Genomic DNA, 56,812 nt, shown 5'->3' on the forward strand with positions numbered 1-56,812 from the left:
GATCGGATCGATGCCGGCGGCAAGCGCATGACCCCAGCCGACGTCGCCGATAGGCGAGGGAACGACGAGCGCGATGCCGAGCGGTTCGTCGGCGGCAAGCGCAGAGCGGCCGGCAAAGGCCGTCGCGAGACCGGCAGCCGCCGCGCTCTTCATCAGTTTTCTGCGGGTGAATTCGTTGGTCATGTCAGTTCCCTCTTTTGGTTTTAGAATTCGACTGTCTCGAGCGCCGCTTCCGCGGCGGCGAAAAGCTGAGCTTCGTCGAGGCCGGTAAATTCGCCGGCCTGCCAGACGATGCGCCCGTTGATCATGGTCAAATCGGTCGGCATGCCGATCCCCACCTTGGCAATCAGGCTCAACGGGTCGTGGCGGGTTCCGACATAATCCATGCGCCTGGTATCGATGGCGAAGAGGTCGGCGGCCATGCCGGGAGCAAGGCGGCCGATATCGCTGCGGCCAAGTAGGCTTGCGCCACCCGTGGTCGCGTAGCTCAGGAAATCGACGGGCGCTGGAACCGGATGGGCGCGCGTCGAGGCCGTCAGGCATTGCAGCATATAGGCAGAGTGGATGCAGTGCATAAGGTTGGAATTGTCGTTCGAGGCCGCGCCATCGCAACCGAGGCCAATACGCAGGCCGAAAGCGGCCATAGCGGGAATGTCCGTCACTTCGGCGCCGACCAGATAGACCGGTTCGGGGCAATGGGAGACACCCGTGCCGCTTGCCGACATCTTGCGCAGTTCCTCGTGTGTCAGCTCCCAGCAGTGGGCATAAAAGCTGTCAGGCCCGGCAAAGCCGAGTTCGGCGCAGTAGTCGACCGTCCGCATTCCATGCCGCGCCTGGATGACCGGGCTTTCGCCTTCACCGACATGCGTGTGCAGTCGGACGCCGCGATCTCGGGCGAGCGCGACCGACTCGACGAAGGTTTCGCGGTGGCAATTGACGGGCTGACAGGGAGCGACGACCACCTGCCGCATGCTGAAGGCGCCGGCATCGTGGTAGCTGTCGATCAGCCGGGCGCAATCGGCGATGAACTCGTCCGTCGTTTCCAGCATGGCGTCCGGGATCGTCGAGCCCTCGGACTTCGGCAGCGTGTTGCCGCCGCGTCCCGCGTGGAAACGCATGCCGAGAAGATCGGCCGCCTCGAACTGACGATCGATCAGGCGTTTGCCTGCGTGCCGGGGGAAGCAATATTGATGGTCGAAGGCCGTGGTGCAGCCGTGCTTGATCATCTCGGCCATGGCCGTGACCGACGAATGATAGAAGCAATCCTCGTTCAGTCGCGAGAAGATCGGATAAATCCGGTCGAGCCATTCGATAACCGAAAGCTTCGTCCAGTCGAGATCGGCCCGATTGCGCACGAAGCATTGGAAGAAGTGGTGATGGGTGTTGACGAGACCCGGATAGACAAACCAGCCTGATGCATCCTGAATGACCGTGTCCGCAGGCAAGGGCTCTTGCGACAGGTTCGTCCCGATCGCCTGGATCGCCGGACCATTGGTCAGCAGATCGACGTTCCGGCGCACGGCCGGCCCGTTGCCTTCGTCGACGATAATCGCTGCGCAGTTCTTCAGCAGGTAGCCCGCCATCTCACGTCTCCTCGTTGACGGGATGAGGGTCGGGTTTCAACTCGTGCAGCCGGTGGATGCCGGGCATTTCGATAAAACCTTCAAGGCTGCGGATGGCGCGCAGCCAAAGCCTAATGTTCGGATAGGGATCGAGCGAGATTCCGCCGTCGGGCGCCAGTGCCACATAAGGGAAACAGGCGATGTCGGCGATCGTCGCACGGTCGCAAGCCAGGAACCGCATGTCGCGGAGCCGCTGCTCAAAGAGGCCGGCTTCGAGCTCGCGCAGCGCCGCGACTCCTTGTGCCTGCAGGACTTCGATATTGCCGGGACGCAGAAGCATCTGATGCAGCCGTGCGCCGCCGAGATTTGTCGTCAGCCGATGCGAAAACGAGAGCCATTGGTGCACCCGCGCGGTCTCCTCAGGCGCGCTCATACCCAGCCAGTCAGGCCCGCTCCGGGCGGCGAGATAGGCGAGCATGGCCGAAGATTCTGTCAGCACCAGATCGCCATCCACGAGGATCGGGATTGAGCCTGCCGGATTGAGGGCCAGAAGCTCAGGACCACGATGTTCCTTGCCGGGATGGAAATCGACCGGCCGGATATCCAGCTCGACGCAGAGGATGGCAGCCATCAGGCGGATCTTGTAACAGCTCGGCGATAGGATGTAGTCGTAGAGCTTCATTGTGCGACCAACTGCGCGCCATAGAGATAATTGTGGCGCTTCAGCCAGCGCCGGTAAGCGATAGAGGTCAGGTCGGCCCTGGTCGGGATTTCCATGCCCGGATCGAGCGGCAGAAGCGCCGGGATCTGGTTTTCGAGGATCGATCGATCCTGCAGGAAAATCATTTGCTGAAAATGGATGAGGTCCGTCATTGGCGTCACGTCGTCGAAGAGGGCCATCCACGGCCATACGTCACAGAGATCTTCGGCAAGCGGCTGGACGAATAGGGTAATGACGTCCCATTCCTCCGGGCGAGGAGGGCAGGTCTTGTAAAGCACCGAGCAGGTCGGGGCAGGCACGCGGTACATATACTCGGTGGTTATTCCGCCGGTCGCCGACTTTGCAGCCTGCGGCTGGTAGAATTTCACCTGCGTCGCCCAGACTTCATCCTCCTTCTCGCGGATCTCGACTTTATAATTTTCGACCTCCGTATGCGGCTCGGCGCCGAGTATATCGGTGTGGACGAAGGGAAAATGCGCAATATCGAGGAAGTTCTCGACTGCTCTCAAGGGGGAACAGCGTACCCGCACGACACCGACATCGACGAAGCGGCGGCCGGGCTGATCCGCTTCGGGAATGGCGAAGAGCTCCTTGGCGGGGGTGCCAAGAGAAGACCAGACATGACCATAACGGACGCGGACGGGCAGGGCACGCCCATCGCCCGATGTGACCCGCGCCGCGCCATCAGCCGTGCGCATCACCTCTATGGGCTCGCCCATCAGAGCAGTCCTGCTTCCTGCACCGGTGAGCTGGCTGAAGAGGCCAACCGGGTACCATTCGTCGATCATCGCACCGGCCCCTTTCATGCGACATCCTTCTGGCGTGTTTCCGCGCGGCGGCGCAGGGCTTCGGCGATGCGGGACGCCGCAATCCGATCTGCGACAGTGCGCTCCCGTTCGACCAGGACATGTATCAGAGTGCATCCGATCTGCGCCGCGGGCAACAGCCGAACCCATGGATGGTCCGTGACTGGGATCAACCCGCTCGCGGCCTTGCCGCCGGCTGCTGCTTCGATTGCCACGATGTCGGCAACAAGCGTCAGCGAGCGTATTGGCGCCAAACCATCCAGGCTTGGCGGCGGCATTGCCGGCTCGCCGACTGCGACCCAGACGATTCCATCTGATTCCTCGACCCGCTGAACTGCCACGCGGATCGTTTCCGGCGGCACAAGGTCTGGATGAGCCGGGATGCGAATGCATCCTCCCGCCGGAGAATAGCTCCAGCCATGATAGATACAGGAGAGCGCCTCGCCCCGCACGAAGCCGTGCGACAGTCGCATCCCGCGATGCGGACAGCGATCCGAAGAAGCTGATGCGCGCCCGGACCGGCTGCGCCAGAGAGCGATCGATCCTGCCGGCGTCCAGGCCGGAATGACGCTTGCCGGAGGCAGATCGGCAGAAAGGGCGACAGGCGTCCAGGAGCCGGTCGTATCGGAAGGCATGACGGTCAATTCCTCAATCTTACCAGTGGGCTGGCGCCTGCGAGCTTGGTGTCGGTGCAACCCCGGTTTCTGACGCTTGCATAAAAAATTCGCATTGGCAACAATGATCAAATTAAGGGCATCAAGTCGGATGGCGTTCCGACTTCGGTGTAGAGATGGGATCTACAATCCTGCGCTGAATCTCGTCGACCCAGACATCGATTGGCCCCAACGAACACGCCATTTCCAGCATGTCGATCAGCTCGACAGGCCCTGCGACCTCGAGTTCGATCCGCTCGGCGCCGGCCTGCAAAAAATCTTGGGAAAGGCCGAGCTTGTCGGCATGGCGGCGTATCCACGGGACGAATGAGGCGGAACTGACGTCGCCAAGGATCGCGATCCGTTCGCGTAGCTCGTTCTGCCGTGATCGTATCATGGAATTCTCTCGTTCGACCTGCGATAAATAGCATAGCGCTTCGCCGTCTTTGCGAAAGGGGCATAAGGGGCGTTCCTGGATCGTTCGAGCGATCACGGCTGAGGGTGCGTGCAATCTCTGCCTGCCAGATCTTCTTGGCATGCATCTGCGCTATCACTCGGCGTTCGTCCGAACTCAACTGCACGAAAGAGCAGACCATTCCGGGATCGCCCGTGGCGCGATCCGTCTCCCATTGCAGCCGGCGTCGATTATGTTGAGGTAATCGCCGGACTTTCTTGCAGACTTATAGAGGTTGCGCCGCTCGCTGCCGATAGCTTCCAACGGGATCCGCCGGCATCGAATGCTAGTCTAGCGACTGGGTGATCAGCACGAAGAAGGGCGACCTGATACATCCGGCATAATGGGTCTCGTTTAGGAAATCGGGCGAAAGGGCTAAACAAATATACTTCGGCATAATAGCGGGGGCGCTCCAGGCAGAGTTAATGTTGCAACGGCCCTAAAGCAAAACGCCCTCCCATCACGGGCCGACTTGCCGCGCCGGCGTTTTGCTTGACCGCAAGACCTTCACCCCTGCCGGCGCGGCGCCTCTTATAGCATGAAACCGCATTGCCGCAGCTTTGCTCTTCGCGGACCTGCCTTAACAACATGCACTGGAACCTGAGTCGGGAAGATCAGCAGAGATGCGCCCCCCTCAATAATCCGAAGCATAGGCTCGTTGACATGAGAGGAAAGTCGGTGAAGCTTGATTGGGTCTCCGATGCCTGCACCTCAGATCGTATGCGGGCAGCATCGAAGCGAGCGGTGTGCAATGGACGACACGGTCAAAGATGCGCAGAAGACCAGGAAAAACATGTTCGGACGGAAGCGCGCTCTCGCTTCCGTCGGCCAGCAGACTTCGACTGACCTTCGGCACTACGAGCCACAATCATCCTGGAGTGACGGCGATCGCATCTTTACACGAGAGCTGATCCGGAGCGGCAACGGCGCATCAAAAGCCGTTCTGAGGGTGCAGCTTGCAGCCGAACATCCCAGCCGAACCAGCCTCGACAGACTGGCCCACGAATATCGCCTGAAAGACGAACTCGACCGGGAGTGGGCAGCCAAACCGCTGGATTTCACAACGGAAAACGGTCGTGTCGTGCTCGTCCTCGAAGATTGCGGCGGCGTGCCCCTCCCGCAGTTGATGGGACGGCACAGCCATGGCATGGCCGCCGAACTCACCGTCTTTTTGCGTCTTGCCAAGGGCATTGCGGCGGCAGTCGGCAAGGCTCACGGATGCGGCCTCATTCACAGGGACATCAAGCCGGCGAATATATTGGCGGACGAGACGGAAGGGCGGGTCCGTCTCACGGGCTTCGGAGTGGCGTCGCATCTTTCTCGTGAGCGCCAGGCCGCCGAGCCCCCTGAGGTCATTGCTGGCAGCCTCGCATACATGGCGCCCGAACAGACCGGGCGCATGAACCGGTCGGTGGACTCGCGTAGTGACCTCTACGCCGTCGGCATCACGCTCTACGAAATGATCACCGGCCAGTTGCCGTTCACCGCTTCGGAGCCGATGGAATGGGTGCACTGCCATGTTGCCAAGCGACCGGTGCCGCCGTCCGAGCGTGTCAGAGAGCTACCAGGCGTTATCTCGGCAATCGTGATGAAGCTGCTCGCCAAGAACGCAGAGGAACGCTACCAGACGGCCGCAGGGCTAGAGGCGGATCTGCGACGTGCCCTCGTCCAGAGCGAGAAGCATGGGCGGATTGCAGAATTTCCGCTCGGGACACGCGATGTGCCGGACAGACTGGTGATTCCCGAGCGGCCCTACGGTCGCGAACGCGAAATCGCCGCCCTAACCTCCGCATTCGACCGGGTCGTCGCAGGCGCCGGGCCGACGCTGGTGCTGGTTTCGGGTCATGCCGGCGTGGGCAAATCCATGGTCGTGAATGAGCTCCACCGCGCGCTCGTGCCGCTGCGTGGGCTGTTTGCCTCCGGCAAATTCGACCAGAACCAGCGCCACATTCCTTATGCGAGCGTAGCGCAGGCCCTGCAAGGCCTCGTCCGAGTGCTGCTGGGCAAGAGTGAAGCGGAACTCGCGCCCTGGCGCGCTGCTTTAACCAAAGTACTGGGCGCGAGCGGTCGGCTGCTGGCACCGCTTATTCCGGAACTTGAATCTCTCATCGGCCGGCTTCCGGCGGTTGCGGATCTGCCGCCTCAGGACGCCAAACGCCGCTTCCAATTGAACATTAGGCGCCTACTGCGCGTGTTTGCCACAGCAGAACATCCGCTCACGCTGTTTTTAGACGATCTCCAATGGTTGGACGCAGCAACGCTCGATCTGCTTGAAGATTTGTGCACCCAGCAGGACATGCGTCACCTGCTGCTCATCGGCGCCTATCGCGACAACGAAGTATCGTCCACCCATCCACTGATCCGCCGGCTGGCAGCGATCCGGGAGGCCGGTGCCCAGGTGCATGAAATCGTGCTGACACCCCTTAGGCTGGAAGATCTGACCCGGATGCTGGCCGACGCTCTTCATTGCGGAAGCAGCCGTGTCCAGCCGCTTGCTCGACTAGTGCACAAGAAGAGCGGAGGCAATCCCTTCTTCGCGCTCCAGTTCCTGAGCACCCTGCCGGACGAAGGCCTGCTGGAATTCAATCGCGAACAGACGCACTGGGATTGGGATCTCGATCGCATAAGAGCCAAAGGCTATACCGATAACGTCGCGGATCTGATGCTAAGCAAGCTGCGGCGCCTGCCCGATATCACGCAGGCTGCCCTGAACATGCTGGCGTGTCTCGGCAATCACGCGGCGGTTGATACCCTGGCTTTGATCAGGAGCGAAAATCACGACGCGGTTCATGCAGCCTTTTGGGCCGCGGCGCGGGCCGGACTCGTGCTGCTTGAAGAGGGGTCATCATACCGCTTCCTGCACGATCGTGTGCAGGAGGCCGCCTATGGGCTGATCCCTGAAGACGAGCGGGCGGCAGCGCATCTTTCCATTGGCCGCCTCCTGCTGATGCATACGCCGCCGCAGGCACTCGAGGAGAATATTTTCGAGATTGTCGGCCAACTCAACTGCGGCGGCGCGCTCATCGCGCCCGGCGAAGAGCGCGAGCGTCTCGCGGACCTGAACCTGCTTGCCACTCGCCGCGCCAAGGCGTCGGCTGCATACGAATCGGCGCTGGCCTATGCCGGGACGGGTGCGGCTTACCTGCCGGACGATGCCTGGGAGCGCCGATACGAACTCGCTTTCGCCCTCGAACTCCACAGGGCCGAATGCGAATTCTTGACTGGGGCACCGGCGGAGGCGCAGGCCCGCCTTGCAGAATTAGCAAGCCGAGCCGCCAGCCTCGCCGATCTGGCCCGCGTCACGCGCCTGCGCGTCGACCTTTTCATGAGCCTGGGTCGGAGCGATCAGGCCATCATATTCGGCCTCGACTACCTGCACCGGGTCGGCATTTCGTGGTCGTCCCACCCGACCAGGAGCCAGGTGCGCCAGGAATACGCGCGGCTTTGGCGACAACTGGGGGGCCGCCCTATCGAAGCGCTGCTTAACTCGCCCCCAATGGCGGACCCTGTCGCGCTCGCGACCATGGACGTTCTGACTTCACTTGTTACTCCGGCCCTGTTTACCAACGAGAATCTGCGCTGCCTCATTATCGGGCGAATGGGCAACCTCAGCCTCAAGCACGGCAACAGCGACACATCGCCTTATGCCTTCACTGCCGTGGGCACGGTGCTCGGGCCGTATTTTGGCAATTATGAAGCCGGTTTTCGGTTCGGCCTGCTGGGACTGGACCTGACGGAACAGCCTGGAATGGAACGCCTGAAGGCACGGGTCTACCTCGCCTTCGGCAACCTTGCGAAATCGTCATCGCGTCATGTCCGCACCGGCCGTGCGCTTGCGCAGCGCGTATTAGAAACGGCACAGCAGGTCGGCGATCTCACCTATGCCGTCTTAAGCCGAAATAATCTTGTGACTTATCTTCTGGCCGCCGGCGAGCCCCTCTCGCAGGTTCAGCGCGATGCGGAAGCCGGCCTGGACTTCGCGCGTCAGGCCGGCTTTGGAGTCGCCGTCGGTTTCATCAGCGGGCAGCTGCAACTCATCCGAACGCTTCGCGGGCTGACGCCAATCTTCGGATGCTTCAACGATGAAGGGTTCGACGAGCAGCAATTCGAACTTAAGACCGACGGCAAGCCGGGCAGTTGCTTGTACTGGATCCGCAAGCTGCAGGCTTGTGTATTTGCCGGGGATACCCTCACAGCACTTTCGGCAGCGGCGAAAGCAGAAAGCCTCCTCTGGATGACTCCTGCTATTTTCGAGCGGGCGGAATATCACTTCTACACAGGCCTTTCATTGGCCTCTGCTTTGCAAGGATCGACGACTGAAACAGCTCATTATCGCAAGGCCATGCGCGCTCACCGCCGCCAGCTCGACACTTGGGCCGCGCACTGCCCGGAGAATTTCGCAAGCCGCGCAAAATTGCTTGGCGCAGAGATCGCCCGCCTGGGAGGCCGCGAGTTGCATGCCGAGCGCCTCTATGAACAGGCGATCCAGTTGGCGCATGCGCACGCGCTCCCACACGATGAAGCGATTGCGTATGAGCGCGCTTCCGCCTTTTACCGGGCGCGCGGCTTCGATCAGATTGCTCGCCTCTATCTTCAAAACGCCCGTCGCTGTTATCTCAGTTGGGGAGCCGACGGCAAGGTGCGGCAGCTCGAAGAAGCCTATCCCCAGCTGCGGGATGGACAATCGGCACCGGCTGCAACAAGCACGATCGAAGCGCCGATCGAGCATCTCGACCTCGCCACCGTCATCAAGGTGTCGCAAGCCGTCTCCAGCGAAATCGTCGTCGAGAAGCTGATCGATACGGTCCTGCGAATGGCCGTCGAGCAGGCCGGAGCCGAACGTGGCCTTCTGATCCTGTCGCGTGGCGGCGAACCGCGGATTGCCGCTGAGGCGACGATCCGCGGCGAAGCGGTCCTCATAGAGTTGCGTAATGAGGCCATCGCCGGCGTGATGCCGGAGTCAGTTCTCAATTACGTCCTGCGTATGCGGGAAATCGTCAGCCTCGACGATGCCTCGGCTGAAAAGGCCTTTGCGGGCGATCCCTATATTCGCTATCGCGCGGCCAGATCCATTCTCTGTTTGCCGCTGATCAATCACGCCAAGCTGATCGGTGCGCTTTATCTGGAAAACACTCTGGCGGGCCGTGTCTTCGCGCCAGGGCGCATTCCGGTGTTGAAGCTGATCGCCTCGCAAGCCGCCAGCACGCTCGAAATAACCGGACTTTACCGAGACCTGGCAGAACGTGAAGCGCGAATAGGCCGGCTTGTCGAAGCGAACATCATCGGAATTTTTATCCGGGATATCGAAGGTCGGATTATCGAGGCCAACGAGGCGTTCCTGCAAATGGTGGGCTACAGCCGTGACGAACTCTTGGCCGGTCAGATCATCGATAAAGAGCTGACGCCGCCGGAATGGCGCGAGCGTGACGCCGAAGCCGAGGCCGAGCTGAGAGTGACCGGCAGCGCCCGCCCCTTTGAAAAGGAGTATCAGCGAAAGGATGGCGGTCACGTACCCGTGATGATCGGTGAGGCAAGTTTCGAGGGGGCCGGGAGCCAGGCCGTGGCCTTCGTGCTCGACCTGTCCGAGAGCAAGCGAGCAGAGGAGAGGCTTCGAGCAAGCGAAACTCGTTTTCGGACCTTCGTCGACCATGCCACCGATGCCTTTTTCCTCCATACGGATGATCTGATCGTCATAGACGTCAACCGCCAAGCCTGTGAAAGCCTCGGTTACACCCGGGAGGAATTGATTGGCATGCACCCGCGCGACTTTGACGGAGCTATCGACGAAAAGGCTCTTGCGACATTGGTGGATCGCGTCGACGCAGGACAGCCAATGACTTTCGAAACGCTCCACCGGCGCAAGAACGGAACAACGTTTCCGGTCGAGGTTCGCGTCGGCAAATTCCGACAGGAAGAGCAATGGTTTCGTCTTTCGCTGGCGCGTGACATCACCGACCGCAGGCAAGCCGAGGATGCTATTCAGCTTGCGCGAGCAGAACTTGCCCATGTAAGCAGGCTCACCACCATGGGAGAACTTGTAGCCTCCATCGCCCACGAGGTCAGACAGCCGCTCACCGGGCTGGTCAGCAGCGGCAATGCCTGCCTTCGCTATCTCGACGCTGATCCTCGTGACATCGTCTCCGCCCGTCGCGCCATCGAGCGCATGATCAGCGACGCTTTTCGCGCATCCGAGGTCATCGACCGGATTCGGGCAATGGCGAAGAAATCACCCGAACGCCGGGACCGGCTGAACATCAACGATATCGTGTCCGAGACGATTGCGCTGGTGTCCACGGACCTTGAACGCAGTGCGGTGTCGCTTCGTACAAACCTTACCGACGGCTTGCCCCCGATCGTAGGGGACCAAGTGCAGATCCAGCAGGTGATCCTGAACCTTATCATGAACGCCAGCGACGCGATGGCGGCGATGCCAAAAGGAGCGCGCGAACTCATCGTAAGCACTGAAAAGGCAGCACCCAAAACCGTTTTAGTGGCAGTCCGCGATAGCGGCCCTATCCTCGACCTGGCGAAGATCGGCGATATATTCGAGGCGTTCTTTAGTACCAAACCCAAGGGTATGGGCATGGGCCTGACGATCAGTCGTTCGATCATAGAGGCTCACAAAGGCCAACTCTGGGCCACGCCAAACGCGCCCCACGGTGCCATTTTTCAGTTTACATTACCAACCGAGGAGAAATAATGATCCATGTCCGGGGCGGCGCCTGACCGGCGCGAAACTTGGGGACATGGATGAAGGAGATTGTCTACATCATTGATGATGACGCATCTGTCCGCGAAGGCCTCGGCGATCTCCTGCGCTCGGTTGGACTTGAGGTACTGACATTCGCTTCCAGCCAGGAGTTTTTGGACAGCAAGCGCCCTGACGTTCCGGGCTGTATCATTCTCGATGTAAGGCTGCCGGGGCGGAGCGGCCTGGAATTTCAGAGCATGCTCACTTCCCTTGGAATTGAGCTTCCGGTCATTTTTATCAGTGCCCACAGCGACATTCCGATCTCTGTGCGGGCGATGAAAGCCGGCGCTATCGAATTCCTGACGAAGCCGCTGCGCGAGCAGGAATTGCTCGATGCCGCCTATGCCGGGATCGAGCGCGACTGCGCTCGGAGGCAGGAAGTCGCGCTCATTGCCGAGCTGCGGTCCCGCTATGATTCCTTGACGCCGCGCGAGCGCGAGATCATGAACCTGGTGGTCGCGGGCAGCGTCAACAAGCAAATCGCTGCTCAAGTGGGCTTGAGCGAGGTAACCGTCAAGGTTCATCGCGGCCACGTCATGCAGAAGATGCAGGCGAGATCTCTCGTTGACCTGGTCCGGATGGCGGACAGCCTCGGATTGACGACGAAGCCGGCGTGGGTCCGGTAGGCTCACATATCTAGACCAAAGTATCGGGCGCCTGCCACGGGTGGATAGTCGGGGCTTCATTTCGGCTGGTCGCTTATCTCATTCGGCAATACGTTCCGAAGGCCGTCGGCTCTATGTTCTTACCAGCTGAAAAAACATGCAGAGACAAGACGGACGTTATCACGTCTCGGTGCAAGAATCTGCGTCGGGTCGGCGCATCCCTACCATTGGACGGACGCTCATCGATGTTGACGCAACGCGAGTAACCGAAAGATCGTGGAAAGGTATGATCCATGCAAAACCAGAGATACGCCCTGCAGAAGAACCTGAACATCTACTGGACGGTAATCGATACGGTTTCAGACCGGAAAGCTCTCGTCGATGGCTTCGTTATGGACATGCTTACCGCCGATGAGGGCGAAGAATTGGTCAACATGCTGAACCGTGCAGAATCTCATGCTATCCTTGCGCCTGCCGAGATGGAGCACCGCGATCGAAGACGACAGTAACTGTTCGATCGCCATCGTATGGCGAACCGGCCGTCATCGTCGGTCGCTCGAGCGTGCAGTCCCGGCGAAAGGCGCTCCAAGAGCACGAACCGCAACACTGCATCAACTTGCCTGTCGCATCATCGACAAACACCAACAGCGAGCACGGATCTCGACGATCTGAAACCAGCGGTGCTCGGCCCCGTCGATCTGCACCGGCTCGCCACAGGCTTCGCGCCGTAATCGTGGCTGATGAAACGTCCGCCGTGGCTTGCGCGACAGCCATAATCTCCGACATCCAGCCGCGCAACGTCTCGCGCGACACACGCAATCTATCGCGCTCGGCAAGCTTCTCGGCCGCCAGCGTCGGGCCGAAGCCCGCATGACGTTCACGAACCAGCGTCAGCGCATAGTCTCAAAGCTAAAGCCGATGGTGCCACGAACCCGTCCCGATCTGATCTTGCAACCCGGACCAGCGCTCAGATCGGGGCTGGTCGGCGCAATCACCGCAGGATCATTCATGAAATCCGTCCTCCGCCCCGGCTTGCCGTCATTTGTTCACTTCACGCCTGAACACTTCAGCTGGGGTGCGGAACCCAAGGCATTTTCTCGGCGTACTGTTCAACCGATCGATCAGTGATCGTATCGATTCATCAGGAACGGACAGGACAGCAGTATCCCTCGGCAGGTAACGCCGAATCCGCCGATTCATGTTCTCAACGGAGCCTTTTTGCCAGGGCGCAGACGGATCGCAGAACCATGCATCGGTTCCCATTCCTTGCTTCAGTCGCCGCCAGGAGACGAATTCAAATCCGCGATCAAACGTCAAACTTTGCCGGGCATGCCTGGGCAGGGGGCTGAGCACGTTGATGAGCCGCTCCATGATCGGCTTGGACTGCCGGTCGTTGTTCTTGAACAGCATGGTGAACCGGCTCATCCGCTCGACAACCGTTGCCACATTGGCATTGCCCTGAACCCTTTCGAAGATCATCAGATCGGCTTCCCAGTGACCGAATTCCTTGCGATCGTTGATGGCTTCCGGCCGATGTTTGATCGAACGCTCATCTGGAAAGACCGGGTTCTGCGGTTTGCGAGCATATCTCGGCCGGCGCTTTCTCCGCCGTTCCGGAAGAAGCCGCGCCAGTTGCTGCCGTTGTCCTTCCGGTGAATAGACATATCGGTAGATCGTCTCGTGACAGACGCTTGCCTTGGCCGCTGGTTCGATCTTCAGTCGTCCAGCAATCTGTTCCGGCGACCAGCCGGATTCCAACTTTCCGATCACTTCGTTCCGCAGATCCTCGCGACGAAAGAGCTTGCCGATCCGCCGGCGCCTGTCGCGCGCCATGTCGTTGGCGGTCATCGCCCAGTAGCCCTCGGCATCGGGGAATTCCTGATCGTGCCAGTAGTTGCGTTTGATCTCCCGGGAGATGGTCGCGCGGTCCCGGCCGAGGCGTCTGGCGATCTCAGACTGGCTAAACTTCTGATCCAACATCCTGGAAATCGATCGGCGTTCGTCAAAACTCAAATGCGAAAAGGTACGGATCAAACCATGGCTCCCGAAAAGCAGGCAGCTTAGCGCCTTTGTTGCAGTTCGAGATAGAATGTGCCCCGCTACAGGCGATTTCTGGCGTAATCGACATTATGGAACAACGGCCTTTGCCAGCCGCACCAAGGGCTTGCGCAGGCAGTCGCTCCGCCGCGCGCAGCGCAACAGCGCGGGTTTCATCCGCCAAGGGCGCTGAACGTCAGCACGGCGGAGAATGCGACGAGGGTTGCGGATCCGCACCGCCGGGCAAATGGCGGTATCCGTTTTTCACGTCCGAGGATGAGCCTGCCGATCGACAGCCAGATCGAGGAGACTGCCAGGACCACCGATGCGAGAATGGCGATGGATCCTGTCAAAGGCACCTCCTGCGCGGGAGGCACCATCGTCAATCCGATGATCAGCGCTTTGGGATTTAACAGCGTCGTCACGGCCAGCTGCCGCACGCGCACAGCCTCGACAGGGCTCGATCCGATGCCCCAGAGCCGCAGCGCCAGGTACAAAACCCAGGTCGCCGAGACAAGTTTGACGCCTTGCGAAACCAGAGGGTGGTCGCGGAGAAAAGAACCGGCCAGACCGGCCGCCGGAAGGACGATCGCAAGATATGCGGACATGACGGTGGCGAGCAGGGCGATCGCGCGTCCGAAGGTCAGCCCCTGAGATGCCATCGCCAAAATGGCGTTGGTCGGTCCGGGCAGGATGAGAAGCGTGAAAACGCCCGCTGCGAAAGGCAGAAGATGCACTGTTACGGTCTCCGGGTTTCTTCCGCATCTTGCACGGCCGCGCCTGCCGGTCGTTGACAGAGATCATTTGCGGGACGGAACATTCCGGGCACCCCCGACGTTTATTGCGGTTATGTCAGAGGTGGGCGCCATGCCCGGCATGATCAGGTTCATACTCACTCGATTGGCCACGGGCTTTGCAATCGGAAGCGCCGTGGGGTTCTTCGTCTGGCAGAACGGTTTTGCCGCGGCAGGCGGACCGCAAAATTATCTCGCTCAGGGCCTGTTCATCTACCTCTTTGCGAGCACAATCGGCATGGGTTATCTCGCGACGGCTCTCCTCCTGGAAGAATAGCGCCGGAAGATCAAAGTCCCGTTGCGCGGACGCCGGATGATGTCATCACGCTGCGTGCTGTTCCGGTTCAAGACCGGCCGGAATCTTGAACTGCAGCTCCGCCAGGCGCGTATAAAGGCCGCCTTGGCGCATGAGCGAGGCGTGAGTCCCCTCTTCTACGATCTTGCCCTTGTCCATCACCAGAATCCTGTCCGCCTTGAGCACGGTGGCGAGCCTGTGCGCGATCACGATGGTGGTCCGTGCCTCCATCAATTCCTCCAGGCCGCGCTGCACGAGCGCCTCGTTTTCCGCGTCCAGCGATGCGGTTGCCTCGTCCAGGAGCAGGATCGGAGCGTTCCTGAGCATGGCCCGTGCGATGGCCAGTCTCTGCCTCTGTCCGCCCGACAGCGTCAGCCCACGCTCGCCGAGAACCGAACCGTAGCCGTTCGGCAGCTTCGTGACGAAACCATGCGCCTGCGCCTTGATCGACGCGGCGATCACATCTTCGCGCAGCGCGTCCGGCCTTCCGAACGCAATGTTGTCGTAAACGGAGGCGGCAAACATCGTCACCTCCTGCGGGACAATGGCGATTTCCTTGCGCAGGGTCTGCGGGGAGATCAGGGCAAGCTCCCTGCCGTCGATGGAAATGCTGCCCGCCTGGTTTTCGTAGAAGCCGAGGAGCAGGGAGAAAACGGTGCTCTTTCCGGATCCGGAAGGGCCGACCAGGGCGACGGTTTCGCCTGGCGAAACGCGGAAGGAAAGTCCGCTCAGAACCTCCTTTTCCGGTGCGCCCGGATAGGAAAAGCGCACGTCATGCAGTTCCATGCCCCCCTGGGTGGGGGTCCGGAGCGACGTGCAGGTGTGCGGTTCGCGCTCGTCAGTCTGTTCGTTCAGCAGTTCGAACAGCCGTCCGGCGGCGCCGGCTGCCTGCGAAAGTTCTCCCCAGACCTCCGACAGTGAGCCGAGAGAACCGGCTGCGATCACCGCGTAGATGAGAAATTGGCTCAGGCTGCCAGGCGAGAGCGTTCCCGCCAGCACCTTATGAGCCCCCAGCCACAGCACGCCGACGACGCTGACGAAGACCAGCGTGATGGCAATGGCGGTCAGCAAGGCTCTTGCCCGGGAGGCCGCAACCACCCGGTCGAAGGACAGGTCGACATCGCGCCCATATCTCTGCCCCGCAGCATGTTCGCCGTTGAATGCCTGCACGGTGCGGCTTGCCGCAATGATCTCGCTTGCATAGGCCGAAGCCTCGGCAAGCGCATCCTGTGCGACACGGGATTTCTTCCGCACCGAGCGACCGAACAGGACGAGAGGAGCCACCACCAGGGGAATGGCCCCGAGAGCGATGGCCGACAGGCCGGGACTGGTCACGAACATCATGGCAAGGGCGCCGAGGCAGAGGATTGAATTTCTCAAAGCCACCGATGCCGTGAGACTGACGGCGGATTTGATCTGGGTCGCATCTGCCACGAGGCGCGAGGCAATTTCGCCTGAGCGGTTTCGATCGAAGAATGCCGCAGGAAGCCGGATGATATGGTGGAAGACCTCGAGGCGAAGGTCGGTGACCAGCCGCTCTCCCAATGTGGTGACGAAGTAGTAGCGCGCCGCACTTGCGATTGCCAGCGCGACGGCGAGCGCGATCAGCATGAGAAAATAGCGATTGATGAAGGCTCCGTCCGCCTGGTTGAAGCCGTGATCGACCATGCGCCGCACAGCCATCGGCAGGGCGAGCGAGATGAGAGCTGCGGATGTGAGCGCCAGAAGTGCGCAAACCGAGAGCGACCTATGTGGGCGAAGACGCGGAAGCAGGCTGAAGAGCGGAGTGAATGTCCGATTCCGCGAAGGGGGTTCTTTCCCGCCGTCCTTGCCGATGGCGGAGGCTATTTCTGGTGAAATGGCGGCTTGCCAGTCATGCGGGGCTATCATCAACGCCGTTGTCTCCTCGGTGCTTGCTTCACTTTTTGTCCCGCGAGCGGCGACTTATCTCTTTGATCGCGGCCAATCTCGTGCATCTTTCCCCTGTGCTCAGGCTACCATCCGCGCCAGCGCGCAGCGCGACCAAAGCGAATGCAGGGCGTCGACCAGATGGGCGATATCGGCGTCGGAATGCAGCGGTGTCGGCGTGATGCGCAGCCGCTCGGTCTTCTTCGGCACGGTGGGATAGTTGATCGGCTGGACATAGACGCCGCAATTGTCGAGCAGCAGGTCGGAGATCCACTTGCACTTGGCGGCATCGCCGACCATCACCGGCACGATATGGCTGGGATTGTGCATATGCGGAATGCCGCGCTGGTCGAGCAGCGCGCGCAGCTTGCGCACCCGGTCCTGATGGCGTGCGCGCTCGAACTGGCTGACCTTCAGGTGCTGGATCGAGGCGACCGCACCGGCGGCGAGCGCCGGCGGCAGCGCCGTGGTGAAGATGAAGCCGGAGGCGAACGAGCGGATGAAATCGCACAGCGCCGCCGAGGCGGCGATATAGCCGCCCATCACCCCGAAGGCCTTGCCGAGCGTGCCCTCGATCACCGTCAGCCGGTCCATCAGCCCCTCGCGCTCGGCAATGCCGCCGCCGCGCGGGCCGTACATGCCGACCGCATGCACCTCGTCGAGATAGGTCATCGCGCCGTATTTGTCGGCGAGATCGCAGATCTCCCTGATCGGGGCGATGTCACCATCCATCGAATAGACGCTCTCGAAGGCGATCAGCTTCGGCGCCTGCGGATCGGCGGCGGCGAGCTTGGCTTCGAGATCGGCGACGTCATTGTGTTTCCAGATCACCTTGTCGCACTTGGCATGGCGGATGCCTTCGATCATCGAGGCATGGTTGAGCGCATCGGAGAAGATGATCAGGCCGGGGATTTTCGCGCCGAGCGTGCCGAGCGCCGCCCAGTTGGAGACATAGCCGGAGGTGAAGATCAGTGCGGATTCCTTGCCGTGCAGATCGGCAAGCTCACGCTCGAGCAGGACGTGGTAATGGTTGGTGCCAGAAATATTCCGGGTGCCTCCCGCACCCGCGCCACAGTGGTCGATGGCGGCCTTCATCGCCTCGATCACCTTCGGATTCTGGCCCATGCCGAGATAGTCGTTGGAGCACCAGACCGTGACTTCCTTCTCGCCATCGGCCGTATGGCGCGTCGCCCGCGGGAAATTGCCGCGGTGACGCTCGAGATCGGCAAAAACGCGGTAGCGGCCCTCGGCATGAAGCCCGTCCAGCTCGTTTTTGAAAAATGCTTCGAAATCCATCATATGCTCCCTTTTGCACGGTCAAGCGATACATCGGGGCAGCCGGTCGGTATTTGATCTCCGTCAAGTTCGGCGCAAGTCGCCTGCTTCGCCGAGCCCGGCGCGATTGACTTTCATCAAAGAGGAAGCCCGGCGGCCGGGCTAAAGTCACAGGGCGAGTCGGAGTTTCCGTGTCAAGCAGGGAGGTTGACAGATGGCTTGCTCGATCTTGACAGATCGAGCAAGCCTCCTCGTCATTTGGCGCGATGAGGGCGCGCCAAAGCTTTCAATCCTGGGTTTGAACAGGCGATACGAGCAGGCAATCCTTATAGCCGGCAATCCCGCCAAGGCCCTCGATGAGAACCTTGATCGCCCTGCGCTTGAGCTCGGATTCCACCTGACCGTCGACAGTCACCTGCCCGTTCCGGACGGACACCTGGACTTTTTGCGGCGTGAGACCGAGATCCGATCTCAGCCGGGTTCGCACCGCCAGCCTGATGGCCTCGTCTCCCCGCGGCAATACGGTCGTCGGCGCTTCGGCAATGACACGCAAGATATCCCGTCGGCTCACGATCCCGACCAGACGTTCGTCATCGACGATCGGCAGCCGTTTGATGCGATGCACCTGCAGGCTTTCGGCGATGTCCGAGAGTTCGCTGTCCGGTCGGGCGACGATGACATCTTGGGACATGATGTCCGCCACACACCATCCGTTGCTGCCGATGTAACGTTCGAGATCGATCTCGGAAATCAGCTCCGGCGCCCGCGCCGGTCGGGGAGAAAAGCGGACCTCCCGGCGTAAAAGCAGATCGCCTTCCGTGATCATGCCACAGACGCGGTCGTGGTCGTCAACGACGGGAAGGCCGCTGACGTGATTTTGCAGCATCATCGCGACCGCATGGCGCACGCTGACCACCGGGCTGATCGAAACCACATTCGTGGTCATTATATCCCTCGCTTGCATGGTCGTTGCCTCACTGATCATGATTATTCTAGAGATACGCTAGAGAGCGGGCGGTCATACCGCTTTGATCTTCGTCAAACTGTTCATGACCGCCGTCACATTCGCTCCGGGCGCGAGCCTCCAGCGCCGGATCGGCCAGCACCTCGTCGGGATTGACGGCGAAGGCGGAAACGGGTGCGAAGAACAGGAACACGGCGACGAGGAGACGGGAGAGACGCATCATTCCGCCGGCTCCATGACAGGCGCGGCCGGTTTGGCCTTGGCCTTTCTCCGCGGGGCGCCGACGCGCAGGCGCCGATCACTCAGCGAGACGAGGCCGCCTGCGGCCATGATCAAGGCCCCGCCCCAGATGCACAGGATGAACGGCTTCCACCAGATGCGCACGACGATGCCGCCGTCCTTGGTGGCGTCGCCGAGCGAAACATAGAGCTGGCTGAGGCCGAAGGTCAGGATGCCCGCCTCCGTCGTCGGCATCTGCCGGGCGGTGTAGAGCCGCTTGGCCGACCAGGTGTCGGCAATGGTGACACCGGCGCGCCGGATGGTGAAGTGGCCGCGCTCCTCGGTGTAGTTCGGCCCCCTGCCCGACCGCATGCCGTCGAACTCAAGGCTGTAGCCGCCGGCATCGACCGTCTGACCCGGCTTCATCTCGACGACATGTTCGCTCTGGAAGGTGGTGACGGCGACGATGCCGAGCACGCTGACGCCGAGCCCGGCATGGGCAAGCGCGGTGCCGAAGGCCGAGCGCGGCAGACCGCTCAGGCGGCGCCAGGCGATGGCGCCCGCCACCTTGCCGATGCCGGCCCGATACCAGAGATCGGCAATGGCGCCGAGGATCAGGAACAGGCCGGCGGCCAGCCCAAGCACCGACAGCACCGGCCCGCCATGCTGGAGATAGAAGAAGACGACCGCGGCGGCGAAGGCGAGAGCCGCGACGACATAGAGCCGCTGCAGGGCGCCGAGCAGATCGCCGCGCTTCCAGGCCAGCAGCGGCCCGAACGGCACGATGACGAGCAGCGGCGCCATCAAGAGGCCGAAGGTCAGGTTGAAGAAGGGCGGCCCGACGGAGATCTTGTCGCCGGTCAGCGTCTCCAACAGCAGCGGGTAAAGCGTGCCGGTCAGCACCGTGCCGCAGGCAACCGTCAGGATCAGATTGTTGAGGACGAGCGCGCCCTCGCGCGAGATCGGCGCAAACAGCCCGCCGGCCGCAAGCTTCGGGGCGCGCAGGGCAAACAGCGACAGCGCCCCGCCGATGAAGATCAGCAGGATGGAGAGAATGAAGACGCCGCGGGTGGGATCGCTGGCAAAGGCATGCACCGAGGTCAGCACGCCGGAACGCACCAGGAAGGTGCCCATCAGCGACAGCGAGAAGGTCAGGATGGCGAGCAGCACCGTCCAGATCTTCAGCGCCTCGCGCTTTTCCATGACGAGGGCCGAATGCAGCAGCGCGGTGCCGGCGAGCCACGGCATGAAGGAGGCGTTCTCCACCGGGTCCCAGAACCACCAGCCGCCCCAGCCGAGCTCGTAATAGGCCCAGTAGGAGCCCATGGCGATGCCTAATGTCAGGCAGGTCCAGGCGGCCAGCGTCCAGGGCCTGACCCAGCGGGCCCAGGCGGCGTCGATGCGGCCTTCGATCAGGGCTGCGACGGCAAAGGAGAAGCAGACGGAAAAGCCGACATAGCCGAGATAGAGCAGCGGCGGGTGGATGGCGAGGCCGATATCCTGCAGCACCGGATTGAGGTCGCGGCCCTCGGCCGGGGCCGGATCGAGCCGCAGGAAGGGATTGGAGGTCAAGAGAATGAACAGCGTGAAGGCGAGCGAGATCCAGGCCTGCACGGCCAGCACATTGGCCTTCAGCGTCTCCGGCAGGTTGGCGCCGAAGATCGCGACCAGGGCGCTGAACAGCGCCAGGATCAGCAGCCAGAGCATCATCGATCCCTCGTGATTGCCCCAGACGCCGGAATATTTGTAGATCAGCGGCACCAGCGAATGCGAATTCTCCCAGACGTTCTCGACCGAGAAGTCGGAGACGACATGGGCATAGGTCAGCACGGCAAAGGCAAAGGCGACGAGCGCAAACATGACCAGCGAGCCGACGCTCGCCACATCCATCATCGCCGGGTCATGGCGGCGGGCGCCGATCACCGGCACGATCGAGACGATCAGCGCCGTCACCAGCGCCAGCACCAAAGCGTAATGGCCGATCTCGATGATCATGGCGTCGCCTTCGCCTCCTGTCCCTGACCGGCTCCCCCTTGGCCTTCCTGCCACAGCCCCTGCTGCTTCAGCTTGTCGGCCACCTCCTTCGGCATATAGGTCTCGTCATGCTTGGCCAGCACGGTGTCGGCAACGAAGACATTCGTGCCTGGTGTAAACATGCCTTCGGTGACGACGCCCTGGCCCTCACGAAACAGATCGGGCAGGATGCCGGTATATTGAACCTTCACCGCATTGGCGCTGCCGTCGGTGACGGAAAACTCCACCGTCGAACCGGCGCCGCGCACGACGCTGCCCGCTCCGACCAGGCCGCCCAGCCGGATGCGGGTCTCCGGCGCCACCGGCGTCTTGGCCAGATCGGCCGGCATGTAGAAATAGGCCACCGACTGGCTGAAGGCGAACATCACCAAAAGCACCGCCGCAAGGATGAAACTCATCCCGCCCGCGATCACCGCAAGGCGCTTCTGCTTGCGCGTCATCGCGAATCTCCTGCAGCTGTCATGTGAGGCTTCTGCCTCGAAGCGGCCAGCGGAACGCCGCCATTGGCGGAAATATGTTGGTTGACGAGCGGCAGCCACGCCGCGCCGGCAGGCGACAATTTCGCCAGCGCTTCGAAATCTGCCAGCGCCTCGGTGGTCCGTCCCGCCTGCTCCATGCCGACGGCGATGTAGAACAGCGCGCGCGGGTTTTTCGGTTCGAGCCGGAGTATCTGCCGCAGGATGTCAAGCGTGTCCGCGGTCACCGAACCTTGCGCTTCGATCATCAGGGCCTCGGCGAGGCCGCCCAGGCGATCGACGTCGGGTCCGAGGATCCGCAGCGCATTCCGATAAGCCGACTGTGCCTCGGCGATCCGGCCGGTCCTGAGGTAGACCGGAGCGATGACGTTCCATCCCCGCCCGTCATCGGGCTGGCTTGCGAGATGGCGTTCCGTCTTGGAAATGAGCATTGCGATATTGTGGCCGGGATCTTCCAGCCGCGCCTGCAGCGGCTGCGACGGCATGTCGGGCGAACCCAGCCGGGCATAAAGGCCGATGCTCGCGAGCGGCAGAAATAAGCTGATGGCCAGCTTCGGCCATCGATGGGCATGCGGCGGTCTCCGGCGCTCTTCACACTGTTGTTCGGTTGCCTTGAAAAGCCGCCGCGCGATTTCGGCACGGGCATATTCGTACTCGTTGCGAGGGAGTTGGCTCGTCTCCATGTCCCTGTCGAGGTCGACAAGCTGGTCCCGATAGACCCGGCATGCATCAGCCGCACCACTGTCGATCCGGGCAAGGCCCGAAGCAAACGGATGAAGAAGGGAAGCAATGACGGCAGTCGCGATGACCGCGAAAACAATCCAGATAAGCATGACGTCGAGGTGCCTTTCGCCCCGACCTTAATGGAGCGGGCGATCGCCACATTGACGCCGGTCAAATTGCGGCGCTCTTTTCCGGCTTCCCGATGTCAGCACGCCTTCCGCAACTGGTCGACACTGTCGACCAGGACAATCTTGCCTCTGACTTCGACACCTGCAGGAACGAGCGCCGCGAATGCGCGCGAAAGGGCTTCGGGCGCAAGCCCCAGTTTGCCGGCCAGGATCCTCTTCCGGTAAGGCAGGCGAAATGTGGCCTGCGACGCCGAGGCCGGGCAACGGCTCACGAGGTAGTTCGCGACACGTTGCGCGGCCGTGTGCAGCCGGTCTCCTGCTATGCAATCCATCGCGCCGAGCAGATGTCGGGTCATGATTCGCATGACGTTGCGATGAATGGTGGGGTACCGCTCGGCGAGCGCCCGCAAGTCCGCAAGTTCGAACAGGGCCACCTCCGCTCCGTCGGCGGACCACGCGCCGTAGGCGTAGGTGCCGCCGCCCGACAGAAGATATTCGCCGAAGGTGTCGCCGGGCTCGCAGACGCAGATATCCGCCTCGCGCCCGGCGGACTCGGATTTGGAAAGTCGGACGAATCCGCTCATCACGCAATAGACGAACAACGCTGGCTGGCCTTCTGCAATGATCCGCTCATCCGCAGCGAATGTTTGAAACTGAGCTGTAGCGGCGAGCTCCTCTATCGTCGACTCGTGGAGGCCGTCGAACAGGTCAGACCGCAAAAGTATGGGATTTTTCGCAAGCATCGATCTTCCTCTCGTCTTGGTCATATGCGGCTCAAGATTTGTTGCGGTCGGTTTCGTCCTCGATGAGAATTCGCCAAGCAGCTCCTTCAAGGTCGTCATACTGGCCGCTCTTCAGCGACCAGAGGAATGCCAGGAGGCCCATTCCCCCCATCAGCAGCGCGATCGGGATCAGATAGATCAGCATGTTCATGCGGTTTTGACCTCCCCGCCGGCTCGCGCTTCGGTCGGCATGGGGGAGTGTTTGCCGAAGGTATTCAACCGCAGCGCATTGGTTACGACGATGATCGATGATGTCGACATGGCCACCGCTGCGATCAGCGGCGTCGCCAGTCCGGCGATCGCGATCGGGACCGCCAGCAGGTTGTAGCCGATGGCCAGAACAAAGTTCTGCCGGATCAGGCTGGCGGATCGTCGCGCGACGGCGATCGCTTCCGGAACGGCATCGAGCCGTTCGTTGAAAAAGACGAGGTCGGCGGCCTGCCTGCCGATGTCGGATGCGGTGGCGGGCGCCATCGAGACATGCGCGGCGGCAAGTGCCGGCGCGTCGTTGATCCCGTCGCCGACCATGAGCACGCGATGGCCCTCGCCGCTCAGCCTCTGGCATTCCTCGACCTTCTGCTTCGGCGCCACCGCGCTCAGAGCCCTTCGAATACCGAGAGCCCGCGCCGTGTTGTCGACGACGGTTTGCCGGTCGCCTGATACCATCAGCGTTTCAAGGCCGGCGGCAGTGATATCGCGGACAGCCTCGGCAGCGCCGGGGCGAAGCGTGTCGTCAAAGAGGAAATATGCCAGTTCGGCACCGTTCTTCGACAGGACCACTTCCGAAAACGGCCTGTCGGCCGCGCCGGTCGTAGGGCCGGTTTCGCAGGCAAAGGCCCGATTGCCCAGCCGATAGACATCCGTTCCATTGCTGGCCTCCAGCCCCCCAGCGGGTATTTCCGTGACCCTGTCGAAGGAGAAGGAAGAAGCCTGCTCCATGTTCCGCAGCAGCGCCTGGGAAAGAGGATGCCGTGAATGCGCGGATAATGCGCAGGCGATGGCGGTATTGCTCGCGTCGGTCGCCTCGACCCCGACGAGGCGGGGCCGCCCCATCGTCAGCGTGCCGGTCTTGTCGAAGGCGACGATATCCGCCTCGGCCAGTCTTTCGAGCGCCGAACCGTCCTTGACCATGATGCCCTTGCGAAAAAGCTCACCCGCCGCGACCACCTGAACCACGGGAACGGCAAGGCCGAGCGCGCACGGGCATGTAATGATCAGCACCGCGACCGCGACCAGCATCGCCTGTTTCCAGTCGCCGCCGAAAAATCCCCAGGCGAGAAAGGAGACCAGCGCCAACAGGTGCACGGCCGGGGAATAGAGCGCTGCGGCCCGATCGGCGATCCGGCGATAGCGAGCCCTGCCGCCTTCGGCGGCTTCCATGAGGCTGATGATTTCCGATAGAAGGGAATCCCTCGCCACTTTCGTCGCCCTCAGGATGAGGGAGCCGGTCAAGTTCATCGCACCCGAATTCACCGCGCTGCCTTTGGCGACGGCGACCGGACTGCTTTCACCGGTGACGATGGAGAGGTCCACGTCGCTCTCGCCGTTGACGATCATGCCGTCGACGGGGATGCGCTCGCCCGCCGCGATCGCGATGTCGTCACCCACCGCGATCTCTTCCACCGGAACGTAGCGGCGCGATCCGTCCGGCATCATCAGCAGCGCCCCGCGCGGGGCCAGTCTTGCCAGACCGTTGATCGCCGCGCGTGCCTTTTCGCGCATTACGTGATCGAGGGTTCTGCCGATCAGCAGGAAGAACAGCAGCGAAACCGAAGCGTCGAACCATGCGTGTTCGCCGTGATGCACGGTCTCCCACAGGGAGACGGCATAGGAGAGCGTCACCGCGAGCGAGATCGGAACGTCCATGTTGGTGCGCCCGCGTTTCAAGGCGTTCCAGGCCGATTTGAAGAAGAAGCGCCCCGCATAGACCAGTGCGGGGGCCGCGATCATCGCCGAGATCCAGTGAAACATGTCCCGGGTCGCCGCGTCGGCGCCAGACCAGACCGACACCGAGAGCAGCATGATGTTGGCAGCTGCAAAACCAGAAACCCCGATCGCCAGCAGCAACTGGTTCCTGATTCGGTCGTTTTCAGGCGCCGCGGCTGTGAAGAGATGCGCGCGGTATCCAACCGCATTGATGGCTGCGAGGATTTCGGAGGGATCGGTCGCCTGCCTTTCGAATTCTTCCTGATAGATGCAGCTAACCCGGCGGGCAGTGAGATTGACCCGGGCCTTCCTGACGAAGGGAAGCGCCGACAGCGCTTTTTCGATGGTGACTATGCAGCCGCCGCAGTGGACGTCGGGGACACTGAGGTCGAGCTGATGCAATCCGGCCCCGAGCGGGTGGCTCGCCAGCCGGACTTCGTCGGCGCTGGCCGATGTCGCGCTGAGGGCGAGTACGCTTTCCGTATCCATGGTGCAGCAGGTCATTGGCCAAACTCCGCCGTATCGATGCGCTTCGCCTCGTGCATGACGACCACGCCGTTCCTTCTCGATATGGCCTCGACGATCCAGTCGCCGCCGGTCACCTCGTGGTCGGCTTCGAACCGGCCATCGCCGGTCCTCCGGAGCGTCAGGTGGAAGTCCTCGTGATCACCGACCGGTCTTTTGAAGTTCAGCGTGACATCGTCGATGATCGCAGGCGCGCCCTTGCCATCGTGGATGTCGTAGCGGATCGCGCGGCCCTTGACGGAGAGAGCGCCCTCGACGCCGGAGGCGGCCATCGCCTTCATCGCTGCCGCCTTGCCGTTGAATTCCTGACTGGCCACATAGGTGTTTTCAACGACCAGGCCGCTCCAGCTGGATGAGGCATAGAAGGCCATGGTGACGTTGACGGCAATCACGACGGCGAAAAATGCCGAGGTGGCGAGCAGCATGTGCAAGCCGGTAAAACCTCGAGTGGACGCCTTCATTTCACCTCTCCCGGTGCGTTGAACGCCGCGCGATAGGTCGCCCGGTCGGAATGGTCCGAATCTTCGATAACGAATAGGAATTCATTGATCTCGGCCCCGTCGGGCTTGCGCGTCACGAAGACCTTCAGCGTCGTGGCCGCGTCCGGTTCGGCATGGACCGTGAAGCTGCGGCCATCCTGCCTGCCGAACTCGGGAATGCGCATCACGCCGCCCTCGAGCCCGATGAGGGTGATGGTCACATCCCGCGGCGTCGGCACCATGTTGAGGACGCGAAGTGTGTAGCCGTTGCGGATGGAGCCGTCGCTTTCCAGGACATATTGGGGGTTGCGATCATGGACGACGTTGAGTTCGAGTCGTTCGCGGAAGGCAAGATGGATGACCATGGCGATGCCGATCGATGCCCAGACGACGGCGTAGAAAACGATCCTCGGACGAAAGATGATCCGCCAGTCGAAATGCCGGACCGCCGAGATGAAGCTTCCATCGGCGTTTCGGACATTGGAGGGCTGGATGGCGGTCCGTCCTCCGTCCGTCGCAAGCGACATGTTGCTCGAATATTCGCTGAGCGTCGCATAGGCGATCAGCCCGCGAGGTTTTCCCAGCTTGTCCATGACGCCGTCGCAGGCATCGATGCAGAGCGCGCATGTGATGCATTCCATCTGCTGACCGTCGCGTATGTCGATGCCCATCGGACAGACCGCGACGCAGGCATTGCAATCCACGCAATCGCCGACCGGCAGGCCCTTGGCCTGGGTTTTCTTGGCGTGGCGCGACCGCTGCTCGCCTCGCCAGTCATTGTAGGTGACGACAAGCGAATTCTCGTCCAGCATCGCGCCCTGAATGCGCGGCCACGGACACATGTAGGTGCACACCTGTTCGCGCATCAGCCCCCCAAGCACATAGGTCGTGGCTGTCAGGATGGCGATCGTTGCATAGGCGGCCGCAGGAGCGCCGCCACCAAACAGCGAAGCCGCCAGGCTCGGCGCGTCGGCAAAATAGAAGATCCACGCCCCGCCGGTGGCGCCTCCGATCAACAGCCAGATCGCATGCTTGATCAACCGCTTGCTGAGCTTGTCGAAAGTGAAGGGGCCGGCGTCGAGCTTCATTCGCGCGTTCCGGTCCCCTTCCATGGCGCGTTCGACGACGAGAAACAGGTCTACCCAGACTGTCTGCGGACAGGCGTAGCCGCACCAGGCGCGGCCGACCGCGGCGGTGACGAGAAAGAGGCCAAAGCCCGCCATGACGAGCAGGCCCGCGACATAGTAGAATTCCTGGGGCCAGATTTCGATGAAGAAAAAGAAGAAGCGCCGGGAGGAGAGGTCGACGAGAATTGCCTGATCGGGCGCGTAGGGACCGCGATCCCAGCGGATCCACGGCGCCAGGTAATAAATGCCGAGCGTGATCAGCATCACCATCCATTTGAACCGGCGGAATCGACCCTCGGCGCGCTTTGGGAAGATCTTCTTGCGCGGCGCATAGAGAGGCTGTCGGTTGCGCCGGGCGTTGACCGGCTCGACACTGACGCGCTCAATGTCATTCGGATCTGGGGCGGTGTAGAGATTCATGGAGACCTGTCCAGTGTTTGCCTGCCCTTGTCCCACCCGCGGCGCATCCGTTCCTTGATGCAGATCAAGAAATGACCTTTCGGAATGAAAAGGCCACGCCCCGGGGTAAGGGCGTGGCCGGAGGACAGCGGGGGAGAAACACCGCTGAGACGTCCTCGACAGGAGCTGAAATTATCGGCTCGTCTGCTTGTGATCCTTGAGGCAGATCAAGCTTACGATCGAATTTCCGATCTTTGCCGGATCCTCCTGTTCGGCCGACGGCGCCACCGCCTTGGCGCGTTCCGAAACGCGAGAGCGGATGATGGCGCGCGGCGTGCCATAGAGACCGAGGATGGGATTGTGATCGTGGACTGTCATCGTTTCTCCTTGGAGCATTTCCGTTTTCCTTGAATCACGGAAATGCTCTATCTCTTTGTTTTCTCGCCATTGCGGGCGCAAAACCGCCGCGCACTTTTGCTTGGGTTGCTCTAGGTTCCGCCGCCAAGCGAATGGACGAAAATGGTGAGCTCCTTGACTGTCGTGTCGCCCAAGCGTGCTGCCCAGGCAGGCATGACGCCATGTTTGGGAAAGGCGACCTGGCGGACGATGGCATCCTCGCCGCGTGCCTTCAGCCAAATCGCGTCGGCAAGATCCGGGGCACCCATTTCCGCCTTTCCTCTGGCATCCTCGCCGTGACATGCGGCGCAGTTATCGAGAAAGACCTTTTTTCCGGCTTCCGCGACTGTGGGATTCGAGGGCGCGTTGGTCAGCCCCCAGACGTAGGCGGCGACCTGTCGCATCTGGACAGGCTCCAGCACATCGGCAAAGGCCGGCATCTCGGAGGCGTGCGTTTCGGCATCCGAATCGAATCGGATCCCGTGGGCGATCGTCGTCTGGATGGCGCCCAAGTCGCCGCCCCACAGCCAGTCGTCATCGTTCAGGTTGGGAAAGCCGGGGCCGCCGCTCGCCCCCGAGCCATGACAGGGCGCGCAATTGACTTTGAATGAGGACGCACCGCCGGCAATTGCGAATTCACGGAGGGCAGGATCGGCGTCGATCTCCTGAACCGTCTTTGCAGCAATCAGGTCGTGAAACTGCGTCTGAGACGCCTTGGCCTGATTTAGATCCTGCTGCAGCTCCGCGCGGGTTGAGTAGCCGAAATAGCCTTTAGTGGCGGAAGTGATCATCGGGATAGCGGGGTATGCAATCGCATAGCCAACCGCCCAAAGTATGGTGGCGTAGAAGGTCCACACCCACCATCGGGGCATGGGATTGTTGAGCTCGCGAATGCCGTCCCATTCATGTCCGGTCGTTTCGACACCGCTGAATTCATCGATATGTTTTTCCGACATCTCAATCGTCCTTCAAGGGAATATCGGCGGCTTCTTTCGCCGTCTGCTTGCTGCCCGGGCGAAGGGTGAATACGACCACGCCGACGAAGAATGCCGCCATGGCGAGGAGCCCCCAGCTGTCGGCGAAGTGTCTCATTGCAGTGTAGGTTTCCATGGATCACCTCAACGGTAGCCGGACGCGTCGTCATAGGTCGAAAAATCGACCAGCGTTCCGAGCATCTGCAGATAGGAGACCAGCGCGTCCATTTCGGTCAGCCTGGTCGGGTCGCCGTCGAAATCGCCGACCTTAGCCTTCGGATAGCGTTCGAGGAGGGCCATCGTGTCCGCATTCGGATCGGCCTGAGCCTTCATGTCGGCCTCCGCATTCGCCAGCATGTCGTCGTTGTAAGGCACGCCGACGTCCTCGTTGGCCTTGAGGTCCATTCCGACGTCCTTGACGGTGACCTCCCGCTCCTTGAGGAAGGCGTAGCTCGGCATGATCGATTCCGGCACCACGGCCCGCGGATTTGCGAGATGCTGGACATGCCATTCGTTCGAGTAACGTCCGCCGACACGGGCCAGGTCCGGCCCGGTGCGTTTGGATCCCCACTGGAACGGATGGTCGTAAATCGATTCCGCGGCCAGCGAATAATGGCCGTAACGTTCGACTTCATCACGGAACGGCCTGATCATCTGGCTATGGCAGAGATAGCAGCCTTCACGGATATAGACGTTGCGCCCGGCGAGCTCCAGCGGCGTGTAAGGCCGCATGCCTTCCACTTTCTCGATCGTGTTCTGCAGATAGAACAGCGGTGCGATTTCAACGATGCCGCCGATGCTGACGACGAGCAGCGAGCCGACCAGAAGAAGCGTCGCGTTCTTCTCGAGGATCTTATGTTTATCCAATATCGATGCCATGTCTCACCTCATTCGGCAGGCTGTGCCTGGGGCACGAAAGTGGTCGGGATTGCGGCTTCGTCGCGCAGGTGGCCGCGGATCGTCATGGACACGTTCCAGGCCATGACGAGACCGCCCGCCAGATAAAGCGCTCCGCCGACCGCGCGCAGCACGTAGTAGGGGATCATCGCCGCGACCGTTTCGGCGAAGGAATAGACGAGAAAGCCCTGGGAATTGTATTCGCGCCACATCAGCCCCTGCTGGATACCGGCAACCCAGAGCACGGCGGCGTAGATCACGATCCCGAGGGTCGCGAGCCAGAAGTGCCAGTTGACCATCCGCAGGCTGTAGAGACGTTCGCGCCCCCACAATTTCGGTGTCAGGTAATAGATCGCCCCGAAGGTGATCATCCCGACCCAGCCCAGCGCGCCGGAATGCACATGGCCGATCGTCCATTCGGTATAGTGGCTGAGCGAATTGACCGATTTGACCGACATCATCGGGCCCTCGAAGGTCGACATGCCGTAAAAGGCGATGGCGACGATCATCATGCGGATGATCGGGTCGGTGCGGATCTTGTCCCAGGCGCCCGAAAGGGTCATCAGGCCGTTGATCATGCCGCCCCAGGAGGGCATCCAGAGCATGACCGAGAAAACCATGCCGAGCGTCTGGGCCCAGTCGGGCAGCGCCGTGTAATGGAGATGGTGCGGGCCGGCCCAGATATACATGAAGATCAGGGCCCAGAAGTGGATGATCGAGAGCCGGTACGAATAGACGGGCCGGTTGGCCTGCTTCGGCACGAAATAGTACATCATGCCGAGGAAGCCGGCGGTAAGGAAAAAGCCGACGGCGTTGTGGCCATACCACCACTGCGTCAGCGCATCCTGAACGCCCGAGAAGAGAGAATAGCTCTTGGACCCGAGGAACGAGGCCGGTACCGCAAGGTTGTTGACCACATGCAGCATCGCGATGGTGACGATGAAGCCGAGATAGAACCAGTTCGCCACATAGATATGTGGTTCTTTGCGCTTCAGGATCGTTCCGAGATAGACGGCGAGATAGGCGACCCAGACAACGGTCAGCCACAGGTCGACATACCATTCGGGCTCGGCATATTCACGCGCCTGGGTGATGCCGAGCACGTAGCCGGTTGCCGCCATGACGATGAAGAGCTGGTACCCCCAGAAGACGAACCAGGCGAGGCTGCCGCCGAAGAGACGTGCGCGACAGGTCCGCTGCACCACGTAGAAGGACGTCATGATCAGCGCGTTGCCGCCGAAAGCGAAGATGACCGCCGATGTGTGAACCGGCCGCAGCCTGCCGAAATTGAGATAGGGCGCGAAATTGAGGTCGGGAAAGGCCAGTTGCAGCGCGATAATGACGCCGACCAGGAAGCCGACCACGCCCCAGAATACGGTGGCGATCAGACCATAGCGGATCACGTCGTCGAAATAGCCGGACAGGTCGACCTTCCGCCGTTGGTGCGCCGGTGCGAAGTCGATCCTCCTGACAAGGAGCAGGGTTCCCGCAACCAGGCAGAAGCTGAGTATGCCCATATGGACCGCAAAGAGATGATCATGCGCGAATGCGGCTCCGAGCAGCGCTAGAAACGCCGCGACCGCGAGCATCATTGTTTCCACAGTATAATTCATGATGTCGTCCCCAGTGCAAAGACGACCGCCCCGCGGCCGGCTTTCTCGTAGTTCGGGGCAGGACTGTCACGAAGCCGGCGACGGCTCCTTGATCTACATCAACAAGGAGACTCCAAGCTGCGGATGGACCACCGCTGTTACACATTGTTACACTCTTTCACCCTTTGGCACCGTCCGCTCATTCGCGTGTGACGCAGCGGCTTTCTACTGCACCCACTGCCACGAGGGGACACGACGATGCTGATGCAGAACAACCACGCGTTCGAAAATGCCGAGCAAACGGGCGAAGCCATTAATGCCGGCCAATCGCTTTCGTCGCTTTTCCGGAGCTCGGCGGCGGAACCCGTCGCAGCCGGCAAGGCGATTTGCTGGGAGGGCGATCAGGCGAAGCATCTCTTCCAGGTGGAAGAAGGCGTCGTTCGCCTGCATCGCATCATCGGCGAAGGCCGCCGGGTGATCACCGCCTTTCATTTCGCCGGCGATCTCATCGGCGCATCCTTGCAGAACGATTTCATTTTCACTGCGGAGGCCGTCACCGAATGCAAGATCCGGCGCATGTCGCGCAAGAGCTTTCATGAAGAAGTCGCCCGTTCCGACGCCCTCGGCCCGGCCTATATCTCCCTGCTCTGCCAGGAGGCGGCCGCTGCGCATGAACAGATGGTGCTGTTGTCGAAAAAGAATGCCGAGGAACGCCTCTGCAGTTTCATCGTCAAGCTTGCATCGCGCCGCAACCCGCGGCCGCGCCAAGGGTTGGTGCGCGTTCCGATGAACCGCCAGGACATTGCGGATCATCTCGGCCTGACCATCGAGACCGTGTCTCGCACGATCACGAAACTGGCATCACGCAACATCGTTATTCCCGAGGGCAGGCACGACCTGAGGATCGTCAATCTCGCCCGCCTGAAACAGTTGTCCGGTGACGCAGATGATTTTACTGACGATTCCTGTCATAGGGTCAACCTGCACTGATGGAACAAGCCGGAGGATCGACATTCATGCCTCACCGCCTCGTGTCACCGAGAACCGCATCGCCGCAGGAGCTGGATGCCATGGTGCACGTGCTCGACGGAGCGGATATCATGGTTCATCGTTTCGACGGAACGATCACGCATTGGTCGATCGGCTGCGAGAACATGTATGGCTGGGCAAGAGAGGAGGCCGTCAGCGAGAAGGTCCACGAACTTCTGGCGACGAAGTTTCCCGAACCGGCGGAAAACATCCGCGATCAGTTGAAATCGCGCGGCTTCTGGCACGGCGAAATCATTCATCGCCATAAGAGCGGGCACGACATCCATGTCGCCTCCCGCTGCGTGCTGGTCAATCTGCCGGACGGAGAGCTTACCGTCATCCAGACAAACAGCGATGTCAGCGCCCTGAGGCAGGCTCAGGAGGCGGTCAAGTCGCGTGAGGCACATCTCAGTTCGATCCTCGATACAGTGCCCGACGCAATGGTAGTCATTGACCACAAGGGAACGGTACTGTCGTTCAGCAAGGCTGCCGAAAAACTGTTCGGAATGCCGGCGGAGGAGATTTGCGGCCGTAATGTCAGCAATCTGATGCCGAATCCCTACCGCGACGCCCACGACGGCTATATCGACCACTACATCGAAACCGGCGAGAAGCGCATCATCGGCTACGGGCGCGTCGTAACCGGACAGCGGGCCGATGGATCGCAATTCCCCATGGAATTGCACGTTGGCGAGGCGACGGCCAATGGCGAGCGGATTTTCACGGGTTTCGTCCGCGATCTGACGAGCCGATTCAAGATCGAGGAGGATCTCCGTCAGGCCCAGAAGATGGAAGCCGTCGGCCAATTAACGGGTGGCATCGCGCACGATTTCAACAATCTTCTCACCGTCATCAGCGGCAATCTCGAAATGATTGAGGACAAGCTGCCCTCCGGAAGCCTTCGAGACATTCTCCACGAGGCTCAGGCCGCCGCGCAGGACGGGGCGATCCTGACCGGCCAGCTGCTGGCTTTCGGCCGACGGCAGCCGCTGAATCCCAAACATGCCGATCTCGGTCAGCTCCTCAGCGGCTTTTCGGATATGCTGCGACGAACGCTCGGCGAAGATATCAGGCTGTCGACCGTCATTGACGGGTCGGGCCTCAACGTCCTCGTCGACAGTTCACAGCTTCAGAACGCCATTCTCAATATTGCCCTGAACGCAAGGGACGCCATGCCGAAGGGCGGCAGTCTGACGACAACGATTTCGCACGTCCATCTCGATGCCGATTATGCGAAAATGTATCCGGAGGTGCGCAGCGGCAACTTTGTCCTCATTACCATGACGGACACCGGCACGGGCATGACCGAGGAGGTCAGGAAGCGCGCGATCGAGCCGTTTTTCACCACCAAGGAGGTCGGCTCGGGCACGGGGCTCGGACTCAGCATGGTCTATGGTTTCGTCAAACAGTCGGGCGGGCATCTCCAGCTTTACAGCGAGGTGGGGCGCGGCACGACGGTCAGGATATATCTGCCGGCGGTCAACGGGGTAAAACCCCGGGAGCCCGCGGCGGATGATGGCAGCGGCGAGAGCCAGCTGCCGCGCGGCGACGAAACGGTGCTGGTCGTCGAGGATGATGCCCGCGTCCGCCGCGTGGCCGTCGCCAGGCTCGCCTCAATGGGCTACAGGGTGCGTGAAGCCGAAAACGGCCACCGTGCACTCGACCTCCTGCGGGAAAATCCCGAAATCGCGCTGCTGTTCACCGATATCGTCATGCCGGGCGGGATGACGGGCGACGAACTCGCACGACAGGTGCGCCTCCAGCGTCCCGACATCGCGGTTTTGTTCACCTCCGGATATAGCGAGCCGGGCCTTGCGGGCAAAGGCATCGTTCCCGGCGCACAGTGGCTGCGCAAGCCCTATACCGCCAAGGAACTGGGGTTGAAGATCCGCGAGCTTCTCGACGCGAGGTGATCTCGGACCTGCTGCCATCTCGAATTGCTGACGCCCGCCAGGCGAACGTCCTCCCGGTCATCTGCGTCGCCTGACGGCTTCGTCGGAACGCTCCGGCAATTGGCGCAAGGCCGTATGGCCGAGTAAGGCAAGGCCATTCCTGGTGTGGCGGGCAACAGCCAAAAACTGATCTTCAGCTTTTTCCGGGAATTTGACGGGCGTCAAAGAGGCCGGTTTCGGCATCTCCTAAAACAGGTTCATGAGGCTGATCGAGCCTCGCAGAACAGGAGATTGCAAATGCGTTTGAAATTCGGTCTGATCGCTGCGGCGGCAGCCTTGATTGCCTCGGCAGCGCCGTTGCTGGCCGCCGACCACCAGGTTCAGATGCTCAACAAGGGCGCCGACGGCGCAATGGTGTTCGAGCCCGGCTTCTTGAAGATCGCCCCCGGCGACACCGTCACCTTCATTCCCACCGACAAGAGCCACAACGTCGAGACCTTCAAGGGCCTCATTCCGGATGGCGTCGCCGAATTCAAATCCAAGCCGAACGAACAGTATCAGGCCAAATTCGATGTTGCCGGCGCCTATGTCCTGAAATGCACGCCGCATGCCGGCATGGGCATGGTTGCCTTGATCCAGGTCGGCGACAGCCCGGCCAATCTCGAAGCGATCAAGACGGCAAAGGTGCCGAACATGGTACGCAAGCGGCTCGATGCCGATCTTGTCCATATCGCCCAGTGATCAACGACCGGTGCGGATGGCCGTGATCGCGCGCCATCCCGCACGATGGAGAACCATCATGTTCAAGCCTGTGATGCTTGCTTTCGCGGCGGTTGTCTGTGCGGCCGGCGCAGCTGTTAGATGCCGGCTGGCAACGAGACGCTGGACCGGCGCCGGCCGAAGTCATTCGGCGCATTTCAAAAGCAGCCTGTCGGAATGACGGTCACTGCGGAATTCAACCGTCGCGTCTGCTTGCCAAGGTGAACAACCGACACATCTGAATTCTATGAACAAGGCCCCGACACTCTTGTCCCAGCTAGCCGACCATGCCGAGACAATCCTCCTCGGCAAGGCCCTGGAGCAATTCGGTGCGCTTTGCCTGCGTGATGGACCGGGCGGCGGTTATGAGGTCCTGCTCATCACGACGCGCGAAACGGTGGACCATTCCGAAGGGCTGGCCCATCAAGGGTCTCGCGCCGCATGAGGTGGTCGAGCGTGAGGCCTGGGAAGAAGCGGGTGTGAAGGGGCGGGCGAAGAAACGCGCTTTCGGCTGCTTCTCCTATCTCAAGACGCTTCAGGATGGGAAACAGGTGGCGTCATTCGTGACGGTGCACGTCATGACGGTTCGCCACACCAAGTCCCGTTTCCCGGAGCACAAGGAGCGCAAGCTCGCCTGGATGCCGCCTCTCGAGGCGGCCTCAATGGTGAACGAGCCGGAATTGAAAAGCCTGTTGCGGCGCGTGGACCGGCAAGCGCGTTCTTGAGATGTCGGCACGGTAATCCGGCTTTGCTCAGGCTGCTTCGGTCCGATTGGTCGCCTCCTCCAGCCGCGCTGCAGTTTCCGTCGCCCGCTGCATTAACGTCATGATCTCGCGTTCGGACCGGATATGACTGCGCATCGAGCACAAGAACGAACGCAGCTGATATCCGACAGTTTCCCAGGAAAGCCGGCAGCCCCCCTCGCCCACCGTTTCCAGGGTGACGGCCACGTCTCGCGCGGCGCCAAGACCCACCAGGCGGCCTGCCCGCCGCCGTTCTTCCGCGCCGGCTTTTTCCGCGGCGTCCATGATCAATCCGAGCCGGGAGGAGATCAGCCGCTGTTCGAGCTCATGCGTCGTCTGCAGCAGCGGAAGCAGGCCGCGAGAGATGCGGTCGCAAAGATCTTCGTCTATGTGGCAAGGCAGGAAATCGGCGATTGCCTGGAGCACGTCGCACCACAACATCAGTTGGTCGTAGCAGCGTTCGAGTTCCATGAAATCGGTCGGAATCGGCTTGTTCATCATATTACCTCTGCAAGAAATGACCGGCGATCTCTACTGCCGTGTGACAAACGCGAAGACGGTGCTGGCGCACCCCTGCCAGCAATCTATCAACCCACCGCCTGAAGGGCATGAGTAAACAGGCCGGAGTCATGGATCGGCACTTCCAGCCTGGCTCTGATTCAGGTCAGGCGGCCTTGCTGTGCGTGCGTCCGTGCGAGCCGAAATAGGCGTCGAATGCCGCCGCGACGGCACGGACCATGAAGCGTGCATCCTGAGATACGACGATCCGCTCGCCGCTGATCGCCACGACGCCGTCGGCCACCAGCTCGCCTAGGCGCTCGTTGCGTTCGACAAGGAAGCCGGTGTCGAAACCCGAGCCGCTGCTCACCTTTCCGAGATTGACCTCGAAATCGCACATCAGCCTTTCGATGATTCTCGCGCGAAGTTTGTCCTCTTCGGTGAGAAGATAACCCTTGGCCGTGGGCAGCATGCCGGCGGCAACCCGCTCGGCATAAAGTCCGAGAGGCACGTGGTTCTGCATATAGCCGCTCGGCAGCCGTCCGATCGCGGAAGCGCCAAGGCCGATGAGGCTATCGCAATCATCCGTGGTATAGCCCTGGAAGTTCCGTCTCATCGTGCCGTTGCGGGCGGCAAGTGCGAGCTGATCCTGCGGCAGTGCAAAATGATCGAGCCCGATACGCACATATCCGGCTTGTTGAAGCTCCCGGGCGATGGCTTCGGCCTGCTCATTCCGCTGTTTTGCGTCCGGCAGCGATGCTTCGTCGATGAGGCGCTGGTGTTTTTTGAAGGCAGGTATATGGGCATAGCCGAAAACGGCGAAACGTTCGGGACGCAGCTCTGTGGCCAGGCGGACCGTTTCCACGCAGGATTGGACCGTCTGCTTCGGAAGGCCATAGATCAGGTCGAAATTGATGCTCGTCACACCTGCCGAGCGCAGCCCGACGACCGCCCTCTCCGTCTGCTCGAAGGACTGCAGCCGGTTGATTGCCGCCTGCACGACCGGATCGAAGCTCTGGACGCCGAGGCTCGCGCGATCGACGTCGTTTTCGCCGAGCGCATCGATCATGGGAGCGGCCAATGTGCGCGGATCGATCTCCACGGCAACACTGGCATCTGCCTCGAAAGCAAAGGCGCTCCTGAGCTTTGCCATCAGGGCGGAAAAGTCCCGAGGTTTCATGATTGTAGGGGTGCCGCCGCCGAAATGAACGTTCCTGACGGGCACGTCGTTTCCGGCGGCAAAGGAGACGAGTTCGATCTCCTGGTTCATCACATCAAGATATTCGACGACCGGGGCGTCCTGCCGGGTGTTGGTCGTGTGGCAGCCGCAGTACCAGCACATCGAATGGCAGAACGGTACGTGGAGATAAACCGAAACAGGCCCGGTCTTGCCGATATCGGCGAGACCGCGGGCATATTCATCCGGCCCAACGGTGGCCGAAAAAGCCGGTGCCGTCGGGTAACTCGTATAACGCGGAAGCCGCGCATCGCCGTATTTGGCGACCAGATCGTCGGACATGTCACATCCCTTTCCAAAAGCAGGATGCTTTATGACCTCCAGCGCCGCGCTCTTCCTTGTCCCAAATCAATGATGATGCCGTCGCCGCGGAAATCATCCGGATATTTGTCCGCTGTCAAAGTCAGCTCTTCCGAAGCCGCCTAGGGTCTCGTTCTGACACGGGACGAGCCGCGGTCCCGTCCGTTCGAAGAACGCGGCACAAGGAAACAAGCAAGAATGACTGATGCGCAGAACCTCCAGGGTAAAACCCCTCATATCGATGTCCGCACATTGCCACCTGCCGAGCGGCATCCCCGGATCTTCGGCACGCTAAGCGCGCTGACCCCCGGCGGCAGTTTGCTGATCACGAGCGATCACGAACCTCGGCCGCTGCACTATCAGCTTGAAACCGGATTTCCCGGAAAGTTCTCCTGGGACTATCTGGAACAGGGCCCTGAAATCTGGCGCGTGCAGATCACCCGGCAGGATGCCGGTTGCGACTGCTGCTGCGGCAGCCACTGAGGTCGGATCGGCGCGATGATGCCTGTCGGCACAACTCTGTCGCGTTGGACAATGTCCTATTTCGGCGCGGCGCTGTTCTTCCTGCTTCTGGCCGAAAGCCTGCTTTCGGCCGGGGTTTGGACGCCGTCCGCGGCTGTCGCCGAGCCCCATGCTCTGATCATCGTGCATTCGATGACGATCGGCTGGCTCGGCCTGCTGATGATTGGCGCGCTGCTGCAGTTCACGCCGGTGCTGACGGGCCTTGGCCTGCCGACCGGGCGGCTCGATCTGCCGTGCCTCGTGGGCTCGATCGCCGGGCTCGGACATCTCCTCTGCGGCTTTCAGCTCATCGACGCGGGATCCGCTGCGGCAGGCCCGGTCATGATCGCGGCATCGGCGATACTGCTTGCCTCGCTCCTGTCGATCGCATGGGTGCTGCTATCAGGCCTGTGGCGCGGCAGGGCGGCGCACCCGGCTTCGCCGCTCGTCATGCTCGGCTTGGCATGCCTTGCGGTGACGGTCGCGCTGGGATCGCTGTTTGCCGTTACGGTTTCGGGGCCGACGGCCACCCCCGGCATCAGCGAATTCGTCACCAATGCCGTCCCGTTCCATGCGAGCTTCGGTCTCGCCGGATGGATGACCTTTGCCGCCATCGGCGTCAGCTACAAACTGCTGCCGATGTTCCTGCTTTCCGCCGAGATGAAGAAATCGCCGTTCATCCGCAACACGGGATCGTTTGCGGCAACGACGCTTGGCTTTGCCGCGGTCGCGACGATATTCGAGCCATCCTTGGGGCAACGCATCTTTCTGATGGGATCGCTGTTCTTCCAGCTGCCGATCGCGGCCTATCTGGCCGAGCTGTTCCTGACCTATCGCGCAAGACGCCGAAAAGACCTCGAATTGAACATGTCGGGATCCCTGCCCGCCTTCGTTCTGCTCGGCCTTTCGGTTCCGATGTTCGCCGTTGCCCTGGCCAGCGATGCCGGGCCGCAGAGTTTTGCCGCCATAGCCTATCTGTTCGTCTTCGGCTGGCTGACCGGCCTCGGCTTGTCACAGCTCTTGAAGATCATTCCTTTCCTGACCTGGATCGAGGCGTTCGGACCACTTCTCGGACGCAGGCCCACGCCCCGGCTGGCCGACCTGCTCAATGGGCGACGGGCCGCAGCTTGGCTCTGCATCTTCTATCTCGCCGTCGTCGCATCAGCGGCGGCGATCGCGGCCGGATCGGATGCCGGTTTTCGTCTTGCCGTCACGGCTCAGACTTTCGCCACGGCTGCTCTTGTCACGGAGCTTGTCCTTGCACGTCGCCTGGCGAATATCGACTCCGCCGCGAAGGGAGCACCCTTTCAACAGCCGGCGCTTTTCGTCGCCGCCAAACCACAGAGGTAACGACAATGGTTCAGCTCCGTGAACTGGACGTAAGACAGATCCTGCGCGACGGCGGCATGCCGTTTCAGCTCATCATGGACACGTTCGCAAGTCTCGACCCCGACGAAGGCCTGCGGCTTCACGCCATATTCGAGCCGGTCCCTTTGATCCGCCAGCTGGAACGTCGCGGCTATTCGCACCTCAGCCGGCGCCTTGCCGAGGACGACTGGCAAATCGATTTCGTCCCTCATCAAAAGACCAACGGCGATCCCATAACGGCAACTGCAACGGCGGAGGCGATCTGGCCGGAACCGAGCTGGAACCTTGATCTGACGGACCTCGCGCCGCCGGAGCCGATGGAGCGCATCCTTTCGCGCCTGGAATCGATGGAAAGCGGCGAAGTGCTGTTTGCGCTTCTGAACCGCGAGCCACTGTTTCTGTTCAATGAGCTCAAGGCCCGCGGCCATGAATGGATCGGGGATTTCGATGCCAGCGGCAAGATCTACAGAATCATGATCAGGGCGACCCCGGCGAATGTTTCCGATGCCCGCGCATGAGATCTCCAGATCGGCAATTCTGGCAGCGTTACGCGCTATCGAGGACCCGGAGCTCGGAACTGATATCGTCGAACTCGGGCTTGTTTACGCCGTCGGAATTTCAGATGACGGCACCGTCAGGATAGAGATGACGACGACGACCCGCTTCTGTCCGGCCTCCGCCTTCATCGCGGAGGCGGTGAAGGCGCGGACGGAAGAGATCGTCGGCGTTTCGGCCGCCACCGTCGACATGGTCTACGAGCCGGCCTGGTCGCCTGAGATGATGGGGCGGTTGCCGGGGGAGTGAATGCGAATGCCGCCTGAGAATCAGGCGGCATTCGCTGTCACGGCTGCCGCGCCGCCAGCGCTTTCCGGTTACGCCACAGGAACGGAGCATGTTCGAGCGCAAACAGGCCGAAGGCGACCGACCAGCCGAGCGCCGATAGCGTCAACAACTGCATCGTGAAAGCGGGGACCAGTTCTGCCGCGGGCCTGAGGAGCGCGACCACGGCAAGCACGACATAGGACGCGTTTGTCATCGGGCTGGACTTCAATTTTCGCCCGGTATGGCCTCGGCTTGCCCGCGTCATGACGGCCAGCATCATCGTCGACATGGCGCCGATCGCAAAAACATGCAGCACGGCGACCTGCGACAGACCGATCGAACCGAAGGCGACGGCGGCAAATCCCAGCGGAACGAAACCATAGGCGGCGTGCAGCACGAACAGGATCGGCTCGGGCCAGGTCGTCCAGCCGCGCCAGCGGATCAGCCTTATACCGTTCATGGCTGCCGCGGCGGCCGCAGACAGGCCGGTTGCGATGGAGCCGGGCGAGATCGCCCACGCGGCGAGCGAGACGGCGCCGACGATGATCGTTGCTGCGTCGAAGCCGCTGTAAGGCACCGGAAAATCGGTGCGGCCGCGTTGATTGATCCAGTTCCGGGTAAAACTCGGCAGGATCCGCCCTCCGACGATGGTGACGAGCAGGACGTAAGCGCCAAGGCCGAGGCGCATGCCAAGTTCGGGACTGCCGCCCGCGAGCACCTCGAAATGGAAGAAGATGTTGGCGAAAGACAGGACGGCCAGCCCGCCAACGACCTTCAGATCCTTCCATTTTCTTCCCGCAATCACTTCGCGGGCGGACAAGACGAGCATGAGCGGAAGGAAAAGGCTGTCCATAAAGACGGCGGCCGTCACCCAGACGCCGCTGCTCGTCAGCATGGCGATACGGCCGATGCTCCATACCGCAAAGAGGCCAGCGAGGGGGGGGCCTGCAATGGGAAGGCGGCCGCTCCAGTTCGGGATTGCGGTGAGGAGAAAACCGGCGAGAACAGCGGGCGCGAAACCGAAGAGCATCTCGTGCGCGTGCCAGTAGAGCGTCCCGTAATCGCCTGCCACCATGACACCGTAATTGAGGAATGCCGTCCAAAGGCCGATGCTCACGATCGCCCACAATGCCGCGGCTAGAAAGAAGGGACGAAAGCCGTAAGAGAAGAGGACCATTCCGGAGCGGCTCATTCCACGAGGCGTTCTGGTCTCCGCGTCCTTGGTAATCTGCATGATCGATGTCTCCATTTTGATCATGCAGAAATGCCGGGACGCAAGACAGCAGTCGTTGAGATTACGCAAAGAACATCTGTCGAACTTTGTGCCGGCACAAACAGTGAGTTTGCGCCACGTCAAAGATTTCCATCCGGTTTCTTCTACTCTCCCCTTCGACAGGGCGGCGTCCGCTCGGTCTTCGACTACAGGAGATTAGAATGACAAATACTCTGCAAATGACCCGGCGCACGATGCTGACGGGTGCTGCTGTTGCCGGAGCGCTGACGCCAATCATCGTATCCAGCACGGTGCAGGCCAACGAAGAGGTTGCGGCGGCCGACGCCCTGAAGACTGCCAAACAGACGAAGGTTGACCTGGCGAAGCTTCCCCGCGAGAAGATCGCGCTCGTCAAGCCGCCCTTCGTTCACACGCACCAGCAGAAGGCTGACGGCGGGCCGAAGATCAAGGAGTTCACGCTGACCATCCAGGAAAAGAAGATGATCCTGGACAAGGACGGCACCGAAATCAACGCCATGACCTTTGACGGATCGGTTCCCGGTCCTCTTATGGTGGTGCATCAGGACGACTACGTCGAGCTGACGCTGGTCAATCCCGAAACCAATACACTTCAGCACAATATCGACTTCCATGCAGCGACGGGCGCACTGGGCGGCGGGGCGCTGACAGTGGTCAACCCGGGCGAGAGCACGGTCTTTCGTTTCAAGGCGACCAAGGCTGGCGTATTCGTCTATCACTGCGCCCCTCCCGGCATGGTTCCGTGGCACGTCACATCGGGCATGAACGGCGCGATCATGGTCCTGCCGCGCGAGGGTCTCAAAGACGGCAAGGGTAAGCCGCTGGTCTACGACAAGATCTATTATGTCGGGGAGCAGGACTTCTACGTCCCGCGCGACGCGAGCGGCAAGTTCAAGAAATATGACAGCCCCGGCGAAGCCTATGATGAGACGGTCGCAGTGATGAAAACCCTGACGCCGACCCACATCGTCTTCAACGGCGCGGTCGGCGCTCTGACCGGGGAAAATGCGATGACCGCCAAGGTCGGCGAAACCGTCCTGATCGTTCATTCGCAGGCCAACCGCGATACAAGGCCGCATCTGATCGGCGGGCACGGCGAATATGTCTGGGCGACCGGCAAATTCCTCAACCCGCCCGACACGGATCAGGAAACCTGGTTCATCCCCGGCGGCACGGCGGGTGCTGCCCTTTACACTTTCGCTCAGCCAGGCATCTATGCCTACGTGAACCATAACCTTATCGAGGCCTTCGAGCTGGGGGCGGCGGCCCACTTTAAGGTGACCGGCGAATGGGACGACGATCTCATGACCTCGGTCAGGGCGCCGTCGGCAAGCTGACCTGGCGGAGGGGGCGGTGCGCGGGCCAGGGGCGGCCCGCGCACCATTCTCATTTTTGGAACAGGAGCATGATGTCGCCGGAAAACCGCATACGGTTTTCGGCATCATGCTCCAGGGGACGCGACTTGCGAAAAAAACATGGCCCGGAACGCAACGATTGAGCCGGTTTCAGGCATATCCATCGCAATTCCTCTCGCGCTGCTCGTGGTCCTCTCGGCCGCGCTTGCGGTGCAATCCGGATTCGTGGTGGCGCAAGGGCCTGAGGCGACCGTTGCGGCGCCGCAGACAATCACGGTTGCGCCGCATCGTTTCGCCTATCGCGACGCCGCCGAGTATTTCCGTGACGGTCTGGCCATCGACGCACCCAAACGCGACGTGAGCGTGATTTCATCGCTCGAAATCATGAAATACCAGACCACGCTTCGCGATTACAATCGCTGCGTGGCCGAGGCCATTTGTGCGCCGGCCGAGACCGGAGACGGCGCACCGCCGCGGGAGGAGACTCCGGTGACCGGCGTGAGCTACGACGACGCGCTCCGATATGCGGCCTGGCTGTCGGAACGCACGGGGAGCGAATGGCGGCTGCCGACCGATTTCGAGCTGGCCTATGCCGCCGCCGACCGTTTTCCTGACGATGCTCTCGGCATAGATCCCGACGACAGGAATCCTGCTAACCGCTGGCTCGCCGATTACGAGCGTGAAGCGCGCAGGGCAGCGGCGATCGACCCCCGACCACAGCCGCAGGGCTCGTTCGGGATCAGTCAAACCGGTCTGGTGGATTTCGCCGGCAACGTCTGGGAGTGGACGTCGACCTGTAACAAGCGGGTCGATCTCGGCCAGAACCGCCGCGTCGAGGAGCCTGACCCCAGGAGCTGTGGGATCATGATAGCCGCCGGCAAGCATCGCGCTCCGATGAGCAGTTTCGTCCGGATTCCCAAGGGCGGCGGATGTTCTGTCGGAAGTCCGCCCGACAATCTCGGCTTTCGCCTCGTTCGCCAGCACGGGTTGCTCGAAGGCCTGAAAGATTGGGCGCGCAGAGGAATGACCGATGTGTTCGAACAGGCAGCGAGCGACAGGGCCAGAACAGGATGACGATGAAAGTTGACCGGACGATTTTGAAGTCGCTGCCGCTCTTCGAGCGAATGACGGATACGGATCTCGACGCGATGCTGCAGCACGCAGCTCCGCGCCGCGTTGCGCAGGGTGATGCGGTGTTCGAGCAAGGCGCCCGGGCGAAATCGTTTTTCCTGCTCCTGCACGGCCGTCTGAAAGTGACGCAGGTGACTCAGGACGGACAGCAGATCATCGTGCGGATGGTCCATCCAGGCGATTTGTTCGGCTTTGCGATGGCGCTGCGCAGGGAGGACTATCCCGGGACGGCGGTAGCGGCGGCCGAAAGCCTCGTCATCAGCTGGCCGACGGATATGTGGCCGCGTTTCGTCGAACAGAACCCCCGCCTGGCTGTGACGGCCATGCAGACGATCGGTCAGCGGCTGGAAGAAGCACATACGCGCATTCGCGAGATGTCGACCGAGGAAGTGGAAAAGCGGGTGGCGCACGCCGTCCTCAGGTTGTCCAAACAGGCGGGGCGGCCGGTGGCAAGCGGCATCCGCATCGATTTCCCGATATCGCGTCAAGACATCGCCGAAATGACGGGAACGACGCTGCATACGGTATCGAGAATTCTAAGCGCCTGGGAGGCGAAGGGAATGGTCGAAGGCGGCCGGCAGAAGCTGACGGTGACTGATCCTCAGAAACTTCTCAATCTCGCCAATGGCGAGCGGGATTAAACCTATCGCAATACCCGCGATGTCCCTGGCAGTTCGCTGCGAGACCAGGAGAATGAGTTTGACAGAATTCCTTGCCGCCTTCGCCCTCTTTCTCGCGCTCCATTCCATTCCGGCGGTTCCAGCCATCCGGTCGGAAATAATCCGCCACGTCGGTCGTCCGGTCTATTTCGTCGGTTACTCGGCCGTTTCCGCCGCCGCCCTGATCTGGGTTTTTTCCTCCGCACTTGCATTGGACTATATACCGTTATGGGAGCTCAGGCCGGCAAACGCCGCGGTCGCTTTCGTGTTTGCCCCCTTCGGTATATTTCTGGTCATCGCTGGGCTTTTGAGCGCCAACCCTCTATCCATTACCCTGAACCCGTCGCCCACACTCGGCTCTGTCACGAAAATCACCAGACATCCGGTCCTTTGGGGTTTTGCTGCTTGGGCGAGCGGCCATATCGCCGCAAACGGCGACCTGCGTTCGCTGCTGCTGTTCGGAGGATTTGCCGCATTTGCTCTGGGCGCGATTCCGATGACCGAAAAAAGGTCGAAACGACGTCTCGGCGGCTCTTGGGCGAAGCTGGCGGGGCATAGCTCAATCCTGCCGTTCGCCGCCTGTTTGAAAGGCGAGCAGTCCACCTTCGATATGCCGATGCTTGTCGCAGGCCTTTTAACTGCGGTCCTGACCCTGTGGCTGCTGTTCGCAGGCGGTCACAGCGCGATGTTCGGCGCCGACCCCCTCGCCCTCTTCATTTGACCGAAGTCAAAGCGTGTTGCGACCGGCGCCGTAACTTGGAGAAAAATTTTGAAGCCGCAGCGACGAACCAATGATCCGGAGCGATGGAATGCCGTATGAAATCGTCACAGCAAGTCTCGATGCGAAAGACAAGTCAGGGCATATCGACGTGCGGTTCGGGCCTGACATGAAGACCGTCATCGTGTCGCGGCGGGCATTGCTGTCGGTGGCCTCGCCGCCGCGGGCAACCGAATTCCGCCTTCTTCAATACGTCGATACGTTCTGCCAGATAGCCGCGCGCCGCCTTGCCTCAACGAGCGCAAACACGGTTCTGATCACGGCAAACGATGTCCGCGGGTGGCTCTGCGCGTGGCAATCCTCGCCGGCCCCTGTCCCGATGCAGACGAAACGCCATCAGTTGCAGGACGCCAGACCGGCGTAACTCTGACCGGAATGGATTTGCGGTTTCGATGAGGACAACGAACCGGCGGCTGGTGACACCAGCTTGACGGGCATGTTAAAGACGATGCTATTGAATTGGGTCTGAACGAGCAACGGCTTGGCGGATGGACGATGGCAGCACTTCAGCATGACGCGCATCTTCTCGTCGTCGACGACGATCCGCGCATTCGCCAGATGTTGACGCGCTATTTCGAGGATGAGGGTTATACGGTCTCTTCCGCCGCCGACGGGACCGAGATGCGCGTGCGCCTGCGCCAGCAGAATTTCGACGCCGTCCTGCTCGACCTCGTTCTTCCCGGCGGCACTGATGGCCTTGATCTTGCCCGTGAAATCCGCGCCCAATCCGACGTGCCGATCATGATGCTGACTGGCCGCGACGACGTTGTCGATCGAATCGTCGGCCTGGAGGTCGGCGCCGACGATTACATCGCCAAGCCCTTCCATCTCCGGGAGGTCCATGCGCGCCTGAAATCGATCCTGCGCCGCCGGCAAGCTCCCGCGCGCAGTGCCGAGGCGGCTGGCGAGGAGATTATCGGCTTCGAAGACTGGAGGCTCAATCTCAGCCGCAGGCAGCTTTTCGATCCGGAAGGCACGGAAATCGAGTTGACGACCGGCGAGTTCGATATGCTGACGACCTTCGTCCGCCATGCCGGACGGGTTCTGACTCGCGACGTGCTGATGGACCTGACCCGGGGCCGAAGCCTCGAAGCGTTCGACCGGACGATCGATGCCCAGATCGTCCGGCTGCGGCGCAAGATCGAGACGGACCCGAAGAAGCCGCAGTTCATCAAGGCCGTGCGCGGCGTCGGCTACGTCTTTACCGCAAGGCTGGATTGACGGCTTTTGGAGATGGCGAGGCTGACACGCCTCGCCCAATCCCCCTGGGATGTCCAATCATCAGGAGCTCAGCAAGGCGGTGATCTCGGCGCGAGATGGCATACCGGGAGCGGTGCCCGGCCGTGTTACCGCGATCGCGGCGGTCGCGCAGCCGAAACGGACGGCCTCGATTGGCGCATGGCCTTCCGAAATCGCCGTCGCGAACCCGCCGAGGAAGGCGTCGCCGGCCCCGGTTGTGTCAATGACATTTCCCGCCGAAAATGCGGGCACGAATTCGCTCTGCCCGGCGGTGTGATAGAACACGCCGCGGGCGCCAAGCGTGATGACCGCTGCTTTCGCGCCCCGATCGACCAGCACGCGCGCCGCTGCACGTGCCTGCTCATCGATTTCGATCGCATGGCCCACCAATTCCGCTGCTTCGACTTCGTTGGGAACGATGAAATCGCACAGGCCATAGATGCTGTCCGGGATGACGCTGGCTGGCGCCGGATTGAAGATTGTCGTTGCCCCTGCGCTCTTGGCGATCGACAGGCCATGCAAGGCCGCTTCCAGCGGCTGTTCGAGCTGTGTCATGAAAATAGCGGCGCTTTCGATCGCCGCCCGGTTCGCTTCGACATCTTCGACGCTGATCAGCCCGGCGGCGCCCGGCACCACGATGATGGCGTTGTCGCCGCTCACTTCGTCGACGAAGATGAAGGCAGCGCCCGTGGAAACGCCTTCCATCTGCATCACATTGGCTTTGACACCCGCCTCCGCATAGGCCGCAAGGGCCATCGCGCCGAACGCGTCGTTGCCGACCCGTGAAATGAAAGTCACCTTGCCGCCTGCCTTTGCCGCGGCAATCGCCTGGTTTGAGCCCTTGCCTCCCGGCCCGAGCGTGAAACCCGACCCCATCAGCGTCTCGGCGATATGGGGCAGGCGCTTTGCCTTATAGGCGGTGTCGGCGGCAAAAATGCCTAAGATGACGATCCCGCTTTTTTCGCTCATCTCACGGCCTCTTCCGCTGGAATGACGCCCTTGGTCAAAAGGAAGCATCCATAGAACCGCAATTCCCCGGTTGCGATCACGCAATAGGCCTTTTTGGCGATGTCGTAGAAAGCCATGCGTTCGACGGGGTACATCGGCGACGGCTTGCCTTCGGCGCGGTCGACGATCGCCTGTACTTCCTGTTGAATCGGCGGAATTTCATCCGGCCTGCCAATCACTTCCATGCGTCCGACCGACGGCTGGATCGGCGTGTCCAAAGGCAGGACCGAAAGGACCGCGTCGATCGCCTGCGGCGCGGGAATGTTTTCCATGGTCAGCAGCCTGCCCAGGCGCGTTTGGCGGGCTATCGAATCCGATGGAAAGTTCATGTCGGAGATGACGAGATAATCGCCATGTCCCATGTTGCAAAGTGCCTGAAGAATGTCGCCGTTGAGTTCGGCCCGTATTCCCTTGAGCATTGATCTTCCATCCTTTCTCTAGCCGGTATGCCCGGCCGTGCTTCAATTTCTGTGTCCGGCGACATCCGCCCTGGAGTGCCGCGCGCCCTTTTGGAGGCAAAAAGGACGCTCTCACGCTTTGGATCTATGCATCGGGCTTTCCGAAAATCGATTCCGATTTTCGGCCCGGTGCGCCAGGTTGCGGGCACGGGCCGCTCGAACCGCGCACGATCAGCGATCCGTCCACCATTTCGTCTCCCTTGCCCGGCGGTTCCTCCAGGAGAAGGCTGACCGCGCGCCGCGCCAGCATGTCGGCCGGCTGGCGTATCGTCGTCAGCCGCGGCACCACGAGATTGGCAAGCGAAATGTCGTCGAAACCTGTGACGGACAGTTTTCGCGGCACGTCGATCTTGAGGTCACGGGCGGCGCGTAATGCGCCGATCGCCTGCTGGTCGCTGGCGGCCGCGATCGCCGTCGGCCGGCTTTGTGGCGGGCGCGAAAGCAGCTCACGGGCAATTCTTTCGCCGGATTCGTAGTCGAATCTGCCATGGGCGATTTCCAGTTCGACAGGCTCGCCGGTCTTGCCGAAGCCGTCCATGCGGCTGACGAAGGCCTCTTTGCGGATGCGCCCTGCTTCGGTGTCGGTCGGCCCGGCAATATAGGCGATGCGCCGGTGCCCCAGCCCATAGAGATGATCGGCAATCAGCGTGGCCGCCTGCGCATGGTTGGTCGACACCAGGGGAAAGGCGCCGAAGCGCCGGTCCAGCGATATGACCGGCACCGAGGCTGGCAGATCGAGACCAGAACCGTCGCTTGAAGCCACCACGATGATGCCGCGCACCGATCGGTCGAGAAAAGCCGAAACATGGCTCTGCTCAGCCTCGCTGTCGTTGTGCGAGCTTGCCAGCATCAGGCTGTGACCGCATTCGAGCGCCGCGCGCTCGATGCTTGCCGCAAGCTGCGCAAAAAAAGGATTGGTGATGTCGGGAACGACGAGGCCGATGACGTCGGTTCTGCTGGTGCGCAAGGCTCGTGCGGTCACGTTCGGCCGGTAACCGAGCGCCGAAATGGCGTCGTTGACCCTTTCACGCAGCATGGGTTTGACCGCGGCTTCGCCAGACAGAACACGCGAAACGGTGCCCACGGAGACGCCCGCATATTCGGCGACATCCTTGACTGTGGGCATCTTCACCATGTTCAAACGTCCCGCGGCTATTTTACCGCTCCTGCGGTCATCCCGGCGATGATGTGCTTTTCCAACACGACGCCGACGATGACCAGCGGAAGGATACCAGCGGTGGAAAGGGCAGCCATCGACCACCAGTTGATGCCCTGGCTGCCGGTCTGGCTGGCGATCATCACCGGCAGCGTGTTCGTGTTGGTCGAGGTCAGCAATGCGGCGAAGAAATATTCATTCCAGCACAGGATCAGCGCCAAAAGGAAGGCGGCAACCATGCCCGGCAGTACGAGCGGCACGATGATGCGGGCAAACGCGCCCCAGATCGACAGGCCGTCGACCAGCGCGGCCTCCTCGAGCTCGACCGGTATGGTCGCGAACTGATCGCGCATGATCCAGACGACGATCGGCAGGACCATCAGCGTATAGACGGCGATCATGCCGGCATAGGTGTCGAGCAGCGCCAGCTCCTTGTAGAGAACCAGGAATGGCAGGGCGAGGACGACAGGCGGCATGATGAGCTGCGACAGGAAGAAAAAGGAAATGTCGGAATTGCGCATATGGCCGAATTTATAGGAGAAACGGCTGAGGCCGTAGGCGGCGAGCGATCCGAGCACAACCGCAAGAGCGGATGCCGTGACGGAGATGATCACGCTGTTCCAGAGCCTGCGCATGAATTCATCACGCACCGTCGAAATCTGGGGAATCGTATCGGGAGAGAGGCCGAGCGAGCGCCAGCCGAGCCAGTTGGGCGCGAAATTGAACCAGGGGATCAGATTGCCGCGCATGACATCTGCGGCTGTCTTGAATGAGGTCGAAACCGTCCAGAACAGCGGGAAGATGCAGACACACGCCCAGATGACGAGCAGGCCGTAGACCGCCAAACGCATGGCCCACCAGCGAATGCGTTGGCCCCGTCCGTATTTTTCGAAATCGATGCGAACCATCAGAGCCTTCCTGTCATCCGCTTGACGATACGGTCGGAGATCTTCATCAGCCCCGTCATGCCGACGACGATGATCACCAGATAGACGAGCGCGAGCAGGGTTCCGTATCCGACATTCGAACGGTCGCGGTATTCGCGATAGATGAAACTGGTGACGGAATCCGTCGCTCCTCCGGGGCCTCCCGATGTCACCGTGATGATGATGTCGGCGAGCTTCAACTTGAAGATAATGCGGATCATCACTGCCGTGACCGACACTGGCAGCATCAGCGGGAAAATCACCTGCCAGAAGCGCTGCCATTTGGTGGCGCCGTCGACCTCGGCCGCCTCCAGCACCTCCCTCGACAAGGCCTGCAATCCGGCGAGCAGCATGATCATCATGAAGGGAATGAAGGTCCAGGCGTCCATGATCATGATCGAGAGGCGCGCAGTCAGCGGATCGCCGAAAAAAGAGGGGTTTTCCCAGCCGAGCCAGCGGGCCAGGCGTGCGATCGGACCGAAACGGGTCTCCAGCATCGACTTGCCGACCATCCAACTCACCGCAACCGGCGACAGCATCAAGGGCACAAGGAAGGTGACCCGCCAGAACTTCCGGGCAATGATTTCCTGGTTGAGGAGCAGTGCCAGGCCGAAGGCGATCGCATATTCGACGGCAATCGCAAGGCAATAAAGGATCATGTTGAGCAAGGCATTGGCATAGAACGGATCGGCGATCATCCGGCGCACATTGTCGAGCCCGTTGAAGCGCCGCCCGGCAGAAGAGGCGAGGTTCCAATCCGAAAAGCCGATCCAGAGCGCAAAGAGCAGCGGGAAGACCACCATCGATACGACGAAAAGTGCGGCCGGCAGAACAAAGAGCGCCTTCTTGCCGGCCTCGCCGTATATGACGACGCGGGTGACGCAGAGAACCGCGGCCCAAATGAAATAGGCGTAGAGAACCGGCCGCCAGTTGGCAAAGCCCCAATCGGTCCAGCCAAGTTCGTGGACAGCCTGCAATACAAAGGATGCCATGAACCATATGGCGCTCAGCCACAGAGCCGAGCGGCCCCAAAAACGGCGGCTCGCGGAAATGGAGCCGGCTTCGACCGTGTGGAGCAGGTCGCCTTCGACTGTCGACATTGATATTCCTCGCCCGGACAGGATGGGCGCTGGCGAAGCCTTTCAGTCCGCCAGCGCGTTTATGTCAATCGATCAGAGCCCGAGGCTCGTCCGATAGAGCTTCAGCTGGCTATCACGGCCGATCTGGTCGGTGATCTTTTCCCAGGCGGCTGCAATCGCATCCGCGGTTTCCTGTGCCGACTTGTATTGTCCGGCAAAGCCCTTCGCCAATTCGTCCTCCGCAACGGAGTAGTATTGGAAGATGCCGGGGATGCGCGGCTCGATCGCAGCGTTCGGATGGTTGTAGCTGTCGGCGTTCGAACCCAGATAGTCCTTGATGTAGGCGCGGTCGTAACCTGCCTTTTCCCATTCGTCGTAGTTGAAGTGCGACTGACGATAGGGCTGGAAACCGGACGGATAGGCCGACGTCCAAAGGGAAAGATCCTTGCCGCCGAGATGGGCTGCAGCAGACCAGGCCGCCTTGCGCTTTTTCTCGTCGCTGGAGACCCGTTTGGTGACGTAGATGCCCCAGCCGAGATAGGCCATGTTGGGCGCTTCGTTATACTTGTCTTCCCATTGCCCGGACTTGCGGTTGTAGACGCGGTTGGAGCCGCGGTTGATGCCGAAACCGACCACGTCGCCGACGACCGAGGTATCCGAGGTGCGCGCGCTGGAGCCGACGTCGCCCCACCACATCAGCATTGCGCCGGTGCCTGCCAGGAACTGCGAGAAGGCGGTGGTGCCGGGGTCCGCATTGATCTGGTCGGCGGGATAGGCCTTGGCCGCGATCAGATCCAGCACATCCTGGATCGCCTGGACCCAGGCGGGGTTGTTGACCAGCGGCTTCATGTTCTCAGGATCGAACAGCCAGGCCGGATCGCCGGGGTATTTGGCATAGGCCGTCGCCCGGTTCTCGATGAAATAGAAGCCGAAGCCGCCCCAGCCCTTGAGCGGGTCGAGATAGCCATAGGCCGGCTGGCCGGTCAGCGGATCGGTCTTGCCGATCAGCGCCTTGGACGCTGCGTTGACGTCCTGCCAGGTCTTCGGCGGCTCGGCCATGCCGCTGATCGAGCCTTCGCCGAAGTAATCCTTGCGATAGGCGAAGGTGTGGCAGTCGCCATCGATCGTGACGCGATAGGTCTTGCCGTCCCAGGTGCCGACCGGCGGCTTCAGGTAGCTCACCAGGTCGTCGGCTTCGACCTGCTTTGCAGCCCAATCAGGCATCTCGTCGAGAAGCCCGCGTCCGGCGGTATCGCCTTCGAAAGGCGCGCCCATTTCAAGGATGTCGAAATCAACCGTGCCGGTTGCGATCGACTGCTGAAGGCGGGCGTTGTAATCGGCCTGGGCAAGGTCGATCCAGTTGATCTTGGCGCCGGTATAGGCTTCCCAAGGCTTCAGGAAGCCGCGGAACAGGAAGTTGTGCAGATTCTGGTTGTTGAGCCCCATGAAGGTCAGCTCGACGCCGGCGAATTCGCCCTGCTTGACATTGGCCTTGGTCGGGCCGAGGCAGAGCTCGCCGACCTTCTGCCAGTCCGCGTCCGTCGGCGAACCCTTGCCGACGCCGGGGATCTGCAGGATCTGGGCGCGCAGGTCATCGGCCGCGAATGCGGTGCCGGCAATTCCGCCCATCGCGCCGGACAGGCCGAGCAGAGCCGCCGCACTTGCCGTTCCGCGCAAAAGGTCGCGGCGGCTTGCCTGACGGCGCATCAATGCATCGTAAATTTCGACTTTCATGTCTTCCTCCTCCACGTTTGGTGCGCTGCCGCCAGCCAGTGTTCCGGATAGGCTCCGGCCCGAATTTGGGACTGGTCTCGTGCAGAACTATCTGGTAAACAAGAAAATGAAACGTTTCATAATTCTTGTTTGAAACCGCTCCTCTCGGTCTCATCAGTGAGCATTAGACGCGAAGCGCAAAAAGTCAATAAAAAATGAAACGTTTCATGGAGGAGGTTCTGAAGGTATTTCGGATCGTGGCAGAGCGCACTTTCGCTGTGCCTCAAACTCTGGATACTGTCGAGAAATTCATCCCCTGGAACGTGTGCCGGGGGTGACCGGAAAGCGAGTGGGAGGCATATGGCTGAGGTCAATATTTCAGAGGCGCGGAAGGCATACGGCGCCTTAAACATCCTGCATGGGGTCAATATAGACATTCGCGATGGCGAGTTCGTGGTCCTCGTCGGCCCGTCCGGTTGCGGCAAGTCGACCTTGCTGCGCATGGTCGCAGGCCTCGAGAGCATTACCGGCGGCACCATCTCGATCGGCGGAAAGATCGTCAACAATCTGCCGCCGAAGGACCGTGATATTGCGATGGTCTTCCAGAGCTATGCGCTCTATCCGCACAAGACCGTTGCCGAGAACATGGTCTTCGCGCTGCGTCTGCAGAAGCAGCCGGCCGATGTCATCAAGCAGCGCCTACAGGCGGCGGCCGAAACCCTCGACCTCGTGCCCTATCTTGACCGCTATCCGCGCCAGCTTTCGGGCGGCCAGCGGCAGCGCGTAGCGATGGGGCGAGCCATTGTCCGATCGCCGCAAGTCTTCCTATTCGACGAGCCCCTGTCGAACCTCGATGCCAAGCTGCGCGTGCAGATGCGCAAGGAGATCAAGGAGCTCCACCAAAGGCTGAAGACCACGACCATTTACGTTACCCATGACCAGGTCGAAGCAATGACGATGGCCGACAAGATCGTGGTCATGCAGGGCGGCAAGGTCGAACAGACGGGAACGCCCCTGGAGCTTTACGACCGTCCCCGCAATACGTTCGTGGCCACCTTCATTGGCTCGCCGTCGATGAATCTGCTGAAAGGTCACTACAAGGCCGACGGTGCGGTCTTCGTCACGGAGACAGGCGATGAGATTGCGCTCGGCTTCACGCCGGAGGCGTCCGATGGCCAGCCTGTGCGCCTGGGCGTGCGGCCCGAACATCTGTCGCTCGCTCCGAGCGGCTTGAAGACGACCGTCAACGTCACCGAACCCACTGGCCACGAGACGATGGTATTTTTGCGCTACGGATCCGGCGAACTTGTCGCGGTGCTGTCCGAACGTCACGATTTCGAGCCCGGGCAGGCCGTAACGATCGCGGCCCGGCCGGGCAAGCTTCATCTGTTCGATGCGGAGTCCGGCAAGACGCTGCGACGGGATTGAGGAGCCGCTTGTTGCCGGCCGGCAGGCTGCGGCTGATGAGGTACGCGGCCCTCGTGGCGTTGACAATGAGTTCGAGAGCCGGTCCTTGACCGCCTGCCGTCGCTCAATACGACGACAGGACAGGCAGGGTGATGCTGGTCAGCACCGCCTGCGTCGCGCCACCACCGGCAATAAGAGTTCGAAGATGTTGCCGTGCCGCGATATGGAACGCCTCAACGATCCCTTATGAAGTTCCGCGATCCGTTCAACGATCTTAAGTCCTATTCCGAGGCCTTCCGCACTCTGGGTTTGATGGAGGAAACTGCCAAATACATCCTGTCGATCTTCGACCTGGATACCGTATTCTCCCACCCTGACAATGATCTTCGTTGAATCCGGCGTATGGCGAACCGCATTCTCGATCAGATTGCGAAGGGCGTCTTTCAATAGGGCTGGTGCTGCTCTGACACCTGCCGCCTCGATCTGGGCGAACACCTCCAGCGAATGCTTGTTTTCGTAAACCCAAGGTGCGAGCTGCTCGGCCACGCCTGTACAAAGAACGACGAGATCGACCTCTTCGAACGTGCTGTGATCGAACGTGTCCAGCCGCGCGAGCGCCGTCAGCTGGCTCACAAAATGCACGAGGTCATCGAGATCCGCCTCAGCTTTCCGCGCCCTCGGATGGTCAATACGGCCGAGTTCGAGTTTGATGGCCGCAAGCGGTGTGCGCACTTCATGGGCGATGCCCGATGTCAGTATCCTTTGCGATAGCATCAGCTCGCCAATTCGTTGGAACGCCCGGTTGACGGCCACCGCGAGATGGGCAATTTCTCGCGGCATTCCCTCGAAGGGCAGATGAGATCCGGAATCCATCGGATCGATGAGTTCGGCAGCATCGGCCGCGGCCTTCACAGGCTTCAGGGCGCGGCGAACCGATATTAAGGTTGCCCCGAGAACAAGTCCGAGCAAGATGCTCATCGGCACGATCATGTGCTCGAGGATCTCGTTCCAAAAGACGGCGGAGGCGAGATTCTCAGGATCGCCCACAGTGGCGACATCAACCAGAATCCGCTGCTCGCCGATCTGGAAAGCTCGGCCCCCGACAAGCGTAAGCGGTTTCCCTGGCTTGATGGTGCGAAGCCAAAAATCCGGAGGATTGACCTCCGCGGGCAGGAAACGGCTTTCGCAGGCATCGTCGCAGGACTCGAAGATAAGGTGGCCCCGGCCGTCGCGAATGCGGGCGACATAGCCGGTCTGCGGATGGGCATAACGCCGGCCTACAGCTGCCGGCAGCCTGTAGGTAACGGCTCCGTCCCTGCCACCGACGCCCGAGGCAAGCCGCTCTGTTTCCTGCTCGACATACAGGCGGGAAAGTTCCCCGACGTTCCAATAATAGTCAGAGAAGACGACGGCGAGCTGGACAAGCATCGCGACCATGGCGAAGAAGGCGATCCTTCGCGTCAGAATGGCCGTCAAGGTAGGAGCCGATCGAATCAACCTCGGTCCTCGCGCAGCATGTAACCGACGCCTCTCACGGTTTCGATGACGGCATTGGCGGGATGTCCCTCCAGTTTCCGCCGGAGCCGGGAGACCGCCAGCTCGACGGCGTTGCTGCTGCGCTCGTCACCGAACTCGGAGAAAGCGTGTTCCATCTTGCGCTTGGAAACCACGTTCCCGCCATTGCGCATCAGCAGTTCGAGCAGCGACTTTTCCGAGGGGGCGAGCGCCATTTCAATGCCGTTGCAGGTGACCTGGCGGGACGCCGCCTCAAACCTGACGTCGGCGAATTCCAGTGTCGGCATGGCTGTCATGGGCGAGCGCCGCATCAGGGCTCGAATCCGCGCGATCAACTCGCCATTGTTGAAGGGTTTGATCAAGTAGTCGTCAGCCCCGGCATCCAGCCCGGCGATCCGTTCGTCGACGGCCCCGCGTGCCGTCAGGACGAGCACCGGAATCTGCCGCTTCGCGAGACGCAGAGACTTCAACACGTCGAGGCCATC

General features: G+C 61.2%; 53 protein-coding genes and 3 pseudogenes (2 of these 56 cut by a window edge). 19 read left to right on the top strand and 37 right to left on the bottom strand.

Features of this window, described 5'->3' with window-relative positions; genetic code table 11:
• From J7U39_RS30005 to J7U39_RS30030, 6 genes are all read right to left on the bottom strand, one after another.
• Positions 1-183: the beginning of a BMP family ABC transporter substrate-binding protein gene (locus J7U39_RS30005; protein ID WP_210633327.1), read on the bottom strand. The gene continues 918 nt to the left of window position 1, outside the view; only the first 183 of its 1,101 coding nucleotides appear in the window; it begins with the start codon at positions 181-183; the stop codon falls past the left edge of the window.
• A 20-nt stretch (positions 184-203) separates the two neighbouring features.
• A complete protein-coding gene (locus tag J7U39_RS30010) occupies positions 204-1,583 on the bottom strand; it encodes an amidohydrolase (RefSeq protein ID WP_210633332.1) in 1,380 nt (459 codons plus the stop codon).
• 1 nt (position 1,584) lies between these two features.
• Positions 1,585-2,244, bottom strand: a complete 660-nt coding sequence (locus J7U39_RS30015; RefSeq protein WP_210633334.1) for a glutathione S-transferase family protein — start codon at positions 2,242-2,244, stop codon at positions 1,585-1,587.
• Positions 2,241-3,089 (bottom strand): aromatic ring-hydroxylating dioxygenase subunit alpha, encoded by an 849-nt coding sequence (locus tag J7U39_RS30020; RefSeq protein ID WP_210633336.1) that lies wholly within the window; start codon positions 3,087-3,089, stop codon positions 2,241-2,243. The genes J7U39_RS30015 and J7U39_RS30020 overlap by 4 nt, the downstream gene beginning before the upstream one ends.
• Entirely contained in the window at positions 3,086-3,724 is a 639-nt protein-coding gene (locus J7U39_RS30025; RefSeq protein ID WP_210633337.1) for a Rieske 2Fe-2S domain-containing protein, read from the bottom strand. Before J7U39_RS30025 ends, J7U39_RS30020 begins: the two co-directional genes overlap by 4 nt.
• Positions 3,725-3,845: 121 nt before the next feature.
• Positions 3,846-4,139: an acylphosphatase gene (locus J7U39_RS30030; RefSeq protein ID WP_210633338.1), complete on the bottom strand. Its 294-nt coding sequence runs from the start codon at positions 4,137-4,139 to the stop codon at positions 3,846-3,848.
• An 808-nt stretch (positions 4,140-4,947) separates the two neighbouring features.
• Here J7U39_RS30030 and J7U39_RS30035 point away from each other — a divergent pair.
• The 3 genes from J7U39_RS30035 (at position 4,948) to J7U39_RS30045 (ending at position 12,061) form a co-directional block, all read left to right on the top strand.
• Positions 4,948-10,896, top strand: a complete 5,949-nt coding sequence (locus J7U39_RS30035; RefSeq protein WP_210633340.1) for an AAA family ATPase — start codon at positions 4,948-4,950, stop codon at positions 10,894-10,896.
• Between the two features lie 50 nt (positions 10,897-10,946).
• Positions 10,947-11,573, top strand: a complete 627-nt coding sequence (locus tag J7U39_RS30040; RefSeq protein ID WP_210633342.1) for a response regulator transcription factor — start codon at positions 10,947-10,949, stop codon at positions 11,571-11,573.
• 272 nt (positions 11,574-11,845) lie between these two features.
• Complete coding sequence (locus tag J7U39_RS30045; RefSeq protein ID WP_210633343.1) at positions 11,846-12,061, top strand: hypothetical protein; 216 nt, start codon at positions 11,846-11,848, stop codon at positions 12,059-12,061.
• 97 nt (positions 12,062-12,158) lie between these two features.
• On the opposite strand, the pseudogene J7U39_RS30050 reads toward J7U39_RS30045, so the two are convergent.
• The 3 genes and pseudogenes from J7U39_RS30050 to J7U39_RS30060 form a co-directional block, all read right to left on the bottom strand.
• A pseudogene (locus tag J7U39_RS30050) lies at positions 12,159-12,536 on the bottom strand (hypothetical protein); the annotation flags it as partial.
• A gap of 54 nt (positions 12,537-12,590) precedes the next feature.
• On the bottom strand, positions 12,591-13,586 hold the full coding sequence (locus J7U39_RS30055; protein ID WP_210633345.1) for an IS30 family transposase: 996 nt from the start codon (positions 13,584-13,586) through the stop codon (positions 12,591-12,593).
• A gap of 176 nt (positions 13,587-13,762) precedes the next feature.
• Positions 13,763-14,326, bottom strand: coding sequence for a threonine transporter RhtB (locus J7U39_RS30060; RefSeq protein ID WP_210633347.1), 564 nt, complete (start codon positions 14,324-14,326; stop codon positions 13,763-13,765).
• Between the two features lie 130 nt (positions 14,327-14,456).
• Here J7U39_RS30060 and J7U39_RS30065 point away from each other — a divergent pair, with 130 nt between their 5' ends.
• Positions 14,457-14,660: a hypothetical protein gene (locus J7U39_RS30065; protein ID WP_210633349.1), complete on the top strand. Its 204-nt coding sequence runs from the start codon at positions 14,457-14,459 to the stop codon at positions 14,658-14,660.
• A 45-nt stretch (positions 14,661-14,705) separates the two neighbouring features.
• On the opposite strand, the gene J7U39_RS30070 is transcribed toward J7U39_RS30065, so the two are convergent.
• The 17 genes and pseudogenes from J7U39_RS30070 to ccoN form a co-directional block, all read right to left on the bottom strand.
• Positions 14,706-16,568: an ABC transporter transmembrane domain-containing protein gene (locus J7U39_RS30070; protein WP_210633547.1), complete on the bottom strand. Its 1,863-nt coding sequence runs from the start codon at positions 16,566-16,568 to the stop codon at positions 14,706-14,708.
• Positions 16,569-16,667: 99 nt separating this feature from the next.
• Positions 16,668-17,882: a 5-aminolevulinate synthase gene (hemA, locus tag J7U39_RS30075; RefSeq protein ID WP_210633351.1), complete on the bottom strand. Its 1,215-nt coding sequence runs from the start codon at positions 17,880-17,882 to the stop codon at positions 16,668-16,670.
• A 265-nt stretch (positions 17,883-18,147) separates the two neighbouring features.
• A complete protein-coding gene (locus tag J7U39_RS30080) occupies positions 18,148-18,825 on the bottom strand; it encodes a CBS domain-containing protein (protein ID WP_210633548.1) in 678 nt (225 codons plus the stop codon).
• A gap of 103 nt (positions 18,826-18,928) precedes the next feature.
• Positions 18,929-19,048, bottom strand: a pseudogene (locus J7U39_RS30085) (cytochrome c-type biogenesis protein CcmH); the annotation flags it as partial.
• Positions 19,045-21,039, bottom strand: coding sequence for a heme lyase CcmF/NrfE family subunit (locus J7U39_RS30090; RefSeq protein WP_210633352.1), 1,995 nt, complete (start codon positions 21,037-21,039; stop codon positions 19,045-19,047). The gene J7U39_RS30090 and the pseudogene J7U39_RS30085, both read right to left, overlap by 4 nt.
• Positions 21,036-21,518, bottom strand: a complete 483-nt coding sequence (gene ccmE, locus J7U39_RS30095; protein ID WP_210633354.1) for a cytochrome c maturation protein CcmE — start codon at positions 21,516-21,518, stop codon at positions 21,036-21,038. Before ccmE ends, J7U39_RS30090 begins: the two co-directional genes overlap by 4 nt.
• The gene (ccmI, locus tag J7U39_RS30100; protein WP_210633355.1) at positions 21,515-22,387 is read right to left on the bottom strand and encodes a c-type cytochrome biogenesis protein CcmI; all 873 of its coding nucleotides are present in this window, start codon (positions 22,385-22,387) and stop codon (positions 21,515-21,517) included. Before ccmI ends, ccmE begins: the two co-directional genes overlap by 4 nt.
• 95 nt (positions 22,388-22,482) lie before the next feature.
• The gene (locus tag J7U39_RS30105) at positions 22,483-23,148 is read right to left on the bottom strand and encodes a cyclic nucleotide-binding domain-containing protein (RefSeq protein ID WP_210633549.1); all 666 of its coding nucleotides are present in this window, start codon (positions 23,146-23,148) and stop codon (positions 22,483-22,485) included.
• A 31-nt stretch (positions 23,149-23,179) separates the two neighbouring features.
• Positions 23,180-23,338 (bottom strand): cbb3-type cytochrome oxidase assembly protein CcoS, encoded by a 159-nt coding sequence (ccoS, locus tag J7U39_RS30110; protein ID WP_210633356.1) that lies wholly within the window; start codon positions 23,336-23,338, stop codon positions 23,180-23,182.
• On the bottom strand, positions 23,335-25,617 hold the full coding sequence (locus tag J7U39_RS30115; protein ID WP_210633357.1) for a cation-translocating P-type ATPase: 2,283 nt from the start codon (positions 25,615-25,617) through the stop codon (positions 23,335-23,337). The genes ccoS and J7U39_RS30115 overlap by 4 nt, the downstream gene beginning before the upstream one ends.
• Entirely contained in the window at positions 25,614-26,099 is a 486-nt protein-coding gene (locus J7U39_RS30120; RefSeq protein ID WP_210633359.1) for a FixH family protein, read from the bottom strand. Before J7U39_RS30120 ends, J7U39_RS30115 begins: the two co-directional genes overlap by 4 nt.
• The gene (gene ccoG, locus J7U39_RS30125; RefSeq protein ID WP_210633361.1) at positions 26,096-27,664 is read right to left on the bottom strand and encodes a cytochrome c oxidase accessory protein CcoG; all 1,569 of its coding nucleotides are present in this window, start codon (positions 27,662-27,664) and stop codon (positions 26,096-26,098) included. Before ccoG ends, J7U39_RS30120 begins: the two co-directional genes overlap by 4 nt.
• Before the next feature lie 171 nt (positions 27,665-27,835).
• Positions 27,836-28,021: a hypothetical protein gene (locus tag J7U39_RS30130; protein ID WP_210633362.1), complete on the bottom strand. Its 186-nt coding sequence runs from the start codon at positions 28,019-28,021 to the stop codon at positions 27,836-27,838.
• Between the two features lie 110 nt (positions 28,022-28,131).
• The gene (gene ccoP / locus J7U39_RS30135; protein ID WP_210633364.1) at positions 28,132-28,995 is read right to left on the bottom strand and encodes a cytochrome-c oxidase, cbb3-type subunit III; all 864 of its coding nucleotides are present in this window, start codon (positions 28,993-28,995) and stop codon (positions 28,132-28,134) included.
• 1 nt (position 28,996) lies between these two features.
• Complete coding sequence (locus J7U39_RS30140) at positions 28,997-29,149, bottom strand: CcoQ/FixQ family Cbb3-type cytochrome c oxidase assembly chaperone (RefSeq protein WP_017969139.1); 153 nt, start codon at positions 29,147-29,149, stop codon at positions 28,997-28,999.
• Between the two features lie 8 nt (positions 29,150-29,157).
• On the bottom strand, positions 29,158-29,892 hold the full coding sequence (gene ccoO / locus J7U39_RS30145; protein ID WP_210633365.1) for a cytochrome-c oxidase, cbb3-type subunit II: 735 nt from the start codon (positions 29,890-29,892) through the stop codon (positions 29,158-29,160).
• An 8-nt stretch (positions 29,893-29,900) separates the two neighbouring features.
• A complete protein-coding gene (gene ccoN / locus J7U39_RS30150) occupies positions 29,901-31,523 on the bottom strand; it encodes a cytochrome-c oxidase, cbb3-type subunit I (protein ID WP_210633367.1) in 1,623 nt (540 codons plus the stop codon).
• A gap of 237 nt (positions 31,524-31,760) precedes the next feature.
• Here ccoN and J7U39_RS30155 point away from each other — a divergent pair, with 237 nt between their 5' ends.
• From J7U39_RS30155 to J7U39_RS30170, 4 genes and pseudogenes are all read left to right on the top strand, one after another.
• Positions 31,761-32,492 carry a helix-turn-helix domain-containing protein gene (locus tag J7U39_RS30155; RefSeq protein WP_210633375.1) on the top strand — a complete coding sequence of 244 codons (732 nt, stop codon included), beginning with the start codon at positions 31,761-31,763 and terminating at the stop codon, positions 32,490-32,492.
• A 26-nt stretch (positions 32,493-32,518) separates the two neighbouring features.
• Positions 32,519-34,444 (top strand): PAS domain S-box protein, encoded by a 1,926-nt coding sequence (locus J7U39_RS30160; RefSeq protein WP_210633376.1) that lies wholly within the window; start codon positions 32,519-32,521, stop codon positions 34,442-34,444.
• Positions 34,445-34,720: 276 nt separating this feature from the next.
• Positions 34,721-35,164, top strand: a complete 444-nt coding sequence (locus tag J7U39_RS30165; protein WP_210633378.1) for a pseudoazurin — start codon at positions 34,721-34,723, stop codon at positions 35,162-35,164.
• 265 nt (positions 35,165-35,429) lie between these two features.
• Positions 35,430-35,907: pseudogene (locus tag J7U39_RS30170) on the top strand (NUDIX hydrolase).
• Positions 35,908-35,934: 27 nt separating this feature from the next.
• Here the strand turns inward: J7U39_RS30170 and J7U39_RS30175 are convergent.
• Both J7U39_RS30175 and hemN read right to left on the bottom strand, forming a co-directional pair.
• Entirely contained in the window at positions 35,935-36,423 is a 489-nt protein-coding gene (locus J7U39_RS30175; RefSeq protein WP_210633379.1) for a hypothetical protein, read from the bottom strand.
• Between the two features lie 166 nt (positions 36,424-36,589).
• On the bottom strand, positions 36,590-37,942 hold the full coding sequence (gene hemN / locus J7U39_RS30180) for an oxygen-independent coproporphyrinogen III oxidase (protein WP_210633381.1): 1,353 nt from the start codon (positions 37,940-37,942) through the stop codon (positions 36,590-36,592).
• A 216-nt stretch (positions 37,943-38,158) separates the two neighbouring features.
• Here hemN and J7U39_RS30185 point away from each other — a divergent pair, with 216 nt between their 5' ends.
• Genes J7U39_RS30185 through J7U39_RS30200 form a run of 4 tightly spaced genes read left to right on the top strand, consistent with a single transcriptional unit; the run spans position 38,159 to position 40,633 of the window.
• Positions 38,159-38,443 (top strand): DUF2249 domain-containing protein, encoded by a 285-nt coding sequence (locus J7U39_RS30185; RefSeq protein WP_210633382.1) that lies wholly within the window; start codon positions 38,159-38,161, stop codon positions 38,441-38,443.
• Between the two features lie 15 nt (positions 38,444-38,458).
• On the top strand, positions 38,459-39,811 hold the full coding sequence (locus J7U39_RS30190; RefSeq protein WP_210633383.1) for a hypothetical protein: 1,353 nt from the start codon (positions 38,459-38,461) through the stop codon (positions 39,809-39,811).
• A gap of 5 nt (positions 39,812-39,816) precedes the next feature.
• A complete protein-coding gene (locus J7U39_RS30195) occupies positions 39,817-40,347 on the top strand; it encodes a DUF2249 domain-containing protein (protein WP_210633385.1) in 531 nt (176 codons plus the stop codon).
• On the top strand, positions 40,334-40,633 hold the full coding sequence (locus J7U39_RS30200; protein ID WP_210633387.1) for a metal-sulfur cluster assembly factor: 300 nt from the start codon (positions 40,334-40,336) through the stop codon (positions 40,631-40,633). Before J7U39_RS30195 ends, J7U39_RS30200 begins: the two co-directional genes overlap by 14 nt.
• Before the next feature lie 37 nt (positions 40,634-40,670).
• Here J7U39_RS30200 and J7U39_RS30205 read toward each other — a convergent pair whose 3' ends face one another.
• Positions 40,671-41,885, bottom strand: coding sequence for an NnrS family protein (locus J7U39_RS30205; RefSeq protein WP_210633388.1), 1,215 nt, complete (start codon positions 41,883-41,885; stop codon positions 40,671-40,673).
• 200 nt (positions 41,886-42,085) lie between these two features.
• On the opposite strand from J7U39_RS30205, the gene nirK reads away from it, so the two are divergent.
• The 6 genes from nirK (at position 42,086) to J7U39_RS30235 (ending at position 47,047) form a co-directional block, all read left to right on the top strand.
• Positions 42,086-43,240 (top strand): copper-containing nitrite reductase, encoded by a 1,155-nt coding sequence (nirK, locus tag J7U39_RS30210; protein WP_210633389.1) that lies wholly within the window; start codon positions 42,086-42,088, stop codon positions 43,238-43,240.
• A gap of 138 nt (positions 43,241-43,378) precedes the next feature.
• Positions 43,379-44,332, top strand: coding sequence for an SUMF1/EgtB/PvdO family nonheme iron enzyme (locus J7U39_RS30215; RefSeq protein ID WP_210633390.1), 954 nt, complete (start codon positions 43,379-43,381; stop codon positions 44,330-44,332).
• 2 nt (positions 44,333-44,334) lie between these two features.
• Positions 44,335-45,030 (top strand): Crp/Fnr family transcriptional regulator, encoded by a 696-nt coding sequence (locus J7U39_RS30220; protein WP_210633550.1) that lies wholly within the window; start codon positions 44,335-44,337, stop codon positions 45,028-45,030.
• A gap of 58 nt (positions 45,031-45,088) precedes the next feature.
• Positions 45,089-45,769, top strand: a complete 681-nt coding sequence (locus tag J7U39_RS30225) for an NnrU family protein (protein ID WP_210633391.1) — start codon at positions 45,089-45,091, stop codon at positions 45,767-45,769.
• 88 nt (positions 45,770-45,857) lie between these two features.
• Positions 45,858-46,190, top strand: a complete 333-nt coding sequence (locus J7U39_RS30230) for a hypothetical protein (RefSeq protein ID WP_210633392.1) — start codon at positions 45,858-45,860, stop codon at positions 46,188-46,190.
• 131 nt (positions 46,191-46,321) lie between these two features.
• On the top strand, positions 46,322-47,047 hold the full coding sequence (locus J7U39_RS30235; RefSeq protein ID WP_210633393.1) for a response regulator: 726 nt from the start codon (positions 46,322-46,324) through the stop codon (positions 47,045-47,047).
• A 60-nt stretch (positions 47,048-47,107) separates the two neighbouring features.
• On the opposite strand, the gene J7U39_RS30240 is transcribed toward J7U39_RS30235, so the two are convergent.
• The 6 genes from J7U39_RS30240 to J7U39_RS30265 all read right to left on the bottom strand — a co-directional run bounded on the left by J7U39_RS30240 (position 47,108) and on the right by J7U39_RS30265 (position 53,426).
• Positions 47,108-48,034 (bottom strand): ribokinase, encoded by a 927-nt coding sequence (locus J7U39_RS30240; RefSeq protein ID WP_210633394.1) that lies wholly within the window; start codon positions 48,032-48,034, stop codon positions 47,108-47,110.
• A complete protein-coding gene (locus J7U39_RS30245; protein ID WP_210633395.1) occupies positions 48,031-48,492 on the bottom strand; it encodes an RbsD/FucU domain-containing protein in 462 nt (153 codons plus the stop codon). Before J7U39_RS30245 ends, J7U39_RS30240 begins: the two co-directional genes overlap by 4 nt.
• Positions 48,493-48,616: 124 nt before the next feature.
• Positions 48,617-49,666, bottom strand: a complete 1,050-nt coding sequence (locus tag J7U39_RS30250) for a LacI family DNA-binding transcriptional regulator (RefSeq protein WP_210633396.1) — start codon at positions 49,664-49,666, stop codon at positions 48,617-48,619.
• A 17-nt stretch (positions 49,667-49,683) separates the two neighbouring features.
• Complete coding sequence (locus tag J7U39_RS30255; protein ID WP_183700060.1) at positions 49,684-50,595, bottom strand: carbohydrate ABC transporter permease; 912 nt, start codon at positions 50,593-50,595, stop codon at positions 49,684-49,686.
• On the bottom strand, positions 50,595-51,713 hold the full coding sequence (locus tag J7U39_RS30260; protein ID WP_210633397.1) for a sugar ABC transporter permease: 1,119 nt from the start codon (positions 51,711-51,713) through the stop codon (positions 50,595-50,597). The genes J7U39_RS30255 and J7U39_RS30260 overlap by 1 nt, the downstream gene beginning before the upstream one ends.
• Before the next feature lie 72 nt (positions 51,714-51,785).
• Positions 51,786-53,426, bottom strand: coding sequence for an extracellular solute-binding protein (locus J7U39_RS30265; RefSeq protein WP_210633398.1), 1,641 nt, complete (start codon positions 53,424-53,426; stop codon positions 51,786-51,788).
• Between the two features lie 339 nt (positions 53,427-53,765).
• Here J7U39_RS30265 and ugpC point away from each other — a divergent pair, with 339 nt between their 5' ends.
• Entirely contained in the window at positions 53,766-54,833 is a 1,068-nt protein-coding gene (gene ugpC / locus J7U39_RS30270) for a sn-glycerol-3-phosphate ABC transporter ATP-binding protein UgpC (RefSeq protein ID WP_210633399.1), read from the top strand.
• Positions 54,834-54,971: 138 nt separating this feature from the next.
• Here the strand turns inward: ugpC and J7U39_RS30275 are convergent, their stop codons facing one another.
• Both J7U39_RS30275 and J7U39_RS30280 read right to left on the bottom strand, forming a co-directional pair.
• Entirely contained in the window at positions 54,972-56,309 is a 1,338-nt protein-coding gene (locus tag J7U39_RS30275) for a HAMP domain-containing sensor histidine kinase (protein WP_210633400.1), read from the bottom strand.
• Positions 56,306-56,812: the 3' portion of a response regulator transcription factor gene (locus tag J7U39_RS30280; RefSeq protein WP_210633401.1), read on the bottom strand. The gene runs 171 nt beyond the window's last position; 507 of the gene's 678 nt are visible here — the last part of the coding sequence; its start codon lies off the right edge, out of view; its stop codon occupies positions 56,306-56,308. The genes J7U39_RS30275 and J7U39_RS30280 overlap by 4 nt, the downstream gene beginning before the upstream one ends.

The sequence above is a fragment of the Rhizobium sp. NLR16a genome (genome assembly GCF_017948245.1).
Taxonomy (GTDB): domain Bacteria; phylum Pseudomonadota; class Alphaproteobacteria; order Rhizobiales; family Rhizobiaceae; genus Rhizobium.

Coding starts and splice junctions, on each gene's coding strand:
- J7U39_RS30235 (WP_210633393.1), top strand. CDS start 46,322: ATGGCAGCACTTCAGCATGACGCGCATCTTCTCGTCGTCGACGACGAT.
- J7U39_RS30105 (WP_210633549.1), bottom strand. CDS start 23,148: ATGCTTGCGAAAAATCCCATACTTTTGCGGTCTGACCTGTTCGACGGC.
- nirK (WP_210633389.1), top strand. CDS start 42,086: ATGACAAATACTCTGCAAATGACCCGGCGCACGATGCTGACGGGTGCT.
- J7U39_RS30255 (WP_183700060.1), bottom strand. CDS start 50,595: ATGGTTCGCATCGATTTCGAAAAATACGGACGGGGCCAACGCATTCGC.
- J7U39_RS30200 (WP_210633387.1), top strand. CDS start 40,334: ATGCCCGCGCATGAGATCTCCAGATCGGCAATTCTGGCAGCGTTACGC.
- J7U39_RS30205 (WP_210633388.1), bottom strand. CDS start 41,885: ATGCAGATTACCAAGGACGCGGAGACCAGAACGCCTCGTGGAATGAGC.
- J7U39_RS30040 (WP_210633342.1), top strand. CDS start 10,947: ATGAAGGAGATTGTCTACATCATTGATGATGACGCATCTGTCCGCGAA.
- J7U39_RS30195 (WP_210633385.1), top strand. CDS start 39,817: ATGGTTCAGCTCCGTGAACTGGACGTAAGACAGATCCTGCGCGACGGC.
- J7U39_RS30165 (WP_210633378.1), top strand. CDS start 34,721: ATGCGTTTGAAATTCGGTCTGATCGCTGCGGCGGCAGCCTTGATTGCC.
- J7U39_RS30130 (WP_210633362.1), bottom strand. CDS start 28,021: ATGACAGTCCACGATCACAATCCCATCCTCGGTCTCTATGGCACGCCG.
- ccoS (WP_210633356.1), bottom strand. CDS start 23,338: ATGAACATGCTGATCTATCTGATCCCGATCGCGCTGCTGATGGGGGGA.
- ccoG (WP_210633361.1), bottom strand. CDS start 27,664: ATGAATCTCTACACCGCCCCAGATCCGAATGACATTGAGCGCGTCAGT.
- J7U39_RS30120 (WP_210633359.1), bottom strand. CDS start 26,099: ATGAAGGCGTCCACTCGAGGTTTTACCGGCTTGCACATGCTGCTCGCC.
- J7U39_RS30070 (WP_210633547.1), bottom strand. CDS start 16,568: ATGATAGCCCCGCATGACTGGCAAGCCGCCATTTCACCAGAAATAGCC.
- J7U39_RS30185 (WP_210633382.1), top strand. CDS start 38,159: ATGACTGATGCGCAGAACCTCCAGGGTAAAACCCCTCATATCGATGTC.
- ccmI (WP_210633355.1), bottom strand. CDS start 22,387: ATGCTTATCTGGATTGTTTTCGCGGTCATCGCGACTGCCGTCATTGCT.
- J7U39_RS30175 (WP_210633379.1), bottom strand. CDS start 36,423: ATGAACAAGCCGATTCCGACCGATTTCATGGAACTCGAACGCTGCTAC.
- hemA (WP_210633351.1), bottom strand. CDS start 17,882: ATGGATTTCGAAGCATTTTTCAAAAACGAGCTGGACGGGCTTCATGCC.
- J7U39_RS30030 (WP_210633338.1), bottom strand. CDS start 4,139: ATGATACGATCACGGCAGAACGAGCTACGCGAACGGATCGCGATCCTT.
- J7U39_RS30035 (WP_210633340.1), top strand. CDS start 4,948: ATGGACGACACGGTCAAAGATGCGCAGAAGACCAGGAAAAACATGTTC.
- J7U39_RS30250 (WP_210633396.1), bottom strand. CDS start 49,666: ATGGTGAAGATGCCCACAGTCAAGGATGTCGCCGAATATGCGGGCGTC.
- J7U39_RS30015 (WP_210633334.1), bottom strand. CDS start 2,244: ATGAAGCTCTACGACTACATCCTATCGCCGAGCTGTTACAAGATCCGC.
- ccoP (WP_210633364.1), bottom strand. CDS start 28,995: ATGTCGGAAAAACATATCGATGAATTCAGCGGTGTCGAAACGACCGGA.
- J7U39_RS30090 (WP_210633352.1), bottom strand. CDS start 21,039: ATGATCATCGAGATCGGCCATTACGCTTTGGTGCTGGCGCTGGTGACG.
- hemN (WP_210633381.1), bottom strand. CDS start 37,942: ATGTCCGACGATCTGGTCGCCAAATACGGCGATGCGCGGCTTCCGCGT.
- J7U39_RS30155 (WP_210633375.1), top strand. CDS start 31,761: ATGCTGATGCAGAACAACCACGCGTTCGAAAATGCCGAGCAAACGGGC.
- J7U39_RS30240 (WP_210633394.1), bottom strand. CDS start 48,034: ATGAGCGAAAAAAGCGGGATCGTCATCTTAGGCATTTTTGCCGCCGAC.
- J7U39_RS30010 (WP_210633332.1), bottom strand. CDS start 1,583: ATGGCGGGCTACCTGCTGAAGAACTGCGCAGCGATTATCGTCGACGAA.
- J7U39_RS30260 (WP_210633397.1), bottom strand. CDS start 51,713: ATGTCGACAGTCGAAGGCGACCTGCTCCACACGGTCGAAGCCGGCTCC.
- J7U39_RS30190 (WP_210633383.1), top strand. CDS start 38,459: ATGATGCCTGTCGGCACAACTCTGTCGCGTTGGACAATGTCCTATTTC.
- J7U39_RS30025 (WP_210633337.1), bottom strand. CDS start 3,724: ATGCCTTCCGATACGACCGGCTCCTGGACGCCTGTCGCCCTTTCTGCC.
- J7U39_RS30230 (WP_210633392.1), top strand. CDS start 45,858: ATGCCGTATGAAATCGTCACAGCAAGTCTCGATGCGAAAGACAAGTCA.
- J7U39_RS30160 (WP_210633376.1), top strand. CDS start 32,519: ATGCCTCACCGCCTCGTGTCACCGAGAACCGCATCGCCGCAGGAGCTG.
- J7U39_RS30265 (WP_210633398.1), bottom strand. CDS start 53,426: ATGAAAGTCGAAATTTACGATGCATTGATGCGCCGTCAGGCAAGCCGC.
- ccoO (WP_210633365.1), bottom strand. CDS start 29,892: ATGGCATCGATATTGGATAAACATAAGATCCTCGAGAAGAACGCGACG.
- J7U39_RS30220 (WP_210633550.1), top strand. CDS start 44,335: ATGAAAGTTGACCGGACGATTTTGAAGTCGCTGCCGCTCTTCGAGCGA.
- J7U39_RS30065 (WP_210633349.1), top strand. CDS start 14,457: ATGCCCGGCATGATCAGGTTCATACTCACTCGATTGGCCACGGGCTTT.
- ccoN (WP_210633367.1), bottom strand. CDS start 31,523: ATGAATTATACTGTGGAAACAATGATGCTCGCGGTCGCGGCGTTTCTA.
- ugpC (WP_210633399.1), top strand. CDS start 53,766: ATGGCTGAGGTCAATATTTCAGAGGCGCGGAAGGCATACGGCGCCTTA.
- J7U39_RS30080 (WP_210633548.1), bottom strand. CDS start 18,825: ATGCAAGCGAGGGATATAATGACCACGAATGTGGTTTCGATCAGCCCG.
- J7U39_RS30045 (WP_210633343.1), top strand. CDS start 11,846: ATGCAAAACCAGAGATACGCCCTGCAGAAGAACCTGAACATCTACTGG.
- J7U39_RS30115 (WP_210633357.1), bottom strand. CDS start 25,617: ATGACCTGCTGCACCATGGATACGGAAAGCGTACTCGCCCTCAGCGCG.
- J7U39_RS30215 (WP_210633390.1), top strand. CDS start 43,379: ATGGCCCGGAACGCAACGATTGAGCCGGTTTCAGGCATATCCATCGCA.
- J7U39_RS30140 (WP_017969139.1), bottom strand. CDS start 29,149: ATGGAAACCTACACTGCAATGAGACACTTCGCCGACAGCTGGGGGCTC.
- J7U39_RS30245 (WP_210633395.1), bottom strand. CDS start 48,492: ATGCTCAAGGGAATACGGGCCGAACTCAACGGCGACATTCTTCAGGCA.
- J7U39_RS30020 (WP_210633336.1), bottom strand. CDS start 3,089: ATGAAAGGGGCCGGTGCGATGATCGACGAATGGTACCCGGTTGGCCTC.
- ccmE (WP_210633354.1), bottom strand. CDS start 21,518: ATGACGCGCAAGCAGAAGCGCCTTGCGGTGATCGCGGGCGGGATGAGT.